Origin of the sequence: Paenibacillus thailandensis (assembly GCF_042685365.1) — a bacterium.
Classification (GTDB): domain Bacteria; phylum Bacillota; class Bacilli; order Paenibacillales; family Paenibacillaceae; genus Paenibacillus_AP; species Paenibacillus_AP thailandensis.
Genome location: NZ_JBHUMY010000016.1, coordinates 1 through 54,518 on the forward strand (window position 1 = coordinate 1; position 54,518 = coordinate 54,518).

Below are 54,518 nucleotides of genomic sequence, written 5' to 3' on the forward strand. Positions count from 1 at the left end.
GTTCGGTATCCGCGATCTCCCGATCGATTTCGCCTACTCGCGCGATTGCCGCGTACTTGGCTCGATCTGAAAGTGCGTGACGTCCGCGCACCCGCACGGCTTCGTATAGTTGAGCGCGTTCTTCGCGCAATTGTAGAATGCGATTTACGTCCAATTACTTCGCCTCCTTTACGAGCTGCACGTCTACGGCTTGCGGGCGCTTGGAACGTGCGTCAATGCCTTCCTCGTACGCTACCATAACTCCCTTTTTGATAAACGTTGCATTACCGTCGCTTACCTGGTTTACATGGAAGAATTGTCCGTGCTCGCCGATCCGACCGTAACCTTTATCGGCATTAAAAAATACTACCTTCCCGACGAATTTAGAGGGGCTAACCGGTTGGTAAACTGGTTTATTGCTTTCGCCACGGAAGCGTGATTTCGCTATCGATGGGCCGATCTTCGATAACACCTCCGCCATTTCCTCGTTCTGCAGGCCTTCCCATACGTTTGCTTCTTTGTACATTCGATTTCCTCCGTTTTGGTTTTTGTTGTTTAAGTAAGAGCGGCGCCATCATCCGGATTCTTTGGTCCGACGCATCCTCTCCAAAGGTTAACTCCCCGATCGCCTCTCCCGTTGATGACTCCGTTATGATTGCTCTCTTAGTCCAGGCGTTAATTGCTTCGATCGATGAAACGTAAAGCATGACGTTACCTCCTCCGAAAATAACGCTTTAGAACGCAAAACAGCGGAAAAGGTAGTTTCACCCTCCCGCTAAAGTTGAACGCCTAGACTGCCGCATAAATCACGCGATAGCCTTACTTTCCTCCGTTTAAAGCGTTACTCTCTCGGTATTTTCTTGCCCGTTTGTTTCGCGCTTTGCGAGCCGCTTCTACGCCGCAACCCGTACAGTAAATCTGCCGATTAGATTTACGCTCAAATGGCGACGAGCATTTACGGCAAACGTCCTCTTTCCCATCTGCTAAGCCGCGTTCGATTCGATACGCGCGTTCAAGTTTAGGATCGGTCGGAAGTACGCCTTCCTCAAAATAGCGGCAGCGGCCGCCGGACTGGCCGAAAAATACGCATTGACAATCGAGTAAGCAGCGATCCTCCGTCGACGTATCAAACGTTGCGCATTGGCGTTTGGCTAGCGATTGGAGGCGGTTCATAGCGCATCGACCTCCGCATTGTACGCTGCGAACGCCGCGGCATCCGTAGAATGTACGGCGACGCCGTCCGCGTTGAACAGTTCGCAATCGTCAGCAGCCTCATGTACTCCGGACCATATCGCATCGAGCGATGTATCAGCATCAGTTACCGGCCATGTAGCGGACTTGTACTCGTAGCGGTCGCCTGGCGCGTAAATACGTACGACGTGATTGCCGTCCTCAATCGTGTGCGAAACACGTATATAGCGTTCAAACTTCGTTTCCATTTCGATCTTCCTCGTTGCGGATCGTTGCGGTCTGCATCCGTCTCTTATTTTTATCCCGCGTGAAACCCGAGATTAAAGGCTCTCGTTCGCCCTTGACTTATGATGACGGTTGACGTAAAATTATATTGGGTTAATATACGTAATTCTTGCATAATAGCAAAAATTAAAGAGCACTGACCTACAGCGCCAGCTTACCAGAGTCTTTCGCGCGCCTTATTAATTCTAACATCTCGTCGGTTACGTCGAATGTCTGTGCAATTCTGATCCGCAAGTTATGGGAAACTGCACGACGTTCGTTCTCCACCGCTTCAATTAGCGATCTCGAAACTTTCAATGCCGCAGCAAATTCCGATTGGCTCATGTTCTTACTGATTCGGATAGCTCTTACCGCGTCTCCACTCATGCTACTGAATCTCCTTTCTGATTTGAAATGCTACAACACGGTAAATAAAATACCGGGGAGTCGCTCCCCTACATCTATACTTTTTTGTCGCCATTTAAAACCATCGAAGTTTTGCCCGCGTCCAAGCATTAAGCTTACGGCATGCCTCATCATCTTCGCTACCTGGTTTTCTCGACGGAATTTTACGGTTGCCCTCACCATAAAGCTCGCGCTGTCCTTGAATGAAGTCAATGAGTTCGGTCCTATGAGATACTTCGTACTTCCACGCAACCTTTAACATCTCATATTCGTCGAGCCAAAACGGATACTCATGCCACCAAGCGTAATGTTCCTCTCGCTTCGTCCTCTTGCGTTCTTTGCCCTCCAACAGCGCCTTATCCGCCCGCTGTTGTCGTCTTTGTAATGTCTTGATTCCGGTCTTACATTCGCTGCTGCATGTCCGCGTTGTATTACGCAAGCTACCGTCGCGGTAAGGATACCGACAGTACTCGCAATATTTAACACGCCGATCGACCGGTAAGTTAGTTAATAATTCACATATCACAGGCATCGCCTCATCACGCGTTAATCCAGCGACGAACTCGAGAGCGTACGTAACTGCACCGGTGCCGGGATCGATGTAATGTATCGGCTCCTTCCGTACGCGCTTAACGTGAGCGAGCGTTAACGGCACGCCGGCCGCTTCCGCATCTATAATCCGTTCGATAGCGTCAAAGTCACCGTTGTAATAAGCGTCTTCACGAGCAAGTGCGTATTGACTCATTCAGTCCCCTCCGCTTCATTTATAGTTTGCTGTAAAACGTCCGGTCCTTGATAACGCGATACTGGCGCATGGCCTCCACTACACGCGGGTCCTCCTGCAGCCGAGAAAATTGACGCGCCGAGATACCTAACGACTCATATATCTCCTTCGATTTAGTACGTTGACCGGACTCCATTTTCTGAAAATATCCAATCAAGTTATCCGCGTGCGTCACCTTTCCCGATAACCTCCGTAAAGGTGTAAATTCCCGACGAATAGAGCCAGGGAAGCTCTCGATTATCTTCCGTATGATCTCGCCGTCACGATGAAACAAGTAAACGTTAATCGGATACGTACTCGATCGCGGCCTAATGCGATGCACGTCTTGGATTCTCTCCGTTACGAGTTCGCCTGTCTTAAACGACTCGACGCGTGCGTCACTGTATCGAATGCCCGATATATTGATGTCATGATCCAACGGAAGCAGCTCGCTATATATAGCGCTCGCTACCTGCGGATAATACGTATCCCCTTTCAGTAGCCAACCGAGGAAGATTGCTGCATCACAATCCTTATACTCGTTCGTTGCCCGTCCGCTATCAAAGTGCTTCGTCAAAACAGCGCCGCACTCGATCTCCTCCGCTAACAACTCCTCAAGCCGCGAAAGATGCTCTTTATAAAAAACGACCATTGTCTTACGTTGTTTGGCCGCGATTTCCTTAACCATAGCCGCTACCTCGTCGAATGACTGCGGATGTGCTTCGAAGAACGACCGTGATAGATTTTCGCTCGGGCAGACGTTAAAATAGACGTTGCGGTATAGATGCGGTGTTGGCGCCTCGATAACGTCAAACTTATCAGAAGCGTAATACGGGTCGGTTTTTGCGGTCGCGTCCAGGATAAACGAGTTATACTGCGTCCACTCGTAATAAATCCGCTGCGAAACGGAAACCACGGGCACGCCTCCCCTCCGAAACGAAACCGCACCACCGAAACGTATAGCGCTCTCAAACGTTCCTAGCATGTCGAAATTATCGCCCTCGTAGTCGTCGCCCCAATCCTTACGCAGCTCCTCCGGTAACGTGTATTCGAAGTCAACCGGTTCGATCCGCGCCGCAACGCTGCAAGACTCGATCTCATGACGTAAACGCTGCGCATATTCGAGAAACTCGCGGAAGTAGTTCGCCTCTTTTCCGTTGTATTTACGTAGGCCGATCGCCCGCACATCGACGATTAAGCGATTAACGTCCTCTACCGATACGGAATGATTACGCGTTATAACCGGTCGTTCATCGATAATAAGTAACCGCCGCGGCCGCCGTTGTCGATCTCCGTCATAGAACGAAGAGAACCGGTCCAACAAACGCATAGAAGACTGACGCGCGAGCATCTCCGCTGTCATAATGACGACCGGATAATACGCCTGACGTTCGAATTGCTTCCGGTACGATCTATACGTCATCTGCAGCGGATCATATCCGCGTATGGCAAACGCTCGACGATAACGGACTTGTTCGCGTCCGTCTTCGGTTAAATTACGGTTAATTGCAACAGATAGCGCTTCAACTTCGTCGCGTTTTTGCTTTACGATGATCGCGCCAAAGTACGGATCGCTGGCGGTTTTATGACGTAGGAATAGTTCTAATAACGTTGACTTACCGAAGCCACATTCCGCTGCAAATACGATCGGATTCGGATTCGTACGTTCGGATTGCCAAGCGGCCGAAATTAAACTTACGAATTCGAGATCGCCGTGACTTACGGTCTGGCCGCGCGATTGCATTAACGTAGAAAACTCGTGAGTAACAGCGGGTAATTGAATAGCGTTCATTTTCCGTTCCTCCTCCGTTATTAAAAGAATGGCGTCGTACCTCCGCCCCGTATCCGAGGAAAACCGCCTCGTATCCGGACATATGGTATTTTCACGTCGGTATTTATGCGTTGATGTAGTGAGACATTGAAAAAAGTTGTTCCGGACGCGATAGCGGACGGGCAAGGCCGTAAGGCCGCGTGAGTGTATCAGCGCAAAAATTCGGACATAACTCTATAGAATATCTTATAAGAACGTGTCCGTTTTTTTTCGGATGATGGCGTAATGGCCACGCTCTCATTAGCTCGCGATTACCTGACTTCGCGTACCATTTCGTGAGCTCGGCGGTCGCTGGCGGATTTATAGCGTTTGATTGCTTCGATAAAGGACATAGAATGGCACCTCCTTCATAGGTTTATAAGACCCCGCACGTTCCTCCGCCTCCTTTAACGCCTTCTTAACTTCGCGCGGCTCGCGTACGGTCATTTCGTCTACCGTTTTGACTGCGCCGGATGACGGAATTGTGTGCGGCTTGGAGACGAACTCTGCGCGGTCGATATCATGCGGGAGTGATAGCATTTCAAATATTTTCCCAACATCCAGTCTCAAAACGGTAGACGTCTGCCGATTTCCGAATTGTTCATACGCCTGCATCATCGCACGAGCGGTGCGCGGTACGATATCGATCGAATGCAGCCAATGTTCCCACTGACCGTGAGCTAAGTCGTTCTCCTTAACGTGCTTCAACCGACGCCCAATCTCGAATATCGCTTCACCTGCGATTCTTTTATACGTGTTAATTTCTGCGGTTATGAGCTTCCCTATAAATGGTGACGACGGCCGATTCGATTTCGCACACCTCCCTACGTACAAAGTCGTTTTAACTTGGCGTTTTTCGCGTGCTAGCAGAAAAAAAATTTTTCTCCTACGGTATTATTCGTGGTCTGGATGTCGTTTCGCACAACTTTCGAATATTTTTACCTACCGTATTATCTGCGCCGTAAGTATCATCTCGCACACTTTTCGTTAAATTTTTTTAAAAAGTGAAACGTATGTTCGCACCCTCCGTATTACTACTCAAAAGCAAGCGCCCGACAAGGCGGCAACCGAGCCGAGCGCACTTTTCGTTAAGCTGAGCGTTTCTTTAGTACCTTCTTACGGGAGAGAGCCACCGGCGCCTGGTGCACCTCTCCAAAATGCAACACGGATAACTCATCGTCGTAAAACGTTGCCTTGGCCGGCTGCGCAATAAATCCGCGCTCGATGCGCTCGAAACCGTTCTCCGCTAAGAAACGTTCCTGCTCATCGAGTGTGGAAATCTGCGCGAACACGCCGGCTTCCGTCTGGTAACGTAATACACCGCCTTCCACGAATGTATAAAAAACGTCGGCAAGGTCAACGTAAACGATTTCAAATGTAGTCTTGTTAGCGCGCTTTACGACTGGTAGCCGCATAGTCCTCACTCTCCTGTGCGTTATGAATTTGCGGATTGGCTTTCCGCGAGCAACAGGCGCGTCAATTACCCGCGCCCCGTCGCTTTCGGCTCGGAGCCACCGGAGCCATCGTCGGGCGGAAATGTCATCAAAAGCGAGTCAACAACGTCATACGACCGGCCGCGCCATCGAAACGCCCCGTCGAGGCCTCCGAAATGGTTGCGTTGGCCCGTAAACGAGCCAAGCAAGACCGCGGCGCCGACGTAACGATCGGAGTCCGGACGCTCAGCCCACGTTAGGAATGCGTTAAGCACGGCGTCGGCCGCGTCGGATGCGTAAAGATAGATCATGTGCACCGTATCAATGGGGACGTAATAAGCGGGCACGTTATTCATAGGCCAGCGCTCCTCTCCGCTTCAATCCGAACGTCGAGCGCAGCCTTATACGCAAGCAAGCGGTTATAACGTGTAGCTGGCGGTAAGTACGTGGACATGCGGCGGAAATATGCGTAACGTTGCGCCTGGTATGCGTTCATTTTGCGTAACAGATACGCGATGCGGCGAACGGTCTTATTCATGCGGAAACACCTCCGTGTAGTAACGTTGATTCCCGAAAATCACGTAAACTCCGTGCTCGTCGGTATGGCGCTCTTTATCCCGCAGGAGTAACGTAGGACCGACGTAAATAGGCAGAATGTTATAGCGCCGGCTCATCGTAAAACCTCGCCAAAAGCGCCGCGAATGAACTCACCGACGAGAGCACCAAGCACGCGCGCGATGTATCGGCCGCGAACGGTACGACGATTAGATGGCGTCTGCAGCGATTGGAGTACAAGCATCGAACGTCACCTCCTTCGCGGGCAGAACACCAAGAGCACGAAGTTGAACGTCGTTAACTCGTACGGTGCCGAGCGTCTTATTCGGAGCGATACCGGTTGTGCGGATAAAAAAGCGTTGTTGCGATACGAAAGATACTGGCGTTGGGCGATCGAGAATAGATACGAAGAAGAGTCCGTCGGGACGGAGAACATAGCGCAAACGGTGCATAAAAATAGCCTCCTATATCGTTTTGAGTTTAACGTTTTGGGTTGTGTTTACCTGAATTATATAGCCTTTTAAGTTAAACGTCAACCGTTAGTTTATGTTCATTCGAAATTCATTTATAATTGCTCTAAGTGAGGTGCAAACGAATGGGAGTCGTCTTCAAACTGGAATCCTTCTTGGACAAACACAAGATAACAAAGAACGCTTTAGCTCGTGAGGCCAAAGTAAGGCCCAACACGATCTATGAGATTTGTAACGGTGAAGCGAAAAGAATCGAGTTAAAGACGTTCAATGAAATCATGGCTACGTTAATTCGTCTTACAGGCGAAAAAGTGCCGCTTTCGGATATAATCGATTACATACCTGACAGCAACGACAAGACCGCGAACCAGTAGTTTGGACGCGGTTTTATTTTTCTAAATGAAGTTAAAGGGGTTTTTTATTTATTGTCGAAAAGGTAATAAAATCCTATTTTACGGAGGGTCAAAATGCCTACATTAGACGAGATTCAGCAGCAAATTAAGAGCCTGGACGGAGTAAGTAAATTTTTCGGCAGAAGGGAAATTAAGGAGTTGCCCGCCATTCTGTGGCAGGATGAAGCCGTAGAGCGGATCGTTCAGGGGCTTTATAACAACGGCAACGGTTTGCTCGTCGGCACTAATAAACGCCTAATCTTCGTCGATAAAGGCGTATTCAAACTACGTGTTGAAGACTTCCCGTACGATAAATTGACGTCGATTCAGTACGAAACCGGCCTTATGTTCGGAGAAATAACGATCTTCGCATCCGGAAACAAGGCAGTTATTAAGAATATCGAAAAGCAGCAAGTGCGTAATTTCGCGGAAGGTGTTCGCGCTAAGATATCGAGCGGTGGCAACGCTAAGTCCGAAGCGGCTCCGGCCTCTGACGATAGCATTGTGCAATTGGAACGTTTAGCGCAGTTGAAAGCAGCGGGGATACTGACCGAGGAAGAGTTCGCGGCGAAAAAGCGCCAAATTCTCGGATTATAATGACGCGTTTAACGTCGCTCCTTCATCTCTATACCGCGTCCGATCGATGAGATAACGGAAGATGACGGAATAACAGCGGTTAAGGTTACCAGCCTCGAACGTTACGTACGCGAATTGCACGGCGGTACGTGAAGCCGGCAAAGCTCCGTTATATAAAGGTGATCCCGGTTATAGTACGAAATTGGACCGCGACGGCGACGGAGTAGCGTGTGAGGCTTCGTAATTTATAAAAGGCAGGGTACAAATGGACAAATTTTCACCTGAAGTAAAAGCAATTATCGAAAGATTGGAAATCCATAGACGTAAAAAAGAAGAAATTTTAAAGCAAGGAAATATAACACAAGAGGTACGGTCAGACTCTATCGGTAGAGTAGCAGCATTATCACACGCTATCACAGAATTACAGCACCTTTACCAAACTGGTCAAGTAAAGCCTGATAAAGACGATATTAATTAAAAAATAAACTTGAATGACGCTCATCAAACAGCTATTGCGTTGGTGGGCGTTTTCTTTGCGTAAATTAGCGTTAATCCTCGTTAGATTTCGTCAGAATTTCGCTTCAATACGTTAAAGCATAAAATAACTCTTACGTGTAATACTGTAACAAAACCGCGTAGGAGGAATTAAAAATGACAAGAAGAAAAAACAGTATTCCTGTTAATTTCACACTTAATGAAGGCGATACGCCAGCATCTAACATTCATCTGGCGATTAACTCATTTCTTAAGACATGTAGGGCCAAAAATTTAGCCGACCATACGATGAAGTATCACGCGAACGCCTCAAAAATCATCATTCGCATGATGACGTATCACGGTTTAAAACGAACAGATGAAATTACGAAGGACCACGTTATTGACTTCGTTAATTACCGTCAGGAATGCGGAATCCGTCCGGCATCGATCAATCAAAATTTGCGCTCATGGCGAGTATTCGGAACGCATATGGTTGAAATCGGCGTTCATGAGACGAACCAATTCAACTTAGAACCACTGAAAGTCGAACGGTTATTTATTAAAACGTTCAGCGACGATCAGCTCGCCGTACTTTTAGATACTCCCCGTAAAAACGAGTTCGTCGGATTTCGTGATTATGTATTAATGCTGTTGTTCATCGAAACGGGTATTAGATTAAACGAAGCTTTAATGATTAAAATTTCGGATATTGATTGGCGGCGTGGCACGATAAAGGTATACGGTAAGGGGCGTAAGGAACGCGCTGTTCCCTTCCAGGCAACGTTAGAGAAACACCTTCAAAATTACGTGCGGCTACGCGGAAAATTAGATCACGATTTCCTTTTCGTCAGCATCGATAATAAGCCGCTAAAGGCGCGATCGGTTCAGGACAATTTGCGCAAATACGGCCGGCTTTCGCGGATTAGGGACGTAAATGCAACTCCGCACGTTTTCCGCTACACTTTCGCTCGACTCTACATCCAAAACGGAGGTGATCCGTTTTCGCTCAAAAATTTGTTGGGCCACACAACTATTGCGATGGTTAACCATTACGTAGATATGTGGGGCACAGATACAGCAGAGAAACATGCAAAGTATTCACCGCTAGAGGGTTTGAAATATAAAGGAGATTTACGTTAAAATCACAGCATTCTAGCGGCGTTGATACCTAACCCCTACCGTTACCCCTCCGCACGGCTTAGCGTGGCTATACGCGGCGAAAACGAAGGAATAACGACTAAGAGCTCCGTAGGTATCCGTTATAGTAACGTGATATCTTTCGGAGCTCTTTTTACGAACAAATGTTTGAGTTTGTCCGTGGCATCGTGTATGATAACGATAACTAAACGTTCAACAAATACGCGCAGAAAACGAGGTGAAATCCGCAAAGGTTTATCGATATTGCAGCGTCAAAGTTTATCGGAACGATGACGCTATAACGACCGCAAATTCACCGTTTCAGCAAACGTTGTGTGACCGAAAAGCCGCACCGTTACGCCAACTACGACACCTTGTGCTCAATCCGCAGCTTGTCGGCGACCATCGCGATGAATTCGCTGTTCGTCGGCTTCGACTTGCTGATGTTGATCGTGTAGCCGAACAGATGGCTGATGCTGTCGATGTTGCCGCGCGTCCAGGCGACTTCGATCGCGTGGCGAATGGCGCGTTCGACGCGGGACGGCGTCGTTTTGAACTTTTCCGCGATAGCCGGATAAAGCGTCTTCGTAATCGCGCCCAAAATTTCGATGTTGTTGTACACCATCGTAATCGCTTCGCGCAAATATTGGTACCCTTTAATATGCGCGGGAACGCCGATTTCATGAATGATGCTTGTAATGTTGGCGTCAAGGTTTTTGCCTTTGGACATCGGCACCACGTTCGATTTTATGCTGGAGGTGCTTGTAGACGAATAAGTTGCCGAAGTTGCAAAAGAAGAATTGCCGACAAGCTGGCGAATGCGGTTAGCCAAAATTTCCATATCAAAAGGCTTTAGGATGTAATACGAGGCCCCTAGCTGAACGGCCTTCTGCGTAATGTTCTCTTGGCCGAACGCCGTCAACATGATGATTTTCGGCATTGGCTGCAGGTTCATGTCCCTTAAGCGTTCCAGCACGCCCAATCCGTCCAAGTGCGGCATAATGATATCAAGAATAAGAATGTCGGGCACTCTGCTCGCCTGCTCGAGATGCCGCAACACTTCTTCTCCGTTATAAGCTACGCCACTGATGTTCATATCGCTTTGTTCGGATATGTACTCGGATAATAGATTCGTGAATTCGCGGTTGTCATCTGCCAAAAGCACTTCAATCTTATGCAAGGTTTGGTCCTCCCTTAAATATAATTTATGAATTCCCTTCCCTTAGCTGTCTTGCTTATACTTTCGACATGCCGGCCTTAATTCCTTCTGTCGAATAATTTTAATTTTCTTTTTTACGAAAAAACGTTATAATAAATATTTTATTACATGAAGTGATTTCGTTCGATGTTTTTCGACATGCGTCAGAAGCCACGAAAGAAAAATCCGCTGTCAGAACCGAGGCGCAGCCTAACAACGGATTGTATTCATTATGCGGCAACTTCCTTGCTTGACGGTTTTGGAGCTTTAACCAAGATGCCCGCGTCCTGCAGCATCCATTCGATAAAGCAGCCGTATCCCGAAGACGGATCGTTCACAAAAACGTGGGTGACGGCGCCGACAAGCTTGCCGTTCTGCAATATCGGGCTGCCGGACATGCCTTGCACGATGCCGCCTGTTTTGCTTAACAGACGTTTATCCGTAACTCGGATAACCATCCCTTTCGTAGCCGGCATTTGCTGCTTTGAGACATGGACGATCTCGATATTGAACCGTTCGACCTTCTGTCCGTTTACGACCGTTAAAATTTCGGCCGGACCTTCCTTCACTTCCTCCGCGAAAGCTACCGGTACCGCTCGGTCGCTGTAGCTATGGACGGGCTGTTCGTTCATTTTGCCGAAGATGCCGAAGGATGTATTTCGTTCCACGTTGCCAAGCACTTTGCTTTCTTTCACGAATTGGGCTCTTTTTTCGCCGGGTTCGCCGTTTTGGCTTTTATTGATCGACATGACCCGGGATTGGAGTATTTCGCCGTAACCTACCTCGATTGGCGTTTGCGTGTCCATATCCGTAATGACATGACCCAATGCGCCGTAAACCCCTTGCTCGGGCGCATAAAAAGTTAACGTCCCGACGCCCGCTGCGGAATCGCGGATATACAGCCCCAATCTCCAAGCTTGATCTTCTATATCATATTCCGGGTATAAATTCGTTTGAAGAATCTTTCCATTCCGTTTATAAGTCAAATTCATCGGCTGTTTCGATAATCCGGCTTTCTCTACAAGCTTGCCGACTTTCTGCACTTCGTGGATAGGCTCTCCGTTTATGCTCGTAATCAAATCGCCTAAACGAAGGCCCGCCTTCTCGCCGGGAGAATGCTTGACGCCGCTGCGGTCCGTTACCAAATGATGACCTACAACCAATATGCCGGCCGATTTTACTTTAACGCCAATCGTTTGTCCGCCCGGAATCACTTTCAGATCAGGCATTACGCTTACTTTAACGGTCTTGAAAGGAATCGTTCCAAACAATTTCACTTTCATGCTTGTTTGTCCCGTACGGTTAGGCTTTAAGGATAACGGTTCGTTCAGATTGACCGAAAGCGAATTTTTGGCTGTGCCGTTAACCTGCAATATTCGCGGATCAACCGTTACTTCTGCATGAACCGGAACTCCGTACTGCAGTCGTTTCATCTGGCCGGAGAATAAACGAAGTTCATTCGGGATTGCGGCAAAATGCTGAAACGGGGTGGAGATTCCGACCATGCAGACGAGAAAAACGAGAACAAGTCCAAACCATCTCATCCGGTTTCCGGAGTTCAATGTTTTCACGCTCCCTGTATTCCGTCGCATGACGAAGTCATTTCGCCGTTGGCGTACCTTTAAGTTACCCCGCACCAACTGTTTTATGACCACAAAAACATTCCCGAATTACCTCTCATTACGCTCCTTTTTGCCGGTAAGCCAAATCGAGCATTTCTTGCGCATGATGGCGCGTTTTTTCGGTGACTTCTACGCCGCCGAGCATTCGCGCAAGCTCCTCGATTCGGCTATCGCCGACTAATTGCTTGACAAATGTAGAAGTGCGTTCTCCCGTTACCTGCTTCCGGATTTCATAATGATGATCCGCCATGCACGCCACCTGCGGCAAATGCGTGATCGAGAAAATTTGGCAGCGGGACGAAAGCTGCGACATTTTCTCCGCGATCGCCTGCGCCGCGCGGCCGCTTACGCCGGTATCCACTTCGTCGAATACGAGGACGGGCACTTGGTCGATCTCGGCGAATATGCTTTTTAGCGCCAGCATAATCCGCGACATCTCCCCGCCGGATGCGATTTTGTTCAGCGGCTTTAACGGTTCGCCCGGATTCGTCGAAAGCATAAATACGACTTCGTCGATGCCGCTCGCGTTCAACTGAACGATATTGTCCTCCTGATCTCGTTTCGTGTGGTCGATCTGCACTCTGAATTTCGTATTGCCCATCAGCAGGCTGCCAAGCTCGTTTTCGATTGCCGCAGACAATTGAAGCGCGGCGTGAATCCGCATTTGGGACAGCTGCTCCGCCAGGGCGATCGCTTCTTCGAACAATCGGTTTTCTTCCTGCTGCAGCTTCTCGAGATGCTCATCCCTGTTTTCGATTTTGTCGCGCTCCTCGACCGTCCGTTCCAAATAAGCCAATATATCCGGAATTGTCTCGCCGTATTTGCGCTTCAAGCTGTTAATGAGGTCAAGCCGATCTTCTATGTACGCAAGCCGTTCCGGGTCCGATTCGATGCCGTCCCGGTAATTCCGCAGCTGATACGCCGCATCTTCGGCTTGGTAATAGGCGGATTGCAGCTGCTCCAGAAGCGGCGACAATACGGATTCATCGTACTTCGCGACGTCCGACAGCTTCGAGATGGCTTTGCCGAGCGCGTCTAGCGCATGGCCGTCATACAGCAGCGAATACGATTCCGAAATGCCGTCCATCCGTTTGCTTGCGTAAAGTAGTTTGCGCTTCTCTTCGGCCAACGATTCATCTTCGCCGGGCTTCAGCTTGGCGTTTGAGATCTCTTCGATCTGAAACCGGAATAAGTCCAGCATCTGCACGTTATGACGAGCCGACTCCTCCAGCTCCCGCCTTTCCGCCCGCTTCCCCTGCAGCTTGGAGAACACCTCTCTATAATTGCTTTTCAATTGAAGGAGCTCTTGGCCTGCGAACAGATCCAGCCACTCCAGATGGCGCTCGGTCTTCAGCAGCGATTGATGCTCGTGTTGGCCGTGGATGTTCACAAGGCATTCGCCGATATCCCGCAGCATCGTCATCGTAACAAGCTGGCCGTTCACGCGGCTGCTGCTTTTGCCTTGCGAGGACAGCTCCCGGCGTATAACCAGCATTTCGTCCGGTGAAGCCTCTATGCCGAGCCGGTTTAGGACCGACCAGACCGGATGCGACGGCTTTACGTCGAACATCCCTTCCATCTCGGCCTTGTCGCATCCGTAGCGGACCATGTCCGCCGAACCTCGTCCCCCAACGATGAGGCTTAACGCATCGATAATGATCGATTTGCCCGCCCCGGTTTCACCGGTCAGAACATGAAAGCCTTCATGAAACGATACATGGACTTCTTCGACGACAGCTAAATTCCGTATTGACATTTCGCGCAGCATTCGGTAGCAGCCTCCCACATGATCTTCAAAGCAAAATAGTATGATCCATCATTCCAGCATGGCGACAAGCCTGTCCACGATTTGGCCGCTTTGCTCCTTCGTCCGGCAAATGATGAGGATCGTGTCGTCGCCGCAAATCGTTCCCATCACTTCCGTCCATTCCATGTTGTCGATCAAAGCGCCGATCGCGTTCGCCGTCCCCGGAAGACATTTCATCACAACCAAATTTTCCGTAAAATCGATATGCACAAAGTTGTCGAGCATCGCCCTCTTCAGCTTGTTGACGGGATTCAACCGCTGCTGATCCTGCGGGAGCGAATATTTGTAGGCTCCGTCTCCCGTAGGCACCTTGACCAGCATCAGCTCTTTCATATCCCTCGATACCGTCGCCTGCGTCACCTGCAAGCCGGAGGCGCGCAAAGCTTCGACAAGCTCTTCCTGCGTCTCGATTATTTGCGTGGAAATAATTTCTTTAATTTTAAATTGTCGCGTGCTTTTCATGAGATCCTCCCAAGCGTTCTATTCCGCATAATGAAACTTTATTTTCCTCAATATCTTTTCCTTTACGTCCAGGAACAATATGCCGTCGCATTCCGGCAATAAAAGCGAGTAAACGAACAGCCTGTCCCTGACGCCGCTGCCTGTCCAGTCCATCGGCATCCGTTCTCTCGCCGTCTTTACGATGTACAGTTCCCCGTCCGCCGACTCCGCGATGTAATCGATATACAAACGGCTCTCCAGCGTCTCGTCGTCCAGCTCGATCGTGATCGGCACCCGATGCTTGCCCGACTGCACTTCGTAACCTGCCGCCTCGAGAAACAAAATATTCTCGTCGTCCGGGTCCAGCTTCGCGCCTGCTCCCAGCGTAACTTTGCTTACTTGTGCAGGCTGATGAAGCCACCTGTAAAATGAGCGGAAAAGCCATAATGCCAGCAGGCCGCCGGCGACCAGCATAATGAACCATTCACCGTATACTCCCATTTACCGAAACTCCTCCATTGCCTGACGAGAATTTTCTTGTCAATAGGTTCGATACGACGCCATAAAATTCCTGTATGCAGCGAATAAAGCGAACGCTTGTTTGGTTTTTTCTTCAGTGTACCAAATCTAAACGCGTGCTGCAAGATGAATCCGCTGCGGTTAATCGGCGATTAAAAAAAGGGACCCTGTCGCTCTCCGTCACGTACCGGAGTGCAGGCTCCCTAATGCCATATGAATCTTACCGGCTTGAGAACGTATCCGCCGCTTGCTTCACGACGGCAGGCACGATGTCGTCGAGTTCCGCCGGAGCGGAACTTGGCTCCCCTTCCCAAATCCAATAAGCCAAAAATTCGATATTCCCTTCCCCTCCGGTAATCGGCGAAAAGGTGAGCGCCTCCAGCTTGTATCCCGACTCGGCCGCAAACGTCAACACTTGACGAAGCACTTCTTCATGCACGTTCGAATCGCGCACGACCCCCGACTTGCCGACCTTCTCCCGTCCGGCTTCGAATTGCGGCTTAATTAACGCGACGGTGCCCGATCCTTGCTGCAGCAGACCCGCCAAAGCGGGCAAGATCAGCTTAAGCGATATAAAGGACACGTCGATCGTCGCGAATGTCGGTCTCGGACCGTCGAGGTTCTCCGGCTGCATATAACGGAAATTGGTCCTTTCCATCACCTTAACGCGATCGTCCTGCCTAAGCGTCCAATCCAGCTGATTGTAGCCGACGTCGATCGCATAGACGTATGACGCGCCGTTCTGAAGGGCGCAATCGGTAAAACCGCCGGTCGAAGCGCCGATGTCGAGCATCACTTGGCCGGTCATATCGATGCCGAAGGTCCGTATCGCCTTCTCGAGCTTCAGTCCTCCGCGGCTTACGTAAGGATGAAGGGCTCCCTTCACTTTAATGTCGGCGTCCCGCGCGACCTTCATGCCGCCCTTGTCGACAGGTTCGTCGTTTACGAGCACAAGGCCGGCCATCAAGGCCGCCTTCGCTTTCACTCTGCTGTCAAAATATCCGCGCTCCACCAGTAGCACGTCGATCCGTTCTTTCGCTGTAGTCATCGTTCTCCTTGCCGCTGGCCTACTTGCCCGCGCTGCGAATCATGCGGCGGGTCATCATCGCCTTCAATTCCGACGCTACCCGCTCGCCCGTCAGGCCAACCTCTTCCCGTTGTTCTTTAATTGTAGCATGCTCGACGAAAATGTCCGGTACCCCGATTATTCGAATCGGAAGTCCATGCCGTCCGTGCAAAGAATAAAACTCCAGCACGGCGCTGCCAAGTCCTCCAAGGACGGAGCTTTCGTCCAGCACGATCATAGGCTTGCCTTCGTCCGCCAACCCAAGCAGCATTTTCTCGTCCAGCGGCTTAATAAACCGCGCGTTGACGATTTTTACGGTAACGCCTTCCCGCTTTAACTGCTCGGCCGCTTCCTCCGCCACTTGCAGCATCGGCCCGATTGCGACGATAACGGCGCTGTCGCCTTCGCGAACCGTTTCCCAAACGCCGATCGGCAGCGGTTCCAGCGCCGAATCGATTTTGACGCCCAAGCCGTTCATGCGCGGGTAGCGAACGGCGATCGGCCCGTCATTGTAGTCGACGGCCGTCTTCATCATCCGGCGCAGCTCGTTTTCGTCCTTCGGCATCATAATGACGATGTTCGGAATATGACGCAAGAAGGCGATATCGTAAACGCCCTGGTGCGTCTCGCCGTCCGGCCCGACGAAGCCCGCGCGGTCGATCGCGAACACGACGTTCAGGTTCTGACGGCAAATATCGTGCACGACCTGATCGTAAGCCCGCTGCAGGAATGTCGAATAGACGGCGAATACCGGTTTCATGCCTTCGAGCGCAAGCGCTCCAGACAACGTGGCGGCATGCTGCTCGGCAATCCCGACATCGATCATCCGTCCCGGGAAACGGTCGGCGAATTTGAACAAGCCCGAGCCGCCAGGCATTGCAGGGGTAATCGCGACGATTCGGTCGTCCTTCTCGGCAAGCTCGATCAGCACTTGTCCGAATACATCGGTGTACGTCGGCGGAACGACGACTTTCATGCCTTTGTTGCTTTCCAGCTTTGGACTTATGCCGTGCCATTTGTACGAATCTTGCTCCGCAGGCACGTACCCTTTGCCTTTCAGCGTAACGGCGTGAACGAGCACGGGACCGTTAACGGAGTCGGCTTGCTTAAAAATTTCAAGCAATTGCTGAATGTCGTGGCCGTCCACCGGCCCGAGATACGTAAGCCCGAATTGCTCGAACAATACGCCGTGAACAAGCAAATATTTAATGCTGTCTTTCACCCGGCTCGATACTTTGGCGAATTTGCCGCCGACAGCGGGAATTTTGTTCAGGAACTGGCTCAGCTCCTCCTTCGCCTTCTGGTAGTGGCGATCGGAGCGTATTTTGCCCAAATATTGATGCAAAGCTCCGACGTTCGGAGCAATCGACATTTCATTGTCGTTCAGCACGACGATCATTTTGCGCTTCTCGTGGCCGATATGGTTCAACGCTTCAAGCGCCATCCCGCCGGTAAGAGCGCCGTCGCCGATCATCGCGACGATCCGGTTATGCTCGCCTTTGAAATCCCGGGCCAAAGCCATCCCCATAGCCGCCGACAACGACGTGCTGCTATGGCCGGCTTCCCACACGTCGTGCTCGCTTTCCGCCCGTTTAATGAAACCGCACAGCCCGTTCCGCATTCTGAGCCTGTCGAAATCTTGTTTGCGTCCGGTCAAAATTTTGTGCACATAGGATTGATGTCCAACATCGTATATAAATTTATCGTTCGGGCTGTCGAACAAGTAATGCATCGCAAGCGTCAGCTCGACTACGCCCAAATTTGAAGCTAAATGGCCTCCGGTTACGGAAAGCTTCTCGATAAGAAACTGACGGATTTCATCGGCCAGCTGATCCAGTTGTTGAACGGTCAAACTTTTAAGATCGGCCGGCCCGTTGATATGATCTAGCAGCACGTTACTTCCTCGCTTTCCGAAAGCGGCAAAGCCGCTGTCCAATAAACGTCATCTCTTTACATAAACTTATTGTACCACATATCCGCGAATGTTTAGCAACCTTGGGAGTCCAAGGCGCCGATCGCGAGCTTCAATGGTCGCGGTGCACGAGATAGTCCGCGATTTCCAGAAGCTTCTCCGGCAACGGCAAATTCGCTTCCAAAATGGCCGATTTCGCTTCCTGGGTCAGCATTTCGACTTGCGCCTTGGACTGCTCGATGCCGATCAAATAAGGATAGGTCACTTTATTTTGCGTGACGTCGCTGTTCGTTTTTTTGCCGAGCTTCTTCTCGTCGCCGATCAAATCGAGAATATCGTCCTGGATCTGGAACGCCAGACCGATATTGCGCCCGTACGTTTCCAGAAGATCCAGCTGGCGTTTGTCCGCGCCGCCCGCTCTGGCGCCCGCCTTCAGCGAAAAAACGATCAGATCGCTCGTTTTATGCAGGTGGATATATTCCAGCTCTTCGATGGTCGTGATTCCCTGCTCGCCGAGCATATCCGCCGCCTGTCCGCCGACCATTCCTCTTGCTCCGGCCAGAACGGCCAGCTCTTCCGTCATGTCGAGGGCGGCTTCCGCGCTGACCGCTCCTTGGCGCGCCGCTTGGGCGATTAAATAAAACGCGTGCGTCAGGAGGGAGTCCCCGGCCAAAATGGCCATCGCCTCGCCGAATACTTTATGATTCGTCGGCTTGCCGCGCCGGAAGTCGTCATTGTCCATCGCCGGCAAATCGTCATGTATCAAAGAGTACGTATGGACGTACTCGATGGCGCAAGCGATCGGCAGCGCCGCATCCGCCGCTTCGGCCTTTCCGCTGACCGCTTCCGCAGCGGCCATGACGAAGGCGGGACGGAGACGTTTGCCTCCCGCCTCGAGGGAATAGGCCATCGCTTCCCGCAGCCGGCTTGGCACCTGCCATTCGGCGGGCAGACAGCGGGTAAGCGCCGCCTCGACTTTAGCCGCCCGTTCGGCCAAATAAGCTTTTATTCCGGCAAATTGCTCCAAAGCCGTTATTCCCCTTTATCCTCGTTTGCCGGCGCAAACGGTTTTTTCTGAAAGCCTTGTTCCGTTTCGATTAACATTTCGATTTTACGCTCTACTTGTTCGAGCTTGCCGCCGCACAGCCGGGACAGCCTCATCCCTTCCTGAAACAGCTCGATCGCTTTCTCCAGGGGGACGTCTCCGCTTTCCAGCTGGGCGACGATCGCCTCCAGCTGCTCCATCGCCGCTTCAAAGCTGATTTCTTGATTATCCGCGATTGCCATCGTCTCCCGCTCCTCTCATCGACCATACATGGCAGTCCAGCTCGCCGTCCGAAAGTTTCACTTTCACCATGTCGCCCGGCTGGACGTCGCCGATCGTTTTGATCAGCCGGTCTTCTTTTTCATCATATACAAGACTATAGCCCCGCGACATAATTTTGAGGGGGCTGAGCGCATCCAACTGCTTGATCGTCCCGGCCAGTTGAAGCCGGTTCTGCTTTACGATCGATTGCATCGATTGCTCCAGCCTGCGGCTCGCTCCCCGCAGCCTCATCGCGGCATAGGCCGCCTGCTCGCCGGGATGATGCGCTGCAAGCTGCGCATGCAGCCTCGTCAACCGCTCCCCGCCTCGCTCCGCTTGCCGGCGAATGAGCTCGCCGAGCCGTTCGCGCAGCCGGTCGTGCCGCTGCGCCTGCTCCAGCAAATATTTGCGAGGGTGAACGAAATACGGCGAACGGCGAACCGCGGCGAGCCTTTCCTTGCCGCTTTGCGTCTGAAGCTGAACGGCATGCAAAAGCCTGCTTCGCAAATGCGCCAGCTGCTGCTGCAGCTCGACAACGTGCGGCACGGCCAGCTCCGCGGCTGCGGTCGGCGTAGCCGCGCGAAGATCGGCCACAAAATCGGCGATCGTAAAATCGGTCTCATGACCGACGGCGCTTATAATCGGAATGGATGATGCCGCTATGCTTCTCGCTACCTTCTCTTCGTTAAATGCCCAAAGCTCTTCCAGCGACCCGCCGCCGCGGCCTACAATTAATACGTCGACTTCGCCGAAACGATTCATGGTTTCGATCGCTTTCGCAATCGAACCGGCGGCTTGCGTTCCTTGAACGAGCACCGGATACACGTAAATCGGAACGGCCGGATGCCGTCTCTGCAGCGTAATGATAATATCTCTGACCGCCGCGCCGGTCGGCGAAGTAATGACTCCGACCGCCTTCGGAAACTTCGGTATCGGCCGCTTCCGCTGCGCCGCGAACAGTCCTTCGGCCTCCAGCTTCCCTTTCAGCTGCTCGAAGGCCAGATACAAGCTGCCGATGCCGTCCGGCTGCATCGCAGTGACATAAAATTGATAATTGCCGTCCCGCTCGTAAACCGATATATTTCCCCGTGCCATAACCTTGCTTCCTTCGCGCGGGATAAAAGGCAGCTTCTGGTTGTGGGATGCGAACATAATGCACTTCAACCGGCTGTCTTTGTCCTTGAGGGTGAAGTACATATGACCGCTCGAATGATGCGTATAGTTTGAAATTTCGCCGCGCAGCCATACGTCGCCCAGCAGCAAGTCCGATTCCAGCTTCATTCGAATATAGCGGTTGATTTCTTTGATCGAATAGATGCGCGGCTGCTCCGCCATTTAACCGATCACTCCCCGTGAGCCCGTTTGGCCGCCGTAATCGTATTGTTCATCAGCATCGTAATCGTCATCGGCCCGACTCCGCCCGGCACCGGCGTAATGTAGCCTGCCGTTTCCAGACAAGCCTCGTAATCGACGTCTCCGGCAAGCTTGCCGTCCGGAAGCCGGTTGATGCCTACGTCAATGACAACGGCTCCCGGCTTCACATAAGAGGCGCCGATCGCCTTCGGCTTGCCGATCGCTACGACCAGAATGTCCGCTTGACGCGCGATTTCCTCCATATTCGCCGTACGCGAATGGCAGATCGTCACGGTTGCGTTTTCGCGGAGAAGAAGCATGGCCACGGGTTTGCCTACAATATTGCTGCGCCCGATCACGACGGCATGCTTGCCCGCGATATCGCATCCGCTGCGCTTGATCAGCTCGATAACGCCGGCCGGCGTACATGGAAGCAGGCTGTCGTCCCCGATAACCAGATTGCCTACGCTTTGCGGATGAAAGCCGTCGACGTCCTTCTCCACGCGGATCGCATCGATAACCGCCTTCTCGTTAATATGTTTAGGCAGCGGGAGCTGAACGAGAATGCCGTGTATCGACTCCTGATTGTTCAGCTTGTCGATCAGCGCAAGCAGCTCGGCCTCCGTCGTTTCGGCAGGCAAACGATGAACCTCCGAATAGAAGCCGAGCTGCTGGCACGCCTTCTCCTTGGAGCCTACGTATACTTTCGACGCCGGATCGTCGCCTACAAGCACGACAGCGAGGCCCGGGACGATACCTTTGGCGATAAGCCTCGACGCCTCCGCTTTAATTTCTTCCCGGATTTGATCCGAAATTTTTTTCCCTTCGATAACTTGTGCGCTCACAGCAATCCTCTCCTTACGATTGATAGATTGTCTATTCCTTGCGGGATCTCAATTCGTCTACGCCTTGCAGCAGCTTGCCAAGCACGCCGTTGACGAATTTGCCGGATTCCTCGGTCCCGAAATGCTTCGCCAGCTCGATCGCCTCGTTCGTTGCCGCTTTAGGGGGAACATCGTCCCGGAAGACGATTTCATAACAAGCGAGCCGTAAAATTTGGCGATCGACGCGCGATAGGCGGTCGACCTGCCAGCCGGTCAAAAACTGCTGCAGCATGCCGTCGATCGCCTGTTTCCTTTCCGTTACGCCAAGCACCAATTCGGTCGCGAATTGCTCCGTCGCTTTCGCTTCGGCAGGCTTTGCCCCGAGCTCGTTGTCCTGGCCGGCCGCTTCCTCCATAATCATCGCGATCGCTTCCTGAGGGGATACCTCGTTCATCTCCATTTGATACAAGCTTGATACTGCAATTTCGCGAGCTAATCTTCGTTTCATGATACCTCCGCGGCATAAGCCGATATATAATGTTGCTGCCCCTGTCCTTGTCCAAGACGGCGCGGTTGTGACGCAAGACCGGTTTGACGCGTACGGTCTTACGTCTTGAATAAACCTATGGCCTCCTCCCTGCCCCGAAAACTGCTGGAGGCATTCCTTATCCGGAGTACGGAGGAGACCACAGGGTTACTTATACAGCCTGATTTTGTTCGATAAATACTGCCATATCCGCCGCAGCGGGACGAGAGGATCCTGCCGCAGCTCCTTCTGCTTCCCGATCCAATAACCGGCGGAGACAAGCAATCCTACAACCAGCATGTCCCAAAATCCGGAAATTAAATAAATGATGCCGAAAAACAACCCGGCGGCGGCGCCGAGCACCCTTTTCCCGCAGGATGCCAAGAACTCTCTCCACATCGGCTCTTCCACCTCTATTCGACCCGGCTTTTATAGGTGTTGGTTTGAATGATATTCGCCACGAACACGGAAACGTTGGTAACCGGAATGCCGGCAATTTCCTCGACGTGCTGCTTAACGGCCTTCTGAATCTCTTCCGTCATGGTCGGGATCGACGTCTCGCCGTCCACCACGGCGCGCAGCGTAATATCAAGCCCCGAATCGGCGGCATGGATTCTTGCGCGCAAATCCTTCACGCCGCGTTGCCGGGAAGCCGCTTTAAGGGCAAGGTTCTCGATCGTTTCGATCGAAATGCGAATGTCCCCGAAATCCGTGCGCTGGTCGATCGAAGAAGCGGAAGATGAGCCTCTTTGCAGCGACAGTATAAAAAAGCGCAGGCTCAAAAGAAAAAGGACGATGCCAATGACCAGCAAGGTCACCTGCAGCGGCTCCGTCTCAAAAATCTCGCCGACCGCTTCGGAAACACCGGATTCGGGTATCCAGTTGAAGCCGATGCATACGAACACGATCGCAATGGCGGCCGTTATGATGCTGTAAAAAAATAAAAACAGCTTGTCCAAAATCCGAATCACGCTTACGCCTCCTGACGTCATTCCGAATGAAAACCCCCTTGCGCCGAGCGGCATGCCCATTCACGAGGGGGTTTATTTGAAAATATAAACGTTCCGCAAACCTCTCTTACTTCACCCGAACCGTATTCGTTTCTTCTTCTTCCGGCTTCTCGGCCGTCTTGAAATGGACGTCATGGATATGTACATTCACTTCTACGACCGTAAGCCCTGTCATCATCTCGATCGAGCGTTTCACGTTGTGTTGAATTTGTACCGCGATTTCCGGGATTTTGTTGCCGTACTCTACGATGATGGAAACGTCAATAGCCGCTTCGCGTTGACCGACTTCCACCTTTACTCCTTTGGAAAGGTTCTTGCGTCCAAGCAGCTCGGCGATTCCGCCGGCAAAGCCGCCGCTCATTCCGGCTACGCCTTCCACTTCGATTGTCGCAAGACCGGCGATAACCGCGATCACTTCAGGAGCAATCTGGATCGTGCCGATGTCCGTCTTCTCATAGTCTGCAGCAATTGTGCTCATAGCGTCTTTACACCTCCCAAAAATTGCGCGCTCGGCCTCTTAAACAGGCCGAGCATTGATCCGCGTCTTATTTCTATACTATATCATCAGGCTTGGATTATGACAAACAGTTGCTTGTTCGCTTTATCCTTTAACGATGCCTTCTTCCGGGTTGTTAACGTCGTATTCTTCAAGGAATTTGATGTCGAACGTGCCTTGAACGAACTTTGGATGATTCAGAAGCTTCTGATGGAACGGAATCGTCGTCCGGATGCCGTCGATCGCAAATTCCGCCAGCGCCCGTTTCATGCGGGCGATCGCCTCTTCGCGCGTCGCGCCCCAAACGATCAGCTTCGCGATCATGGAATCGTAATGCGGCGAAATCGTATAGCCCGGATATACGGCGCTGTCCACGCGCACTCCCGCACCGCCCGGCGGCAGGTAGAACGGGATGTTGCCCGGCGACGGCATGAAGCCGCGCTCGGAATCCTCGGCGTTGATCCGGCATTCGATGGACCAGCCGTTGATTTTCAGATCCTCTTGCGTGAACGAAAGCGGGTTTCCTTCCGCGACGGAGATCATTTCCTTGATCAGGTCCACGTTCGTGATCATCTCGGTAACCGGATGCTCAACCTGGATTCGCGTATTCATCTCCATGAAGTAGAAGTTGCCGTCCGGTCCAAGCAGAAATTCGAGCGTCCCCGCTCCCGAGTATTGGACCGCCAGCGCGGCGCGTACGGCCGCTTGACCCATCCGCTCGCGAAGCTGCGGGGTCATAACCGGGCATGGCGCCTCTTCGACCAGCTTCTGGCGGCGGCGCTGCACCGAGCAATCGCGCTCGAACAGATGCACGGCGTTGCCGTGCTTGTCCGCCATAATTTGGACTTCGACGTGCTTCATGCCCGTCAAATATTTCTCCAAATAAACGCCGGGGTTGCCGAACGCCTTCTCGGCCTCCTGCTGCGCCGTCGTAATTTGCTTGACGAGCGATTCTTCGTCCTCGGCGATGCGGATGCCTTTGCCTCCGCCGCCCGCGGTAGCTTTAATAATGACGGGATAGCCGATTTCGCGGGCCAGCCGGACCGCCTCGTCCAAGCTTTCGATCAAGCCGTCCGAACCCGGAATGACCGGAACGTCGGCTTCCTTCATCGTTTGCTTCGCAACCGATTTATCCCCCATTCGGCTGATCGCTTCGGAGGATGGGCCGATAAAGGTGATATTGCAAGACTCGCAAATTTCGGCGAAGTCGGCGTTCTCGGCCAAAAACCCGTATCCCGGATGGATGGCGTCGCAGCCCGTAAGCGTTGCCACGCTCATGATGTTCGTAAAATTCAAGTAACTGTCCTTCGACGGCGTCGGCCCGATGCAATACGCTTCGTCGGCCAGGCGAACGTGAAGGGAATCGCGGTCGGCCTCGGAGTAGACGGCCACTGTCGATATGCCAAGCTCGCGGCAAGCGCGAATAATGCGCACGGCGATCTCTCCGCGGTTAGCGATCAGTATTTTCTGGAATTTCAATTCCACTAGCCCCTTTCATACGGCAAAATCTGTTTACCACTCTCGTATAAGCGGCAAGCTTACTCCGTCTTCACGAGGAACAGCGGTTGTCCGTATTCGACCAGTTGGCCGTTCTCGACCAGAATTTCGACGATCTCGCCGCGTACTTCCGCTTCCAGCTCGTTCATCAGCTTCATCGCTTCCAGAATGCAAACGACGGTCTTCTCGTTCACGCGGTCCCCTTCTTGAACGAATGGAGCAGCGTCGGGAGACGACGCCCTGTAGAACGTGCCCACCATCGGGGACACGATCTTGTGCAAGGACGGATCGGCTTCGCGGGAAACCGCCGCCGGCGCTGCCGGCGCGGCAGGGGCTGGCGCGGATGCCGGAACGACCGCAGCTGCGTTGGAAACCGGCGCAGGTGCATATGTATGCGTGATCGGAGCCGTCTGCACGTTTACCACTTCCGCTTTGCCCGGCTTGCGGATCATGAGGCGAGCCCCTTCGTTTTCAATCTCCAGCTCATGAACGGAAGTTTGATCAACCAGTTTGATCAATTCTTTAATCTCGCTCAATTTGAACATGAATGTTTTTCACTCCTCGACATTTTCGGGCGCAACGGGATGCGCCGCTTGAACAATTCGGCAGACGCGCCGGAATGCCGGCGCGGCAGGTCCATAAACCGTTTTCTGCCATTTACTATTCGTATAACGTTAAATATTATAGCATAAACACGTCGGAACACGAATTATTTTTTGGACGAAGGGTCCCATTGCAAACCCGATTCCCTGTTTCCCCTCGGATCAAGGCGAATGCCCGTTGCCGAAAATACGGAAAGCCCGCACGCCTCTCGGCATCCGGACTTTCCGTTTTTTGTGCGGGCTGTTCATTACGGCACGTACTGCACCGCCACTTGCTCGGCCGGTACGCCCAGCGTTTTGACGACAAGATCGATGATGCCGACCGCTTCGGTTTTCTCCAGCTTCTCGCTTTGCACGACGACCTTATAATGGTTAGGCTGCGTGTCGTCGACAACCGCGTTGGCGAACTTCTCCTCCAGCTGCGTTTGCAGGCTGCTCAGCTTCTCTTTTCGCTCCTCCAGCTCGTTAAGCTGCGTCACCGCTTCGGAAGATTGCTCCGCCGTATTGTCGGACGTGTTCGCGATTTCCTTCATCAAGCTGTCGTATTCCTCGTTGAATTGCTCCTGGCTTTTCTCCATGATTTCCCCGAATACGGCGGTAGAAGGCACCCCCGTCAAGCCCAAAATCTCCTCTTCCGTGAGCGCTTGTCCTTCGCTCTCCGTTTCGGCGACGGCTTCGCCCTGCCCGTTCGGATCGGCGCTTGCGTCCGCTTCCGTCGTGCCTTCCGCCTGTTCGGTCTGCGTGCCGTCCGTCAGCACGTTCGAAGCATCCTTGTCCTGCGTGAACAAATAGTACGCCGACAGCACTACCATTAAGCTGAGCATGGATACGAGCCAAATCGTTTGTCTTTTCGTGTTCATGCGAACATCCTCCTTAATCGATCCTTTTTATTGTTTTCTTGGCACTACGGATATACGGCTGACAGGGACGCTTACCCCTTTGCTGATCGCGTCCGCAATCAGACGCTTGACCGTCGTGTTCTCCGCCCCTTTGGCCACTACGATAATGCCGCGTATGCGCGGACTGATCGTCTTCGTCACGACGGGCTTCGGATCGCCCGACACTTCGTACAACACCACTTTGCCGTCACGCGTAACCGAGGAGATGTGCCGCCTTCCCCCGTTCGCGTCCGTCTCGTTCGTCGTCGATTGCGTTTCGCTCATTTCCTCCTTGACGACAATCTCTTCCGTGGAATCGACGGTTACCATCACGTCGACGCTGTTCACGCCGACGATCTGCTCCAATATATCTTTCAGCCTGCTTTCCAGCTGCTCTTCGATCGTAGCGAACTGTCCGTTATTCGAATCTTTTCCGGACGCCCACGCTTCCTCGCTCGTCTGCTGCGGAACCTGCTCTTGAACGGAAGGTTCGACCCGGTTCAGCTGCAGGAAGGAATTCATGAGCATCAGGGCCGCTCCGATTGCGCCTATGATCAACAGGATGCGAAGCGTGCGCACCCGCTTCGGCCCTGAGGGACCTCCCCCGACTGCCCGTTCAAGCCGTTCTAGCCACTTGGCCAAACCGTCCTTCCTCCCCTTCGCTATGGTTTCGCGCTTTCGTTCGCGGGTTGCCTGACCGCGACAAGCGCCGGATCGATGCCCCAAGCTTCCTGCAGCAGCTTACGCACCTGCTCGCTTAACGCGGGCGGAACCGCTGTCCACGCTTTTGCGGATTCGTCCGGCTTCGCCTCTCCCCCGTTGTGTCCGTCGGTTTGGGCGGAGCCGCCGCCGGAAGCGTTCACTTCCTCGACCGGCGTAACGTTCACGTTGACCGACACCGGCTGCACCTCTGTCCGGTCTTCGGCCGAAGCTTTCCGGGAGAGCGCCCCAAGCGTTACGATAATGCGCTCGACCGCCGCATCCCCGGTCGCCGCTCCGGCTTCGGCGGGTCCCGCTTCGCTTGCTTCTCCGCCGGTCAAAACGGCCTCCACATCCAACACTTCCGCGTCCGCTTCCCGTTCGATCAAGGCTTCGATTTGCCGCTCGAGCACCCGCTCGGTCAAATTGCCGGCGTCCGCCGCCCGCTGGCGGCTTAAATCGTCCGCCTCGCGACGAATGTCTTCGAGCGTCGGCATTTTCAGTTCGCGCGCGGAAACTCCGTCGCTCCAACTGCTGAAGCCGTTCATCAACCGCTGTTCGAAATCGCCTTGTATCATCTTCAGAAGCGGGGTCAGTATCGTGAGCAAGACGAACAATCCGACCACGAGCCTTGCGTACCGCTGCATCGCCTTGCTCGGCAGCAGCAGCTCCACGAACACGGCCAGCAGGATTACGGCGATAATGTTGCGGAGCCAATCGGACAACCAGTCCATCATCCCGGGTCATCCCTCCCCTTTCGATTCCCCGCTACCTTACCATGACGGCGGCGTTGCCTGCCGTAAGCATGATCGTGATAGCCAGAAAAAACATGAAGCCTACCGCAATAAGCGCAACGAATATGTACATCATCGTTTTGCCGATAGTGGCAAGGCACGTGACGATCGGGGAATCTCCGAGCGGCTGCATGACCGCTGCGGATACGTTGTAAATAATGGCCAGCGTCAATATTTTGAGCGCGGGAAAGGCGCACAGAAAGAGCAGCACGATGACTCCCGCAAGACCGATTGCGTTCTTCGCCAGCAAAGAGGCGGAGATGACCGTATCGGCGGCATCCGATACCATCCGTCCGACGACCGGCATGAAATTGCCGGCTACGAACTTGGCCGTCCTTAGCGTTATGCCGTCCGTAATCGCTCCTGCAGCACCTCTTACCGAAATGACCCCGAGAAAAACGGTAATCAGCGCGCCCAGCAGCCAGACGGCGATCGTCCTTAGCACGTTTGCCAGCTGCGTCACCTTGAAGCGCTCCGTTAGCCCGCTCGCGATATGGAGTACGGCCGAAAAAAACAGCAGCGGGAAGACAACGGCGTAAATGACGGTGCCGACGGCATGAATCATAAAGACGACGAGCGGGTGCATAATCGTAACGGTCGCCACGCTGCCGAGCGAAGCGAGCAGCGTAAGCAGCAGCGGCAGCATGGCCAGCATAAAGTGAATCATCGTTTCGATGGCGTCCTTCGCATAGCCGATTGCGACATGAAAGCTGTTGGCTGCGATAATGATGAGAACCATGTATGCGATAGCATAACCCGTCTTGCTGACCGCGTTTCGTTCGAAGGCGTTCTGAAGCGTCTCCAGCACCATGCTGAATATCGTAAGCATGACGATCGTGACGAGCAGCTTGCCGTTGTAAATGACTTCGTGCAGAAAATAACGGAGCAGCGAGCCGAGCACCGTCTCCAGCTTCAACCCTTCCCCGCCGGGCATGATCATGTCCATGAAGGCGGGAATTTTTTGATTCGGAAAAAATCCGCCGTAGGCTTCCCGAAGCCGGTTCCAGTATTGCTCGACCGCATCGGTGTTGATGCCGTCCAGCTGTTCTTCCATGAGCTCCCCCGTCAATTCGTCCCCTGCGGGAGCTCCGCCGCCGGCGTTTACTTCCGCAGGCGTTTCGGCGGAAGCCTGCGCGTACGTAAAACCGGCCAGCAGCAAGGAAAGAACCAGCGAGACGAACAGCTTGGCCGGCAAGGAGCGACGCCTGCTCACCCGCTCCCACCTCCCGACGGCAGCAAGCCAATGACCGTCTCAACGATCACGCTTATAATCGGCACGGCCATGACGAGAATTAGAACTTTGCCTGCAAACTCCACCTTGGAGGCGATGCTGTCCAGTCCCGCGTCCCGTATAATTTGCGCGCCGAATTCGGCGATATAGGCGATTCCGATAATTTTCAGAATGGTCTTCAAGTAGATGGAAGGAATGCCCGCGCGCCCGGCAAGCTGCTCCAGCACATCGATAACCGCCTCGATTTTGCCGATGACGAACAAAAAGATAAACAACCCGGTGAACGCAGCCAGCAAATAGGCAAATACCGGTTTCTGCTCCCGGACGACGAGTATTAGCACCGTTGCGATTAAGCCGATGCCGACGACCTGAATGATTTCCACTCTCGCTCACCTGCTTGCGAGTAGCACCTCACGGGCGCGTCCTACTGGAATAAAAAAATCGTTCTGATCTCCTGAAAAAGATCCGCGAGCATGCGTATCACCATAAACAGCACGACTACAAACCCGATTAGCGTCACCCAATGCGCCATGTCTTCCTTCCCCATCTGCTTCAGCACCGTATGAATCATCGCGATGATGATGCCGATGCCGGCAATTTGGAATATGGCGCTCACATCCATGTCCATTTGTGCGGCACCCCACTCCACTAAATCATCAAAATGACAACAAGCGCAGCGGAGAGCAAACCGAGGCTTTTCCACATTTTCTCATAGCGCGCCTGCTCGTCTCTTGCCGTTTCTTCCTCCGCCTTCAGCTGCACGAGCGCCAGCTTCAAATGTTTGATCTGGTCTTCGCGGTCGCTGATGCCCAGCGCCGTTCCGAGACGGAGGAGAACGGCTTGCTCGGCGGGTCCCATGGCCGTCCGCTCCCACCTGTCCCGTACGGCCGCCTCCCAGCATTCCCGAAAGGTCGGCCCGTCTTCGCGGGCAAGTCCGTCGGCCGCGGCGCCGAACAGCTCGCTTACGGGGGGTATGGCCGCTTCGGCCGTTCGCCTGAGCGCCGTAGGGAGCGGCGTATGGCCGTAGCCGATTTCGGTTTCAAGCCTTTGGAGCGCGTTGCACAGCTGGCGAAGCTCGTGCGGGCGGGCGGCATAGCGGCCGGCTTGATAGAATCCGATCAAGCCGCCTGCCGCAAGGATCAGAAGCGCGCCGATCAGCTTGATCACGGCCAGTCCTCCCGCAGCGGGCCGCTTGCGGTCGGGGCGCGGTCCGCCGCCAACCGAAGAAGCGCGCCCGAAGACGTAGGCTCCCTCGCCGTCCTTCCGCTGCCCGCGGGTTCGACGGGAATGACGCGGTGCATGAATCCTTCCTGCGTTCTTCGCAGCTCCGCGATGAGCGAGAAGGCGCCGTCCGCCAGAAGCTCGTTCAGCACCGGCCTTCCCCGGGCGTCGTGCAGATCGTAGGCGTGGGCGGTCGCCACGACGCTAACTCCAGCGTGGCTCGCCTCTCTGATCGCAACGGCATCTTCCGGACGGCCGATTTCGTCGACCACGATCACTTCCGGCGACATCGAGCGCAGAAGCATCATCATTCCTTCCGCCTTCGGGCAGGCGTCCATGACATCGGTGCGCGGGCCGACGTCGAAGGTCGGTATCCCTCTGACGCAGGCGGCGATCTCCGACCTTTCGTCCACGATGCCCACTTTGCGGCCCGCCCACGATCTGCTTTCTCCGCCGCCCCACAAACCGCTGCTGACGGCTCTCGCGATATCTCTCACGAGCGTCGTTTTGCCCGTTTGCGGCGGTGCAAGCACCAGCACCGACTGCAGCGTTTTGCGCGAATGATCCAGCAGCTTGGGCAGCAAAGGAGCTGCGGCCCCCACCACTTCGCGGGCGATCCGGATATTGAACCCGCCGATATCGCGGATGCCGCGAACGGCCCCGCCGTCCAAGACGGTGCGGCCGGCAAGCCCGATCCGATGGCCGCCCGATACGGTTATAAACCCTCTCCGCAGCTCCTCCTCCATCGCATACAAGGAATAGTTCGTTATGCGGTCGAGCAGGCGTCTGCACACGTCCGCCGTAGGCTTGTACGCTTCTTCCGACGTGACGCGAAGCAAGCCGTCGGGCCCGACGAACCGGGATTGCCCGCGGATGCCGACCTCCAGCGGCCTGTCTTCCCGGACGCGTATTTCTTCCAGCAGCTCTTGGCTTGAAGCGGGCAGCTTCCCAAGCACCGACTTTAATTCCAGCGGAAGCAAATGAGCGACTCGTTCCAGCATGCGTTTATCACTCCCGGATGTTTGTCCTGTCTCGTAGTTCATATGTATGCCGCCGTCGCAAAAATATGTCTTTTGCCCGTCCCGTTAATAGATTAGAAGTCTATCATTTCTTGATGATGCCGATCAGCAGGCAAGTTACTCCTGCGGTAACCCATGCCAGCTTTGCGGCCGATAGCTTGTCCGACATGCCGATCAGCCCGATCGTCGTCGTCGTGATCAGAATGAGCGGTCCGACAAGCGCCAGCGACGAGTTCACGACCAAAGCTTTGTCGATCTGGTTCAGCCTCAGCATGAGCAGCGCGGCGCATATCTCGATCGAACCGGAGAACAGGCGGAGCGTCGCCATCGTCAGCACGATTTTATTGATCATTTTTCGGGAGCCTCCTTCCCATAAGCCGTTTAATACACTATATGCGGGCTTGTCTCCCTTTCATGACCGAGCGTGCGGGCACCAGCCTACGACAAGTCGCATATATTGCTTTCGAAACGGAGTTTTTCGGATGCCGGCGCCGCAAACCGCGGCGCTAGGCCTCAGCAAGCGATTGAGGGGCTAAAGCAATACCGGTAGAAAAGCAACGAAAGCAGAAGGTGCGGGAAGGCGGAAGCAAGTATGCAAGTGCAGGTTTATTCAAGCGTAAACGAGGTCAGCTCGGTTCAATTCGCAAACAAGACAGTCGTTGTCATCGACGTGCTTCGTGCGACGAGCACCATCATTTCGGCTTTGGCGGCCGGAGCGTCGTGCATTACGCCGGTCGGAACGGTCGTGGAAGCCAAAGCCGCGCATAGGCCCGGGGACTTGCTCGGGGGAGAGCGGTTCGGCCGAAAAATAACCGGCTTCGATTTGGGCAATTCGCCGGATGAATATTGCGAAGACATCGTCAAAAACCGCCGGATCATATTTACGACGACGAACGGAACCCGCGCTTTGCATAAAGCGATGCGAGCGGATTGCGTGCTTGCCGCGGCGCTGCTGAACGCGAGCGCTTGCGCCAAGGCGGCGGCCGGGCAACGGAAGGACATCGTGCTGCTGTGCGCCGGAGCGCATGACCAATTCGCGGTGGAGGACGGATTGTGCGCGGGGCTGCTCATTAAGCTGATCCAATCGTTCAGCCCGGCGCCGATCGAGACGGACGATCTCGGGGCCGCCATGCTCGGCTTTTACCGCGACGGCGCGAGCAACGTCCGGGAAGTGATTGCAAGCGGGGTTACCGGACGCAAGCTCTTGAAAATGGGGTTAAAAAAAGATCTGGAAGCATGCTGCCAGATCGATAAGCTGAACGCCGTGCCGAAGCTGCACGGCGACTGTCTGACGCTTGAACCGGCTTCCTCCTGAAACAAAACAAAAACAACCGTTCTCTCCTTTGAGAACGGTTGTTTTGTCAATTCATGCTATGCCGCGGTCGCGGTCGATTTAACGGCGTTCCTTCGGTCCGCCTACAAAAGCTTGATCGGCCGTATCGAGCCCGTATGCCGTATGAAGGGCGCGGACCACTTCATGCAGCGGCTCCGCTTGAATAATGCAGGAAAGCCGAATTTCGGACGTGCTGACCATCTTAATGCTGACGCCAAGCGAAGAGATCGTCGCGAACATTTGCGCCGCGACGCCGGGATTGCTGACCATCCCTGCGCCGACGATCGAAATTTTAACCAAGTTGTCTTCCGAAGTCACTTCGCGGTAAGGCACTTGGCTGCGAATGCTTTCGATGACTTCAAGCGCCTTCGCGCGGTCGTCAAGGGACACCGTAAAGGAAAAGTCCGCTTTCCCGTCCTGAACGCCGCTTTGAACGATAATGTCAACGTCGATTCCGTTTTGCGCGAGCGCGCCGAACACGCTTGCCAATACGCCCGGAACGTCCGCTACGCCCAAAATGCTGATTCTTGCCACGTTTTTGTCAAACGCGATGCCGCGAACGGCTACCCCTTGCTCCATGTTCGCTTCCTCCTTCACACTTGTGCCTTCATTGTGCGTAAAGCTCGACCGCACGACCAGCTTTACGTTGTAATGCTTCGCGTACTCGACCGCGCGCGGATGAAGGACAGCCGCGCCGAGATGGGCGAGCTCCAGCATTTCGTCGTACGAAATTTCATCCAGCTTCCTGGCGTTCGGCACGACGCGGGGATCGGTCGAATAAATGCCGTCGACGTCCGTATAAATTTCGCATACGTCCGCCTCTATAGCCGCCGCCAGCGCTACCGCCGTCGTGTCCGAGCCGCCTCGGCCGAGCGTCGTAATGTCGCCCGCTTCGGTCATGCCCTGGAATCCGGCAACGATGACGATATTCCCTTGGTCAAGCGCCTCGAAGATGCGCTTCGGATCAATATCTTGAATTCGGGCTTTGCCGTGCACCGCTTCCGTAACAATGCCCGCCTGCCAACCGGTAAACGAGATCGCCTTATGCCCAAGCCCGTGAATGGTCATCGACAACAACGCAATCGATATTTGTTCCCCGGTCGTGAGCAGCATATCCATCTCGCGAGCCGGAGGGTTCGGATTCAATTGTTTGGATTGGTCAATCAAGTCGTCCGTTGTGTCTCCCATAGCCGAAACGACCACAACGACGCGGTCACCCGCTTTTTGCTTTTCAATTATACGTTCCGCGACCCGCTTCATCCGTTCAGGTGTTCCAACGGAGCTGCCGCCAAACTTCATCACGACTAACGACAAAGCTGATTCACTCCCCGACCATGACATATACATACAATTCGATATTATAACACATCCGGGGACCATGTGGATAAAAAAATGATTCCACCTCCCCAAACCCTCGAGAGTCACCTCCCCCCACCCCCTCCAGAGGAGGGGGCTCCAAGGGGCTCGCCCCTCTGGACACCCCAAATCGGCGTCACTGCCGCGCGGCCGTCTTCGACAATCAAACGCGCGGACCCCGCGTTGTCCTGCGGACGAAGCTTACCTTCCCGCTTCTTAAGCCACGCTATGCCTTAGGGTGCTGCCTGCCACTGATACATCCGAAAAGTTCAATTCGAGTTGTCCCCGCATTGTCCTGCGGACAAAGCTTTCATACGCAACTCTTGTACACCACGAACCTTGTGTACCAAGGCTTGGGCGAAAAAACAAAAACCGCCCGGCTTGATGCCGGACGGGTTCTTAAGAAGCTTCCCTTATGCGCGGGAGATGTATTTGCCTTCGCGAGTGTCGATGAGCAGCACGTCGCCTTCGTTGATGAAAAGCGGCACTTGAACGTTCAGGCCGGTTTCGACTTTCGCGTTTTTCGTTGCGCCGGTCGCCGTGTTGCCTTTGATCCCCGGCTCCGTCTCGACGACTTTCAGCTCGACGCTGTTCGGCATCGTGATGCCGATGATCTCTCCCTGATAGCTGGAGATATTGACGTTCATGTTTTCTTTCAGGAAGTTAATCTCCCATTCAAGCTGTTTCTTGTCCAGCGTAAATTGGTCGTACGTTTCGTTGTCCATGAACGTGTATTCGGAACCCGAGTTGTACAAATATTGCACCTCGCGGTTTTCGATCATCGCGCGGCCGATCGTTTCGCCGGCGCGGAACGTTTTTTCCACCACGTTGCCGTTGCGCAGGTTTTTCAGCTTGGAGCGGACGAACGCAGCCCCTTTGCCCGGTTTAACGTGCTGGAACTCGATTACCGAGAAAATATCGCCGTCAACTTCGACGGTCAAACCCGTTTTGAAATCATTTACAGAAATCATGATTATCCTCCTGAATGTTGGCTTTATCCCAGAACGATAAGTTCTTTGGGGGACGATGTTAATATTTTAATACCGGAATCCGTTATGACAATATCGTCCTCGATGCGAACCCCGCCGAAGCCGGGGATGTAAATGCCGGGTTCTACTGTCACCGTCATGCCAGGTGTTAAAACGGTTTGGCTTTGCTTGGCGAGCCGCGGCTGCTCGTGAATCTCGAGGCCGAATCCGTGCCCCGTGCTGTGTCCGAACCGGTCGCCATATCCGTATTTGGCGATGACGTCTCTGGCAAGGGCGTCCGCCTCATGCCCCGTCATGCCCGGACGGATATGCTCCAGCGCGTGCAGCTGCGCTTCCAAAACAATGTTATAAATTTCGCGATGCTTGTCGGATGGCGTGCCAACGACGACCGTACGGGTCAAATCCGAGCAGTAGCCGTTATACAACGCGCCGAAATCGAACGTGACGAAATCGCCTTGCTCCACCGCTTTCTCGCTTGCAACCCCGTGCGGAAGCGCCGAACGCGCGCCCGAAGCGACAATCGTATCGAACGAAGTGGCGGCAGCGCCGCGAACCCGCATAAACATCTCGAGCTCAAGCGCGAGATCGATTTCCTTCACGCCCGGCTGGATCATCTGCTGCACATGGGCAAACGCCGCGTCCGCCAACCGGCACGCTTCCTGAATCGTAGCCAGCTCCTGCTCGTCCTTAATCGTCCGCAGCTCCTCCACGATGGCGCCGGCCGGTCTCAGCTCGACCTCGCCGAGCTGTTCTTTCCAAGCCATGTAGTCGGCATATACGACATGCGACTGCTCGAATGCGACCGAACGAATTCCTCTCTCCAGCAGCAGGTCACGGACGCTGGCGATCGGCTTCGGCCCGTGCTCGACAACCGTAAAGCCGGCCGCCTGCCCGGACGCTTGCGTCGTATAGCGGAAGTCGGTAAGCAGAATGCTGTCGGCGGCCGTGATGAGCAGCGTGCCGGACGTGCCCGTAAATCCGCTTAAATAGCGGCGATTATGCGGGCTGGCAATAATTATCGCTTCAAAGCCGGCTTTGTTGAGCGCTTGACGAAGCTTATCAACTCTGCTGTTTGCCATATGAATATCTCCTCTCGTCCGGACCGTTAAGAGATCGGAGGCAATGTGCTTACGAGAGCCGCAAGGCCGAGCTCGTAGCTTTTTGCGCCAAAGCCCGCGATCTGGCCGACCGCAACCGGCGCGATAACGGACACATGCCGAAACGACTCTCTTTTATGAATATTGGACATATGTACTTCCACGACGGGCAGCGCAACCGTGCTCAGCGCATCCCGCAGCGCATAGCTGTAGTGGGTCAGCGCCCCCGGGTTAATCAGGATGCCGTCCGCCTTGCCGTATGCGCTATGTATACGATCGATTAGTGCACCTTCGTGGTTGGACTGAAAAAATTCGATGCCGATGCCCAGCTCGGCAGCCTGATGGCGAAGCCGCTCTTCGATCGACGCCAGCGTATCCGTGCCGTAAACGCCGGGTTCCCGTATGCCGAGCATATTCAAGTTCGGACCGTTCAGAACGATGATATTCCTCATATAATCACCTCCAAACGGCAAAAAATGCGGCAGCCCAAAGATCAATTGCCATTTTACCACAACTGCACGTCTCTTGAGAAGTGCCAACGCCGCCCGGTTAGCCGATCGTTTCGCCGGCGGTTTCCGCAAACGGTTCCCAAGCTGCGCTATCGGGCATGAATCGGCTCGCGGGAAGCTTCGTCCGTAAACTCATAGGCGATCGTATAGCCGATGAACAATCCCCATAGCGCAAACAAGCACAATTCGGTCGTCAACGTATCCCAGCCGATAAGCGTTACGGGCTTGACCATTTGCAGAACGGGACCTGCCGCCACGAACAAAACCGCCCACCAGACGAGTCCGTACGCGATGCCCGCCCAAGGTCCCCGAATTTTGCCCAATAGAAAGTAGTAAATAAAGGTCGCGACGATCGAAAAAACGATAAAGCCGCCGATGCCGACGGCTATTCCCGTCCATGTTTTCAAAAACGAGGACAGAAAAAACGGTTCGATAATAAAACCCGGGACGACCGCCGTCAAATTCAGCTGATAGCATACCCAATTCACGACGCCCCAGATCAAGCCGGCAAAAAATCCGACCTGCAAACCGTAAGCCCCTACGTTCGTGTTCGGTTTGCCGTATTCGGGCCTCGTGCGATTGCGTCTTCCTTCATGCCGGTCGCCGCCATGCCCGCCGCTGCGCTCCATCTCTTTTCTTTCGTTATCGTCCTTCATTCAAACGCACCCCGTCTCTTTTGTAGCTGCTGAAATCCTTTCCTTCAGTATGCGAAAAAAGTACGGACCGTAACCGCGGAACTGTGCCTCTCGTTGGCAATTCATCCATGAATCAAGTACAATAGAAACAAAACTTGCGACTTGTTCGCTTCGCGAATCAACCTAGAGGAAGGTGACACATTTGCCGCAATCAACCACTAGCATATACGGCGGCCAAGCGGTTATTGAAGGAGTCATGTTTGCGGGCAAACACGTGAACGTGACGGCCATTCGCCGCAAAAACGACGAAATCGAGTTTTTCGAGGTGCCCCGCACCCCCGCGCGCTGGGGACGAAGCCTCCGCAAAATCCCGTTCATCCGCGGCATTATCGGCATTATCGATTCAAGCGCCAAAGGCTCCGCCCATTTGAATTTCTCCGTCGAAGCTTACGCGGACGACGAAGCCGGCGACGAAGAGCCGAAGGCCGACGCGAAGCCCAAGCAGGAGAAAGGTTGGAGCCTGAGCATGATCGTTGGCGTCGCGGTGGCCGGCGTATTGTCGTTCCTGTTCGGCAAAATCGTGCTGACGGCCGTTCCCGCGATGCTCGAGGACTGGCTGTTCAAAAATATGTTTGACAGCATTTTTGGGCATAATTTGCTTGAAGGCCTTATTAAATTGATTTTGCTTCTCGGCTATTTGTACGCGATGTCGTTAACTCCGATCATCAAGCGGCTTTTCCAATACCACGGCGCCGAGCATAAAGTGATCAGCGCCTACGAAGCGGGCGAGGAGCTGACGGTCGAGAACGTCCAGAAGTATAGCCGGCTCCATTACCGGTGCGGCAGCAGCTTTATCGTCTTCACCGTTATCGTCGGGGTGCTGCTTTATTCGATGCCGATCTTTGAATGGGATTCCATATGGGAAAGAGTGTATATCCGCCTGCTGCTCCTGCCTGTCGTGCTCGGCGTCTCCTACGAAGTGCTTCGTTTGACGAATTCGCTGCGGGACATTCCCGTGCTCCGGTATCTCGGCTACCCCGGGCTATGGCTTCAGCTGCTGACAACGAAGGAACCGACCGACGATCAAGTGGCCGTATCCATCGCTTCGTTCAACCGGATGCGCGAGCTTGACCGCCAGCTGGGCAGCGCTTAAAACCATTTACTTGAAGGGATGGGATCGACGATGAAACTGGGCAAAGGCCGCTTTAACGCCGCTTCCTTAATCATACTGGCGCTTCTTGTCATCGGAGTGGTTAATGTCGCGATATTGTCGCCATGGTCGTTTGTGATGCCGGTCGCTGTCGTAGGGATCATATTTCTTCTCTACAAGTTCCCTCCCGGACGGGCGCGGAACCATACGCGCACGGCCAAGCCGAAGCAGCCGGCAAGCTCCGCCAGACAAAGCAGCCGGCCGCGTTCGAAGACGGTTCCGTTCCGCGTCATTGAAGGCGGCAAGGACGACGACGACCTTCCGCGCTATCACTAAACTTGCCGAGAAACTTAAGCTGTACCGGCGAGGCGCAAATTTGGCCTATAACGCAAATAAGCCCGGCTATAAGGCGCTGAACCTTATAACCGGGCTTATATTGCGTTTAAAGCCGCTATTGGATTTCGAATTTATCGCTATTCCGTTTCAAGCTCCGCCCGAATCCGCTGAAGCTCGGCCGCTCTTGACGGCTCCCGGCGGAAATATTCAACGAGCGTCTCGATGCACGTAATGGAATCCCAGCTCAAGTGATGCTCAATTCCTTCGACGTCGCGATAAATATTTTCCTCCTGCACCCCAATCAACCCAAGAAACGATTCCAGAAGCTGATGGCGGTCAACAAGCCGCTTCCCCATCTTCTTCCCTTTATTGGTCAGGACAAGTCCCCTGTATTTTTCGTAGATCAGGTAGTTATCTTTGTCAAGCTTTTGAATCATTTTCGTCACGGATGACGGATGAACCTCAAGGCCTTCAGCAATGTCGGAAACGCGCGCGTAACCTTTCTCGTCGATAAGCTTATAAATTCGTTCCAAGTAGTCTTCCATGCTCGGCGTCGGCATTGAAGGACCTCCTAACCTGTACACTATCACCACTAATCCTCGGCGTCACTCTTTCTATCATACACTTTTCCGGTTGCGGCCTGCAACTTTTCCTCCGTTCCGCAAACGTAAAAAGGCGGACCCCGCCATTATTTATCCGGGTTTGAACGGCGTAGCGATATTGCATACTAACGTTAATTCACCGAACCGGGAGGTCTAAATATGACGACTGCGACTACGGAACCGAAAGCGCCGAAAAGCGGGAGACGAGACGATTTGTCCTTCGTTCCCGAGCTTGTATATTTCGAACCGAACGCGCTTAACTATCCGAAAGGCGAGCGTATTTTCGAATGGGTTAAACGGCAGGGCATTCCATTCCGGATGACGACGTCCCATAACCGGATCACCGACCTGCCCGGAGATTCCGAGCTTGAGCAATACAAAATCGCAAAACGTACGCTTGTCGTCGGACTTCGCAAAACGTTAAAATTCGATACGTCCAAGCCTTCGGCCGAATACGCCATTCCGATTGCGACCGGCTGCATGGGTCATTGCCATTATTGCTATTTGCAGACGACGCTTGGCGCCAAGCCGTACATTCGCGTGTACGTCAACATCGACGAGATCATGGAGGCCGCGCAGCGCTATATCGACGAGCGCTCGCCCGAAATTACCCGGTTCGAGGCCGCTTGCACCTCCGACCCCGTCGGTCTCGAACCGATTACGGGCAGCCTCCGGGAGCTGATCGAATTTATGGGGGAACAAAAGTTCGGCAGGCTTCGGTTCGTTACGAAATTTCATCATGTCGATTCGCTGCTGGACGCGGCGCATAAAGGGCATACGCGCATCCGCTTCAGCGTCAACAGCAAATATGTCATCAAACATTTCGAACCGTCGACTTCCCGTTTCGAACAGCGGATCGAAGCCGCCGCAAAGGTGGCGAAAGCCGGCTACCCGACGGGCTTTATTATTGCGCCCATCATTTGGCACGAGGGCTGGGAGGAAGGCTACGCGGAGCTGCTCGCGGCGCTGGACAAAGCGATGCCGCAGGATGCCAGACATGACCTGACCTTCGAGCTCATCCAGCACCGCTTTACGAAAACGGCCAAAAACGTTATTGAACGCAGATATCCGAAGACAAAGCTGGAGATGGACATGGAAAAACGCAAATATAAGTGGGGGCGATGGGGTCAAGGCAAATACGTTTACCCCGACGAGCAAGCCCACGCGTTGCGGATGTTTATTTCGGAGCGCATTTTCGATCATTTTCCCGATTCAAAAATAGAGTATTTCACTTGAACGAAGACGCAAAACCGGCCGAAGCCTAACCGGGGTTAGAACTTCAGCCAGTCCGGCGTTACCGTGTTAAGCCATACGGTGATCGACGTCATCCGGTCCGTGAACAATAGAAAACCCATCGCGATCATGACGGCTCCGCCGATTTTCATCATCGCTTCCGAATAACGGAGCAGCCACCGGGCCGAGCCGATAAAAAAAGCCAATATAAAAAACGGCACCGCAAAGCCAAGCGCGTAAGCGGTCGTAAGCTGAAACCACGTGCCCGGCGAAGAAGCCGCCAGCGCGAGAATGGCCGTGAGAGCCGGCCCGATGCAAGGCGTCCAGCCGGCCGAGAAACCGACGCCGAAGATGAAGGAACCGATATAGCCGGTCCTTTTGTTCGGGTCGATCGGCATCCTCCGCTCCTTCATGAGAAGCTGCGGCTTAAATACGCCAATCAGAAACAACCCCATCAGAACGATGAGAATGGCGGACAACATGCGGATCAGATCTGCGTATTGGTCGAAAAATTCGGCAAAAACGTTCGTGCCGTATCCGAGCGTGTAGTACACCGTGCAAAAGCCCAATATAAAAAACAAGGTATGGGACATCGTCCTCGCCCTCATTTCGCGCACATGCCGGTTATTTTGGATATCGGATACGGAAATGCCGGTTATGTAGGATAAATAGGAAGGATACAGGGGAAGGCAGCACGGCGAAATAAAAGAAGCAAAGCCGGCGCCGAGCGCCAGCCATATATTGATTTGTTCCAATCCGAATGACACCCCGCTTGACGGGCTAGCCGCTCGTCTTCATTCCGCGTTTGACCGCAAGCATTAACAGCAGAAAGGCAATTAGCAGCATCACGATCGTGCCGCCCGGGGCCAAATTCCATACCCCCGCAACGATCAAGCCGGCGATCACCGCGAACTCGCCGATGACGACGACCCAAACGATGCTTTGCCTGAAGCTGCGCCCTACGAGAAGCCCGCAGGCCGCCGGAATGGTTAACAATGCGGAAACGAGCAGCGCCCCTACGATTTTGATGGACACGCTAATCACTAAAGCCGTAAGCACGCTAATCATAACATTATAAAACCGGACGGGCAACCCCGATACCGCAGCCGCATCTTCGTCAAACGTAAGCAGAAACAGCTCTTTGATTTGCGAACGGATTACGATCAGGATGACCGCGGTAACGACGGCGATCGTCGTTAAATCCGAAGCGCTGAGCGTATAGATGCTTCCGAACAAATAGCTGTCGATGCTGACGCTGAACCCTCTGTCCAGCGTAAACAAAATCGAGGCGAGGCCCACGCCGCCCGACATAATGATGGCGATGGACAGCTCCGCGTACGATTTATACGCCTTGCGCAGCTTCTCGATCGCAAAAGAAGCCGCAATCGCAAACAGCAGCCCCGCGGCCATCGGATATAAGCCGGTCAAAAAGCCGAGCGCAACGCCGGCGATCGACACGTGCGACAAGGCGTCTCCGATCATGGACAACCGGCGCAGCACAAGAAAAAATCCGATGAGCGGAGCCGTAATGCCGATCAGCAGCCCGCCCGCAAGCGCCCGTTGAAAAAACTCGCTACCTAAAATTTCCAACCTCAACAACCTCTTTCCTGCTCTCCATTTGCTGTCGAAGCCCGCGCAAGCTGTGCGTCAAGTCGCTTTCGACGCAGTCCTGCAAATCATGCGAATGCTTCAAATAAAATTTAAGCTTGCCGTATTCCGACGCCGGCCGCTCTCCCAAATAAGACCGAATCATGTCCAAATCGTGCGATACCATGAGAAACGTTATGTTATGATGCTGATGCATATGCTTGATCATATGGAAGAAGCTTTCCTGCGTCTCCGTATCGATGCCGACCGTCGGCTCGTCAAGAATGAGCAGGGACGGATTGTTGATAAGCGCCCGAGCCAAAAAAACGCGCTGCTGCTGCCCGCCCGAAAGCTGGCCGATGCGCTTCGCCGACAGTTCCTCGATGCCCATTGCGTGCATGGCGTCTTCGCCTTTTTGATAATCGGCTTTGGTCAGCCGGCGGAACAGCTTGCTCCGCCCGTACAGCCCGGACATGACAACTTCCCGCACGGTGGCGGGAAATAGCGGGTTAAACGAGTTTTTTTGCGGCACATAACCGACCCGGTTCCAATCTTTAAATTCGGCGATCGGCTGTCCGAACAGCCGAACGGACCCGCCGTCCGGCTTCAGCAGTCCGACGATGATTCGCATCAGCGTCGTTTTGCCCGCGCCGTTGGAGCCGATCAGTCCGACGAAATCGCGTTCCTTGACCGTAAGGTTCAAGCCGTCGATAACCTGCCGTTGCCCTTGATAGGAAAAAGACACGTTTTCCAGCGATATGACGTCCTGATGGCAATCCGCGCCTCGTTCGAGAACGCCACCGCTATGTTGTTCCATCTACGATTCTCTCCTCGCATTACTTCAAAGCTTGAAGCAAATGATCCAAATTTTCATTCATAATCGATATGAAGTCCTTGCCTTCCTTCTCCTGTTCCTGCGTCAAGCCTTCGACCGGATTAAGCACAAGCGTCTCCACGCCCGCTTCGTCCGCCAGCGTCTTTGCCAATTGGTCGGAAACGAGCTCTTCAAAGAAAATATACTGCACATCGTTATCTTTTACAAACTTTACGACGTTCATCAGATCCTGGGCCCTCGGCTCGGCATCCGGCGACAATCCCATAATGGCGACTTGATTCAAGCCGTAGTCTCTCGCCAAATAGCTGAAAGCCTGATGGGATACGACGATATCTTTGCGGGTTACGCCGGCAAGCTCCGTTTCGTACCGGGCGTCCAGTTCCTCCAGCCGCTGCTTCAAATCGGCGTAGTTCGCTTCGTATACGTCCTTATGCGCCGCATCCGCTTCAACAAGCGCGTTTTTTACGTTTTCGGCCATAATAAGTGCCGATTTGGGGCTGACCCACGTATGGGGATCCACGTGACTGTCATGCTCGTGCCCTTCTTCTTCCCCGTGCTCCTCGTGTTCTTCCCCGTGTTCCTCGTGTTCTTCCCCTTCGCCCTCCAGCAGCTCGATGCCGTCGCTTATAACGGCCGTTTTGACGGTGCTGTCCTTCGATATGCCTTGCAAAAAGTTATCGGCCCAGCTTTCGAACCCGGCTCCGTTATAGAGGAACAAATCGGCGTTCGACGCAGTTTCGATATCTTGGCTCTTGGGCGTCCAGTCGTGCGGCTCGACGCCGGCCGGCACCAGATTGACGACATTGACCTCGTCGCCGCCGATTTCGGATGCAAAATAATATAAAGGATAAAAGCTGGTTACCACATTGGTTTTCCCTTCGGCCAGCTTGCTGCCGGCTCCGCCGCCGCAAGCGGCAAGCACCAGAATCAAAGCAACGGCCGCAGCGAATCCGGCCGCACGCCGTATAGTCATTCCATTCGTCACTGTCATTTCCCCATCCTTTTTCGTAATCGTTACTATTACGATTATAGGGATGGGCTCCCGGGCTGTCAATACAAAACCTCCGGAATCGTGCCTTAGCACGTTACCGGAGGTTCATGCTTTTTTATTTTACGATCGCGCCGTTCGGCATAACGTCCGGCACGGTAGCAAGCGTCAGCTGCCCGTCGTGCGACGCGGCCAGAATCATGCCTTGCGACAGCTCGCCCCGCAGCTTCACCGGCTTCAGGTTCGTCACGCAAATGACTTTGCGGCCGACCATCTGCTCGGGCGTATAATATTGGGCGATGCCGGAAACGACCTGCCGCTGCTCGTACCCGAGATCAAGCTGAAGCTTCAGCAGCTTGTCGGCTTTTTTGATCGGCTCCGCGGCGATAACCTGGGCGACGCGCAGCTCCACCTTCGCGAAATCTTCGATCCCGATTTCCGCAATGCCCGATGGCGCAGGACCCGGCTGCCCGTCTCCTTTCGGCTCCTCTCCTGACCTTGCGGCCGATGCCGGCTGGGCCGAACCCGCTCCCATCGCGTTTGCGATATAAGCCGCTTCTTCCGCGGCTTCCAGACGCGGGAACAAGGGGGCTTCTTTACTGACCTTCGTGCCGCCCGGCAGCAAGCCGAACCGCTTCGCGCTTTCCCATTCCGTCAGTTCGCCTGCGCTAATTCCGAGCTGCGTCCAAATGCCTGCAGGCGCATGGGTCAGGAACGGCTGCAGAACGATGGAAACGATGCGGAGCGATTCCGCCAAATGGTACATGACCGACGCCAATTCGCCGCGTTTCGCTTCGTCCTTGGCAAGCTGCCATGGCTGCGTCTCGTCGATATATTTGTTCGTGCGGCTGACGAATTGCCAGATGGCGGCCAGCGCCACGGAAAACTCCATGTTTTCCATCGCGGCTTCCACTTGCGCGATCGTCTCTTGCGCAAACGTTTCAAGCGGCTCGTCAAACGGAGTCACCCGTCCTTCATAGGCCGGAATCTCGCCTTCGAAATATTTGTCGATCATGGCGACGGTCCGGTTAAGCAGGTTGCCCAAATCGTTCGCTAGGTCGAAGTTGATCCGCTCGACGAAGTTTTCCGGCGTAAACGTCCCGTCGGAGCCGAACGGAACTTCGCGCAGCAAGTAATAGCGGACGGCGTCCAGCCCGTAACGGTCGATCAGCATGACCGGGTCGACGACGTTGCCCTTCGATTTCGACATTTTGCCGTCCTTCATCAGCAGCCAGCCGTGCGCGAACACTTTTTTCGGCAGCGGCAATCCGAGCGCCATGAGCATAATCGGCCAATAAATCGTATGGAACCGCACGATTTCCTTGCCGACAAGATGAACGTCCGCCGGCCAGAACGCGTCGAATTTGGACTCGCCGCTCTCGTCGCCGTAGCCAAGCGCGGTGATGTAGTTGGACAAAGCGTCGATCCAAACGTAGACGACGTGCTTCGGATCGCCCGGAACTTTGACCCCCCAATCGAACGTCGTGCGCGATACGGCCAAATCTTCAAGCCCCGGCTTGATGAAATTGTTGATCATTTCGTTTTTGCGGGATTCCGGCTGAATGAAATCCGGATTTTCCTCGTAGTATTGCAGCAGCCGGTCGGCGTATTTGCTCATCCGGAAGAAGTAGCTTTCCTCTTTGACGAGCTCGACCGGGCGCCCGCAGTCCGGACAATTGCCGTCCACAAGCTGGCGCTCAAGGAAAAACGATTCGCACGGCGTACAGTACCAGCCTTCGTACGTGCCCTTGTAAATATCGTCCTGCTTCACCAGCCGGTCGAAAATCCGCTCGACAACCCGCTTGTGGCGGTCTTCCGTCGTACGGATGAAATCGTCGTTCGATATTTCGAGCTTTCTCCACAAATCTTGGATGCCCGACACGATTTCGTCCACGAATTGCTGCGGCGTCTGACCCTTCTCCTTCGCCTTGCGCTCGATTTTTTGCCCGTGCTCGTCGGTTCCCGTCAAATAAAGCACGTTATAGCCCCGCAGCCGCTTATAGCGCGCCATCGCGTCGCCTGCAACCGTCGTATACGCATGGCCGATATGCAGCTTGTCGCTCGGATAATAAATCGGCGTCGTAATGTAAAAGGAGCGCTCTTTGTTCGTCATCGTCAAAACATCCTTTCCTTATTTAAAAATTCGGCTGAAAACGCCAAAAAGCTCTCGCCCAATATGGGACGAGAGCTTATACTCACGTGGTACCACCCAAATTCCTGCCGCAATACGTGACCGGATGAACGATCCGCATCGCAACAGCTTCGTGCGCCGCTTTCTAACGGCTCGCGCCGCTAACGCCGGCGCCCGCGCAGACTCCTTGCAGCCATGCCGCTTCGCATGGAGCTCGAAGGCCGTGCCTCCAGGACCATCTTCCAACGGCCGCCTATACCGGCTTGCACCTTGCCCGGCTCTCTGAAATAGGCTAACGCATTGTACTTATCCGTTCATCGGACGTGATATTTCTTCCAATATATCGAATTCGGCCGTCCCTTGTCAAGAACGGGCCCGGCCCGCTCCGCTTCCGGTTTCCGGCACCGGAGGAACCGGATCGAACCCTCCGGGATGGAACGGATGACACCGGGCAATCCGCTTGGCGGCGAGCCACGATCCCTTCAGCGCGCCGTGCTTCTCCAGCGCCTCGAGCGCGTATGCCGAGCAGGTCGGATAGAAGCGGCACGTAGGCGGCTTAAGCGGCGATATCGCTTTGCGGTACAGATGAACCGGCGCCTGCAAAATCCGCCTCGCTTTAAGCGGTCCGCTCATCGGGCCGTTCCCTCCGATTGTTCGACCTCGCAATCGCCGCAGTAGCCGAACACTTCGAACTTGTGCCGGATGACCTTGAATTGGTCCGGAATCAGCGTCTGGTCCATCGGGCAATGCTTGATCGGATAAGTTTTGCCGCATTGGAGGCAAATGAGGTGATGGTGATGATCGTGCTCGCGGCAATGGAGCTTGAACTTGACCCCATCCTCGAAGACGACCTGCTCCAGGACGCCAAGCTCCTCCATAATGCGCAAATTGCGGTATACCGTATCAAAGCTCAGCCCGGAATACGATTTCCCCATATAGTCGTATACTTCCTTCGGAGCGATATATCCCGGCGTTTCCACGAACAGCTTGGCGAGCGTTCTCCGCTGGTCGGTTATGCGCAGCCCTTGCGCCGCGAGCTGGTTTACGATTTCTTCCGTCGTACGCAATGTATAAGCACCTCCTTGCCGTCATGCGTATGGCAGGATTCGCGTTTTCGGCTTTTGTCGCGTTCCTTCTTCAGTTATAAATCTATTGTGCCGAAAAAAAAGACTCCCGTCAATGAGAGAGCCTTCCTTGCTTCCTTCGGTTAACCGTTCACGCGCATGTTGATGAGAAAGCTTGCCGACATGAGCACGAACAGAACGGCGCTCGCGATGCCGAGCGCAATCCGCCCCCGGTTGATCCGGGCAAGGCGGGGCCGGTTATGCGCGTCTTCCCGCCGGGCATCCGCAAGCATGCGCTGCGCGAACAGAAACGCAATCAGCGAAGCGACGAACAAACAATTGACGACAAACCATATCTGCTGCCACATAATGACTCCCGCTTCCCCCCGTCTGGATATCCGAATCGGTCCGGCTGGGCTTGTTCAAGCGTACCAGCGGTTCAAAACCCACATAAAGACTATAAAGCTGACGACCGCAAAAACAAAAGAAATCCACCCCGCACGGTACCGCTGTTGAAACATCCGGAGTATTCCCAGGCTGAGTAGTCCGAAAACAAGCAAAATAAATACGACGCCCAAAATAAACAAATCCGCGGATACGTTGCTTACGTCGACTGCCGTCACCTTATACACTCCCTTGGAATATAAACGTCCATCCCCATCATTATAAGGGATGGAGGTAATATTAGCCAGTTCTACTCCCATCGGATATCCGCGGCAATATATTTGTTTCCGTTCAAACGTTTGCGAAGCTTAATCTGCAAAATGCCGTCCTTCGCAAGCGCCCGGCATTTGCGGGGAAGTACGGGGGCCGGCAGCTTCACCGTTTCGGTTTTCCCTTCGGGCAGCCCCTGTATTTTCACTTTGTCCGATTTGACGAGCAGCTGCAAATCCTGTTGCCGGGTGCCCGGCGGCAGCTTGAATTTAACGATTACAAAATGATGCGTTTCGAACGTCGAGACGGACGGAGGCGGGCCCGGCATCACGCCTGCCGCGTCGGGGAGAGCTTTCGTCATCAGCTTGCGCACGAATTGCTCCACCCAGTCGGGCTCGCGCAGCACCTCAAAGCCTTTCGGCAGCTTCTGTCCCTCCATCCACCGCTCCAACTCATCCCATTTCGACGCCATTCGTTCACACCGCCCTTTGCCTATACATGTTAATATATGCCGGTCATAACAGGCTGGGCACTGCCGGAGCCCGCTTCGCCGGGCTAAGACCGACGGCGCTTGAATTAAGCCGGCCGCGGAACCTGTGGGCGTTTGCCGCATACATTGGTAGCATGAGCGGTACGCGGCAAAGCGAGCCCAAACGGCTTCGCCGTCATTCCGTGCCGCGGAAGCCGCAGGAGGATGCGGTTCTCTTTTTTTCTATTCTGGCAAAGGGTGATGAGGATGCCTTCAATCGTCGGATTCGTCAAAATCGTCAGTACCGGCGCAAGCTCGATCGTACAGTTCGGCGATGCGCTGCAGCTTTCGCCTTCCAGCAACTCCAAGACGTATGCGGGCTCCGGCTCCTTCCTGACCGGCAGCCTGACGAATTCGAACAATGCGGTCAGCGCGACGAGCACGCTTGACGACGATCTGCAAGACAGCACGAACGAAGTGGTTGGGCAAGGAGCCAACGTATTATGAGCTGGACGATTCATCAGACGATTACAATTCATCAGCTTCGCGTCGAAAGCGTGTCGAACAGCTCCGTGCTGCAGGTCGGCAGCGCAGGCTCCATCCGGTCCTTGTCTCAGCTATACAATACGGGAGGATTCGCGGGGCCCGCTCCGATGCTGGGGGGCGAAAGCCCCCTGTCCTTCGTGCCGCTGCCGAATCCGACCTGATAACCGAAAACTTCTGGGAGGTCTGATGGCATTATGCCGTATCCGTCTCCGCCGTCTCCTTGGCAAGTCTGGTCGATGGAGGTGCAGAAGCGCCTCATCGCGCAGCAGGAGGAGCTTGAATGTTTGAAGAAACAGGTGGCCGAATTGGAGGAACGGCTCGCGCAAGCCGGTTCCGGGCCGCTTTATCATATTGACCGTCTGGAATATCATTTCGACCAATTGAAGGTGCAGAAGCTTGAAGGAACGCTCAATATCGGAATGACGCCGCCGGGAGACGGCGCTTCGGCAGCCTATGACATCGACCAGCTTTCCGCCGCTCCGGTCAATGTTTTCCCCGCCGCCGAGTCGACGATTACCGTCCCCGGAGCGCCGTTCCCGGAAATCCGCGCCAATCTCGATACGTATTTCAACGAGGAAGCGCCGGAACGCCTCATTGGAATGGAGCGGGAGATGAATCTTGAGCTCGATCCATTCCATCGCCGCATTATTATCGAAGACATACGAAAGCAAGTGCCGGCCCGCATTAAATATTACGTGACTCAAGCGAGAACGGGCGAAGCGGATGGGCCAAAGGAGGCAGGCGAAGGAGATTCGCTTATCGCGTCCGTAACCGCCAAAACGATTCGCGACGCGGAAGCCGCCATGCGGCAATATTTAAGCCAGCTTGCCGGCAGCACGGTCAAGGGAGGCGACGTTTCGTGATCCGTTTCGAAGTTCACAACTATACGCTGTGCGTAGGCGATATTGAAGTTTTGGGCGTGGCCTCCTCTTCCTTGCTTCAGGTCGGGGATAACGATTACGTCACCTTATACTCCATGTTCGATACTCCGCCGGAGTCGATCGTCGTCGGGCCGCTCGCGCCGTTTCCGGAGCCTGAAGGCGCCGAATCGTCCGAAGGCGAGCCGCGAAGCGGAGGGTAGGATTCCGATGGACGGAAGGATAAACCCTGCGCCGGAAAACGAATATCCGATCCGCACGGCCGAGGTCGGATGCATCTCGATCATCGATATTTCGCTGTCGTCCATTCTTCAGCTCGGGGACCATGCGGAAGCGACTCCGGTGCTGAGAGGTCTCGCCCTTCAGCGCGAGACGCTTCGCGGCAAAGGCGACGTTTATTTCGAGGCGTACGACATATTCGACCGCCCTCTCCCCGTGCTCCGGGATCCCGTCGCCGAAGCGGGCCTCGACGTCAGCATCGGGCGCTACAACCATAGCCCCCGCATATGCGTAGGCGGCATCCGCATTATTGCCGTCAGCGCCTCCTCTATCATCCAAGCGGGAAACGGAATGCGGCATACGGCCGAATCGCGCATCAAGCATATCCGGCAATACCGAAGGCCGCTTCCGTATCCGGGCATCGCGGACGACGGCCCCGCCGGCGACTCGCCCGGTAAAAGCAAAGAGGCTCCCGGTCCATAAACCGCGAGCCTCTTTCTTATCTACATATTGCCGTTTCCCTCTCAACCAAGCTCTTATTGCTTCTTCAGCTTGTCCCAAGCGGCTTGCAAGCCGGTTGCGAAGCCTTGTTCGTCCACCTTGCCGGCGATATATTGCTGAATGACATTGGAGAATTCCTGCGTTACGCCATCCGGGAATTTGGACGATTGCAGGCCGAGAACTTTGCCTTCCTGCACGTAATTGTACACTTCCGTGCCGATTGCGCCCATGTCTTCCGGATTCGCTTCGATTGTCGTCAAGGCCGGAATGAATTTAAATTCCTTCGTAATGTATTGCTTGCCGATGTCGGAAGTGACAAGCCAGTTCAGGAACGTCTTCGCTTCTTCCTTCACGTCGGAATCTTTGTTGACGACGAGGTTTTCCGGAATGCCTACGTTAATTTTGTCGTTAACGGCCGGGTCTTCGCCGATCGCCATCGGAAGAATGCCGATGTTCATGTCCGGCGAAATGGCGTCGATCGCCGTTTGCGCCCAGTTGCCTTCTTGCATCATCGCGGCTTCGCCGTTTGCGAACATCGCCACTTGCGTGTTGTAATCCGTCGTCAGCGGATTTTTGTTGCCGTAATCGACGGTGAGCTTCATCAGCTTCGCCCATTCGTTAAATTTCTCGTTGCCGACGATCGAAGCCGTGCCTTCGTTCAATCCTTTAATAAATTCGTCCGGGTTGTCCTGCTGCGCAAAAGCGACGCTGATGCCCTGGTTGCCGATCAGCCACCATTCCTGATAAGCGTTGGCGAACGGCGTAATGCCTGCCGCTTGCAGCTTTTTGGCCGCGTCTTCAAGCTGGCTGTACGTCTTCGGAAGCTCGGTAATGCCCGCTTTCGCAAACAGGTCTTTGTTGTAGATGTAGCCGAACCCTTCGAGGTTCAGAGGCATGCCGTAAATTTTGCCGTTTTTGGTCATCGGCTCGGCCGCAAGAGGCACCAGATCTTTCACCCACGGCTGGTCGGACAAGTCTTCCAGCTTGTCCTGCCACAGGTCAAGCTCGGCGAATCCGCCGTTCGAGAAAATGTCCGGAGCCTCGCCCGAAGCGAATTTCGTCTTCAGCGATGCCGCGTAGTCCGCGCCGCCGCCGACCGTCTGCACGTCGATTTTAATATTCGGATATTCCTTCTGGAACTCCGCGGCAAGCTCATTCAGCCCTTCCACGATTTCCGTCTTGAACTGGAACAAGGTTACCGTCTTCACCTCGTCGCCGGACGACGCCGCATTGCCTTCTTTATTGCCGCCGCCGCATGCGGAAAGCACGATGCTCATCGCAAGCACCAGTACAAGCGCCGACAAAGACAGTTTCGTTTTGCTCATGATTGTTTCCCCCTAGTTTAATAATAATGATAAAGCTTTATATGGAATCAGCCAAGGCGGATAACGGCTTGGTCAGCCTTTAACCGATCCGGCTGCAACTCCCTCGACGATGTAACGTTGAAGCAGCAGGAAGAAAATCACGATCGGCGCAATGCCGAGAATAAGCGCGGGAAGCGCAATGTCCCACTGCTTCGTGTATTGCCCGAAGAAAGCGAACGTCGCCAGCGGAATCGTATGCATGGACGGCTTCTGCAGAATGAGGGACGGCAGCAAATAGTCGTTCCAGATCCACAGGCAGTTCAGAATGATTACTGTCATCATCATCGGCTTCAGCAGCGGAAACACGATGCGGAAAAACACGCCGTACGGCGAGCATCCGTCTACCGTAGCCGCTTCTTCGATCTCGTAAGGAATCGACTTGACGAAACCGTGGAACAGGAAAAGCGCCATCGACGCGCCGAGACCGATATTGCAAATGATGAGTCCAAGTTGCGAATTGTTCAGTCCAAGCGTGCTGACCACTTGAAGCAGCGGGATCATGATCGATTGGAACGGGATAACCATGGCCGCCACGAATACGGAGAACAAAATTTTATTCAGTAGCGTATTGGCCCGAACCATCCGATAGGCGCCCATCGCGGCGAACAAGGCGATAAGCGCGACGCTGATTGCCGTAATGATTAATGAGTTCAGGAATACGTGCGGGAAATCGGTCAAGTTCCACGCCTTCGTGAAGTTGCTCCAATGGAACGACGTCGGCCAGCTGGCCGAGTTCGTCATAATGTCCCCGAGCTTCTTGACGGAATTGACAAGCAGGAAGTAGAACGGCGCCAGAAATATCAGCCCGACGACAATCATGACGATTTCCGCCGCGAACAGCTTCCCGGAATATTTGCGGGTATCCATTAAGCTTCAACCTCCTTGCTCTTCGTCAGACGGACCTGAATCAAGGTGACCGCGGCTACCACCAGGAAGAAGAGCAGCGATTTGGCCGTTCCGAGACCGTACCGGTTGTTCAGGAACGCTTCGTTATAAATGTTTAGGGCGACGGACTCCGTCGATTTAAACGGCCCGCCTTTCGTCAGCGACAGGTTCAGATCGAACATTTTGAACGCCCAGGATATCGCCAGGAACAAGCAGACCGTAACCGCCGGCATAACAAGCGGCAAGATGATGCTCTTCAAAATTTGGAACTGGTTCGCTCCGTCAATCTCCGCCGCTTCGATTACTTCGCGCGAAACGTTCGTTAGCGAGGAGATGTAGACGACCATCAAATACCCGGCGGTTTGCCAGACGAATACGATCACGATGCCCCAGAAGCCGGTTGTCGCGTCGCCCAGCCACGGCAGCTCGAAGAAGGACCAGCCCGTCACTTCCCCCATGGTGGCGAAGCCTTTGACGAAAATAAACTGCCATATAAAGCCAAGCAGCAAGCCGCCGATGACGTTCGGCATAAAGAAAACCGTCCGCAGCACGTTGCGCGTCTTCAGCTTTTGGGTCAGCATATAGGCAATAAAGAAGCCGACCAGATTCGTCAGCAGCACGCCGACGACGGTGAACCGGACGGTAAACCAGAAGGAAGCCCAAAAATCCGGGTCATTCGCAAAAATTTGTTTGAAATTGTCGAAGCCGACCCATTTGACCGAGCCCGACACGCCGTTCCAGTCCGTAAACGAATAATACATCCCAAGCACAAACGGGATAATCATAATAACGAAGAAAAATAAAGCGACAGGCCCAACGAACACAAGCTGCTGGAGCCATGACGACGCTTTTCTTGCGCCCATGGAAAACTCCCCTTTCTTTCTACCGAAATTCTGTTGTATGTTTATTATGCAAATGTTTAATGGCAATAAACACCGACAGGCTTGACCTTGCAGGTGCAAAATATTGATCGGCGAAAGGAGATGGCGGCCTGTTTTGAACTGGGGCAGCATACGCACCAAGCTCATCGTTTTTTTATTGCTGGCGACGATTATCCCGATCGTCACGACCATGGTCGTGACGTATTCCTATAGCGTTAAATCGCTGAAAGAAAGAGCGGTGGAAGAAAACGAAAGCCTGCTTTTCCAAGGCCAAACCAATATCGGATCTTTGCTTGACGATATGAACGCAAGCTCGCTGAACGTTTATTCCGATCCCGAATTTTATCGCATGTTGTCAACGGACTCTTTGGATCTTGTATCGAACAGCGCAATCTATTCCGCTTTGTACTATATATCTTCCTCTATCCCCGATGCCCATCAGGTATACTTGTACGCAAGCAAAAGCAAGCTGGCGACGATCGTGACGAAGATTTCCAATACAAAGAGAATGCTGAACGCCGATCCTTTCTCCGAGCCCGTCGAACAGACGGTCAGCTCCGCGGTAACGGTTCAGCCGACGCATCTGAGCCATACGTACGGCTTCGAATCGCTGCAGCCGGAGCAAAAAAGCGAGCAGGTCATTACGCTGCACCGCCGGATTACGGCCGTCCCGCTCGACAAGACGCTCGGGTATTTGTCGATCGATATGAAGCTGGATCCGTTAATCGACATCTTGCGGCAGCTATACGATCAGAGCAAAGAAAATATTTATGTCATCGACGGAAAGGGTACCGTCGTTTATG

Annotated in this window: 69 protein-coding genes and 1 pseudogene (1 of these 70 running past the window's edge); 15 read left to right on the plus strand and 55 right to left on the minus strand. The window is 53.8% G+C overall.

What is annotated here, in order from left to right:
• Nucleotides 1-154: 154 nt before the first annotated feature.
• From ACFSW5_RS14915 to ACFSW5_RS14960, 10 genes are all read right to left on the minus strand, one after another.
• On the minus strand, nt 155-505 hold the full coding sequence (locus tag ACFSW5_RS14915; RefSeq protein WP_379274541.1) for a cold-shock protein: 351 nt from the start codon (nt 503-505) through the stop codon (nt 155-157).
• 293 nt (nt 506-798) lie between these two features.
• Nucleotides 799-1,152, minus strand: a complete 354-nt coding sequence (locus ACFSW5_RS14920) for a cysteine-rich VLP protein (RefSeq protein WP_379274543.1) — start codon at nt 1,150-1,152, stop codon at nt 799-801.
• Nucleotides 1,149-1,418, minus strand: coding sequence for a hypothetical protein (locus ACFSW5_RS14925; RefSeq protein ID WP_379274545.1), 270 nt, complete (start codon nt 1,416-1,418; stop codon nt 1,149-1,151). Before ACFSW5_RS14925 ends, ACFSW5_RS14920 begins: the two co-directional genes overlap by 4 nt.
• 178 nt (nt 1,419-1,596) lie before the next feature.
• A complete protein-coding gene (locus ACFSW5_RS14930) occupies nt 1,597-1,821 on the minus strand; it encodes a helix-turn-helix transcriptional regulator (protein WP_379274547.1) in 225 nt (74 codons plus the stop codon).
• 94 nt (nt 1,822-1,915) lie between these two features.
• On the minus strand, nt 1,916-2,584 hold the full coding sequence (locus ACFSW5_RS14935; RefSeq protein ID WP_379274549.1) for a hypothetical protein: 669 nt from the start codon (nt 2,582-2,584) through the stop codon (nt 1,916-1,918).
• Between the two features lie 19 nt (nt 2,585-2,603).
• Nucleotides 2,604-4,394, minus strand: coding sequence for a hypothetical protein (locus ACFSW5_RS14940; RefSeq protein ID WP_379274552.1), 1,791 nt, complete (start codon nt 4,392-4,394; stop codon nt 2,604-2,606).
• Between the two features lie 339 nt (nt 4,395-4,733).
• The gene (locus tag ACFSW5_RS14945; RefSeq protein ID WP_379274554.1) at nt 4,734-5,246 is read right to left on the minus strand and encodes a DUF3102 domain-containing protein; all 513 of its coding nucleotides are present in this window, start codon (nt 5,244-5,246) and stop codon (nt 4,734-4,736) included.
• Between the two features lie 254 nt (nt 5,247-5,500).
• On the minus strand, nt 5,501-5,827 hold the full coding sequence (locus tag ACFSW5_RS14950) for a LytTR family transcriptional regulator DNA-binding domain-containing protein (protein WP_379274556.1): 327 nt from the start codon (nt 5,825-5,827) through the stop codon (nt 5,501-5,503).
• A 65-nt stretch (nt 5,828-5,892) separates the two neighbouring features.
• The gene (locus tag ACFSW5_RS14955) at nt 5,893-6,201 is read right to left on the minus strand and encodes a hypothetical protein (RefSeq protein WP_379274558.1); all 309 of its coding nucleotides are present in this window, start codon (nt 6,199-6,201) and stop codon (nt 5,893-5,895) included.
• Between the two features lie 408 nt (nt 6,202-6,609).
• Entirely contained in the window at nt 6,610-6,852 is a 243-nt protein-coding gene (locus ACFSW5_RS14960) for a hypothetical protein (protein WP_379274560.1), read from the minus strand.
• Between the two features lie 143 nt (nt 6,853-6,995).
• Between ACFSW5_RS14960 and ACFSW5_RS14965 the strand changes: the two genes are divergently transcribed.
• The 5 genes and pseudogenes from ACFSW5_RS14965 to ACFSW5_RS14985 all read left to right on the plus strand — a co-directional run bounded on the left by ACFSW5_RS14965 (nt 6,996) and on the right by ACFSW5_RS14985 (nt 9,455).
• Nucleotides 6,996-7,244 carry a helix-turn-helix domain-containing protein gene (locus tag ACFSW5_RS14965; protein WP_379274562.1) on the plus strand — a complete coding sequence of 83 codons (249 nt, stop codon included), beginning with the start codon at nt 6,996-6,998 and terminating at the stop codon, nt 7,242-7,244.
• A gap of 93 nt (nt 7,245-7,337) precedes the next feature.
• Nucleotides 7,338-7,859 (plus strand): PH domain-containing protein, encoded by a 522-nt coding sequence (locus ACFSW5_RS14970; RefSeq protein ID WP_379274564.1) that lies wholly within the window; start codon nt 7,338-7,340, stop codon nt 7,857-7,859.
• 94 nt (nt 7,860-7,953) lie between these two features.
• Nucleotides 7,954-8,082 (plus strand): annotated as a pseudogene (locus ACFSW5_RS14975) (excalibur calcium-binding domain-containing protein); the annotation flags it as partial.
• A 21-nt stretch (nt 8,083-8,103) separates the two neighbouring features.
• A complete protein-coding gene (locus ACFSW5_RS14980) occupies nt 8,104-8,316 on the plus strand; it encodes a hypothetical protein (protein WP_379274567.1) in 213 nt (70 codons plus the stop codon).
• Nucleotides 8,317-8,489: 173 nt separating this feature from the next.
• Complete coding sequence (locus ACFSW5_RS14985) at nt 8,490-9,455, plus strand: tyrosine-type recombinase/integrase (RefSeq protein WP_379274569.1); 966 nt, start codon at nt 8,490-8,492, stop codon at nt 9,453-9,455.
• 361 nt (nt 9,456-9,816) lie between these two features.
• Here ACFSW5_RS14985 and spo0A read toward each other — a convergent pair whose 3' ends face one another.
• The 26 genes from spo0A to ACFSW5_RS15115 all read right to left on the minus strand — a co-directional run bounded on the left by spo0A (nt 9,817) and on the right by ACFSW5_RS15115 (nt 31,825).
• Nucleotides 9,817-10,632: a sporulation transcription factor Spo0A gene (gene spo0A, locus ACFSW5_RS14990; RefSeq protein ID WP_379274571.1), complete on the minus strand. Its 816-nt coding sequence runs from the start codon at nt 10,630-10,632 to the stop codon at nt 9,817-9,819.
• Between the two features lie 248 nt (nt 10,633-10,880).
• Nucleotides 10,881-12,212 carry a SpoIVB peptidase gene (spoIVB, locus tag ACFSW5_RS14995; RefSeq protein ID WP_379275168.1) on the minus strand — a complete coding sequence of 444 codons (1,332 nt, stop codon included), beginning with the start codon at nt 12,210-12,212 and terminating at the stop codon, nt 10,881-10,883.
• Nucleotides 12,213-12,330: 118 nt separating this feature from the next.
• A complete protein-coding gene (recN, locus tag ACFSW5_RS15000; protein ID WP_379274573.1) occupies nt 12,331-14,040 on the minus strand; it encodes a DNA repair protein RecN in 1,710 nt (569 codons plus the stop codon).
• A 48-nt stretch (nt 14,041-14,088) separates the two neighbouring features.
• Nucleotides 14,089-14,541, minus strand: coding sequence for a transcriptional regulator AhrC/ArgR (gene ahrC, locus ACFSW5_RS15005; RefSeq protein ID WP_379274576.1), 453 nt, complete (start codon nt 14,539-14,541; stop codon nt 14,089-14,091).
• An 18-nt stretch (nt 14,542-14,559) separates the two neighbouring features.
• Nucleotides 14,560-15,021 (minus strand): hypothetical protein, encoded by a 462-nt coding sequence (locus ACFSW5_RS15010; RefSeq protein ID WP_379274579.1) that lies wholly within the window; start codon nt 15,019-15,021, stop codon nt 14,560-14,562.
• 238 nt (nt 15,022-15,259) lie between these two features.
• Entirely contained in the window at nt 15,260-16,087 is an 828-nt protein-coding gene (locus ACFSW5_RS15015; protein ID WP_379274581.1) for a TlyA family RNA methyltransferase, read from the minus strand.
• A 19-nt stretch (nt 16,088-16,106) separates the two neighbouring features.
• Nucleotides 16,107-17,999 (minus strand): 1-deoxy-D-xylulose-5-phosphate synthase, encoded by a 1,893-nt coding sequence (gene dxs / locus ACFSW5_RS15020; protein ID WP_379274583.1) that lies wholly within the window; start codon nt 17,997-17,999, stop codon nt 16,107-16,109.
• 130 nt (nt 18,000-18,129) lie between these two features.
• Nucleotides 18,130-19,044 carry a polyprenyl synthetase family protein gene (locus tag ACFSW5_RS15025; protein WP_379274586.1) on the minus strand — a complete coding sequence of 305 codons (915 nt, stop codon included), beginning with the start codon at nt 19,042-19,044 and terminating at the stop codon, nt 18,130-18,132.
• A gap of 5 nt (nt 19,045-19,049) precedes the next feature.
• Entirely contained in the window at nt 19,050-19,304 is a 255-nt protein-coding gene (xseB, locus tag ACFSW5_RS15030) for an exodeoxyribonuclease VII small subunit (RefSeq protein WP_379274588.1), read from the minus strand.
• Complete coding sequence (gene xseA, locus ACFSW5_RS15035; RefSeq protein WP_379274590.1) at nt 19,288-20,658, minus strand: exodeoxyribonuclease VII large subunit; 1,371 nt, start codon at nt 20,656-20,658, stop codon at nt 19,288-19,290. The genes xseB and xseA overlap by 17 nt, the downstream gene beginning before the upstream one ends.
• Before the next feature lie 8 nt (nt 20,659-20,666).
• Nucleotides 20,667-21,521: a bifunctional methylenetetrahydrofolate dehydrogenase/methenyltetrahydrofolate cyclohydrolase FolD gene (folD, locus tag ACFSW5_RS15040; protein WP_379274593.1), complete on the minus strand. Its 855-nt coding sequence runs from the start codon at nt 21,519-21,521 to the stop codon at nt 20,667-20,669.
• Between the two features lie 31 nt (nt 21,522-21,552).
• Nucleotides 21,553-22,008 (minus strand): transcription antitermination factor NusB, encoded by a 456-nt coding sequence (gene nusB / locus ACFSW5_RS15045; protein ID WP_379274595.1) that lies wholly within the window; start codon nt 22,006-22,008, stop codon nt 21,553-21,555.
• Nucleotides 22,009-22,194: 186 nt separating this feature from the next.
• Nucleotides 22,195-22,425 carry a DUF2273 domain-containing protein gene (locus tag ACFSW5_RS15050; RefSeq protein ID WP_379274597.1) on the minus strand — a complete coding sequence of 77 codons (231 nt, stop codon included), beginning with the start codon at nt 22,423-22,425 and terminating at the stop codon, nt 22,195-22,197.
• Nucleotides 22,426-22,439: 14 nt separating this feature from the next.
• Nucleotides 22,440-22,997, minus strand: coding sequence for an alkaline shock response membrane anchor protein AmaP (gene amaP, locus ACFSW5_RS15055; protein ID WP_379274600.1), 558 nt, complete (start codon nt 22,995-22,997; stop codon nt 22,440-22,442).
• Between the two features lie 106 nt (nt 22,998-23,103).
• A complete protein-coding gene (locus tag ACFSW5_RS15060) occupies nt 23,104-23,514 on the minus strand; it encodes an Asp23/Gls24 family envelope stress response protein (protein WP_379274603.1) in 411 nt (136 codons plus the stop codon).
• Nucleotides 23,515-23,637: 123 nt separating this feature from the next.
• Nucleotides 23,638-25,011 carry an acetyl-CoA carboxylase biotin carboxylase subunit gene (gene accC / locus ACFSW5_RS15065; RefSeq protein ID WP_379274605.1) on the minus strand — a complete coding sequence of 458 codons (1,374 nt, stop codon included), beginning with the start codon at nt 25,009-25,011 and terminating at the stop codon, nt 23,638-23,640.
• 59 nt (nt 25,012-25,070) lie between these two features.
• A complete protein-coding gene (accB, locus tag ACFSW5_RS15070; RefSeq protein WP_379274607.1) occupies nt 25,071-25,574 on the minus strand; it encodes an acetyl-CoA carboxylase biotin carboxyl carrier protein in 504 nt (167 codons plus the stop codon).
• A gap of 305 nt (nt 25,575-25,879) precedes the next feature.
• Nucleotides 25,880-26,491: a SpoIIIAH-like family protein gene (locus ACFSW5_RS15075; RefSeq protein ID WP_379274609.1), complete on the minus strand. Its 612-nt coding sequence runs from the start codon at nt 26,489-26,491 to the stop codon at nt 25,880-25,882.
• Between the two features lie 27 nt (nt 26,492-26,518).
• A complete protein-coding gene (gene spoIIIAG, locus ACFSW5_RS15080; RefSeq protein ID WP_379274611.1) occupies nt 26,519-27,151 on the minus strand; it encodes a stage III sporulation protein AG in 633 nt (210 codons plus the stop codon).
• A 20-nt stretch (nt 27,152-27,171) separates the two neighbouring features.
• Entirely contained in the window at nt 27,172-27,945 is a 774-nt protein-coding gene (spoIIIAF, locus tag ACFSW5_RS15085; protein WP_379274613.1) for a stage III sporulation protein AF, read from the minus strand.
• A gap of 31 nt (nt 27,946-27,976) precedes the next feature.
• The gene (spoIIIAE, locus tag ACFSW5_RS15090; protein ID WP_379274616.1) at nt 27,977-29,215 is read right to left on the minus strand and encodes a stage III sporulation protein AE; all 1,239 of its coding nucleotides are present in this window, start codon (nt 29,213-29,215) and stop codon (nt 27,977-27,979) included.
• The gene (gene spoIIIAD / locus ACFSW5_RS15095) at nt 29,212-29,616 is read right to left on the minus strand and encodes a stage III sporulation protein AD (protein ID WP_379274618.1); all 405 of its coding nucleotides are present in this window, start codon (nt 29,614-29,616) and stop codon (nt 29,212-29,214) included. Before spoIIIAD ends, spoIIIAE begins: the two co-directional genes overlap by 4 nt.
• Before the next feature lie 41 nt (nt 29,617-29,657).
• Nucleotides 29,658-29,861, minus strand: a complete 204-nt coding sequence (spoIIIAC, locus tag ACFSW5_RS15100; protein ID WP_379274620.1) for a stage III sporulation protein AC — start codon at nt 29,859-29,861, stop codon at nt 29,658-29,660.
• A gap of 20 nt (nt 29,862-29,881) precedes the next feature.
• Nucleotides 29,882-30,400 (minus strand): stage III sporulation protein SpoIIIAB, encoded by a 519-nt coding sequence (spoIIIAB, locus tag ACFSW5_RS15105; protein ID WP_379274623.1) that lies wholly within the window; start codon nt 30,398-30,400, stop codon nt 29,882-29,884.
• Complete coding sequence (spoIIIAA, locus tag ACFSW5_RS15110) at nt 30,397-31,455, minus strand: stage III sporulation protein AA (protein ID WP_379274625.1); 1,059 nt, start codon at nt 31,453-31,455, stop codon at nt 30,397-30,399. Before spoIIIAA ends, spoIIIAB begins: the two co-directional genes overlap by 4 nt.
• A gap of 103 nt (nt 31,456-31,558) precedes the next feature.
• Nucleotides 31,559-31,825, minus strand: coding sequence for a YqhV family protein (locus tag ACFSW5_RS15115; protein ID WP_379274627.1), 267 nt, complete (start codon nt 31,823-31,825; stop codon nt 31,559-31,561).
• Nucleotides 31,826-32,065: 240 nt separating this feature from the next.
• Here ACFSW5_RS15115 and ACFSW5_RS15120 point away from each other — a divergent pair, with 240 nt between their 5' ends.
• Nucleotides 32,066-32,788, plus strand: a complete 723-nt coding sequence (locus ACFSW5_RS15120) for a 2-phosphosulfolactate phosphatase (protein ID WP_379274629.1) — start codon at nt 32,066-32,068, stop codon at nt 32,786-32,788.
• 78 nt (nt 32,789-32,866) lie between these two features.
• Here the strand turns inward: ACFSW5_RS15120 and ACFSW5_RS15125 are convergent, their stop codons facing one another.
• The 5 genes from ACFSW5_RS15125 to ACFSW5_RS15145 all read right to left on the minus strand — a co-directional run bounded on the left by ACFSW5_RS15125 (nt 32,867) and on the right by ACFSW5_RS15145 (nt 37,413).
• The gene (locus ACFSW5_RS15125; protein ID WP_379274631.1) at nt 32,867-34,120 is read right to left on the minus strand and encodes an aspartate kinase; all 1,254 of its coding nucleotides are present in this window, start codon (nt 34,118-34,120) and stop codon (nt 32,867-32,869) included.
• A gap of 455 nt (nt 34,121-34,575) precedes the next feature.
• The gene (gene efp, locus ACFSW5_RS15130; RefSeq protein ID WP_379274633.1) at nt 34,576-35,133 is read right to left on the minus strand and encodes an elongation factor P; all 558 of its coding nucleotides are present in this window, start codon (nt 35,131-35,133) and stop codon (nt 34,576-34,578) included.
• Nucleotides 35,134-35,156: 23 nt separating this feature from the next.
• Complete coding sequence (locus ACFSW5_RS15135; RefSeq protein WP_379274636.1) at nt 35,157-36,230, minus strand: M24 family metallopeptidase; 1,074 nt, start codon at nt 36,228-36,230, stop codon at nt 35,157-35,159.
• Nucleotides 36,231-36,256: 26 nt separating this feature from the next.
• A complete protein-coding gene (gene aroQ, locus ACFSW5_RS15140) occupies nt 36,257-36,700 on the minus strand; it encodes a type II 3-dehydroquinate dehydratase (protein WP_379274638.1) in 444 nt (147 codons plus the stop codon).
• A gap of 146 nt (nt 36,701-36,846) precedes the next feature.
• The gene (locus ACFSW5_RS15145; protein WP_379274640.1) at nt 36,847-37,413 is read right to left on the minus strand and encodes a YqhR family membrane protein; all 567 of its coding nucleotides are present in this window, start codon (nt 37,411-37,413) and stop codon (nt 36,847-36,849) included.
• A 181-nt stretch (nt 37,414-37,594) separates the two neighbouring features.
• On the opposite strand from ACFSW5_RS15145, the gene ACFSW5_RS15150 reads away from it, so the two are divergent.
• On the plus strand, nt 37,595-38,545 hold the full coding sequence (locus ACFSW5_RS15150) for a DUF1385 domain-containing protein (protein WP_379274642.1): 951 nt from the start codon (nt 37,595-37,597) through the stop codon (nt 38,543-38,545).
• A gap of 30 nt (nt 38,546-38,575) precedes the next feature.
• Nucleotides 38,576-38,878 carry a hypothetical protein gene (locus tag ACFSW5_RS15155; RefSeq protein WP_379274645.1) on the plus strand — a complete coding sequence of 101 codons (303 nt, stop codon included), beginning with the start codon at nt 38,576-38,578 and terminating at the stop codon, nt 38,876-38,878.
• A 137-nt stretch (nt 38,879-39,015) separates the two neighbouring features.
• Here ACFSW5_RS15155 and mntR read toward each other — a convergent pair whose 3' ends face one another.
• The gene (mntR, locus tag ACFSW5_RS15160) at nt 39,016-39,438 is read right to left on the minus strand and encodes a transcriptional regulator MntR (RefSeq protein WP_379274647.1); all 423 of its coding nucleotides are present in this window, start codon (nt 39,436-39,438) and stop codon (nt 39,016-39,018) included.
• A 201-nt stretch (nt 39,439-39,639) separates the two neighbouring features.
• Here mntR and splB point away from each other — a divergent pair, with 201 nt between their 5' ends.
• Nucleotides 39,640-40,716, plus strand: a complete 1,077-nt coding sequence (gene splB, locus ACFSW5_RS15165; protein ID WP_379274649.1) for a spore photoproduct lyase — start codon at nt 39,640-39,642, stop codon at nt 40,714-40,716.
• 35 nt (nt 40,717-40,751) lie between these two features.
• On the opposite strand, the gene ACFSW5_RS15170 is transcribed toward splB, so the two are convergent.
• The 10 genes from ACFSW5_RS15170 to ACFSW5_RS15215 form a co-directional block, all read right to left on the minus strand.
• Nucleotides 40,752-41,468 (minus strand): cytochrome c biogenesis CcdA family protein, encoded by a 717-nt coding sequence (locus ACFSW5_RS15170; RefSeq protein WP_379274652.1) that lies wholly within the window; start codon nt 41,466-41,468, stop codon nt 40,752-40,754.
• Between the two features lie 25 nt (nt 41,469-41,493).
• A complete protein-coding gene (locus tag ACFSW5_RS15175) occupies nt 41,494-42,303 on the minus strand; it encodes a metal ABC transporter permease (RefSeq protein ID WP_379274654.1) in 810 nt (269 codons plus the stop codon).
• Nucleotides 42,287-43,117, minus strand: a complete 831-nt coding sequence (locus ACFSW5_RS15180) for a metal ABC transporter ATP-binding protein (RefSeq protein ID WP_379274656.1) — start codon at nt 43,115-43,117, stop codon at nt 42,287-42,289. Before ACFSW5_RS15180 ends, ACFSW5_RS15175 begins: the two co-directional genes overlap by 17 nt.
• A gap of 19 nt (nt 43,118-43,136) precedes the next feature.
• On the minus strand, nt 43,137-44,126 hold the full coding sequence (locus ACFSW5_RS15185) for a metal ABC transporter solute-binding protein, Zn/Mn family (protein WP_379274659.1): 990 nt from the start codon (nt 44,124-44,126) through the stop codon (nt 43,137-43,139).
• 115 nt (nt 44,127-44,241) lie between these two features.
• Nucleotides 44,242-46,236, minus strand: coding sequence for a methionine--tRNA ligase (gene metG / locus ACFSW5_RS15190; RefSeq protein WP_379274661.1), 1,995 nt, complete (start codon nt 46,234-46,236; stop codon nt 44,242-44,244).
• A 381-nt stretch (nt 46,237-46,617) separates the two neighbouring features.
• Nucleotides 46,618-46,887: a membrane protein insertion efficiency factor YidD gene (gene yidD / locus ACFSW5_RS15195; protein ID WP_379274663.1), complete on the minus strand. Its 270-nt coding sequence runs from the start codon at nt 46,885-46,887 to the stop codon at nt 46,618-46,620.
• Nucleotides 46,884-47,321: a Fur family transcriptional regulator gene (locus tag ACFSW5_RS15200; RefSeq protein ID WP_379274665.1), complete on the minus strand. Its 438-nt coding sequence runs from the start codon at nt 47,319-47,321 to the stop codon at nt 46,884-46,886. Before ACFSW5_RS15200 ends, yidD begins: the two co-directional genes overlap by 4 nt.
• A 140-nt stretch (nt 47,322-47,461) precedes the next feature.
• Nucleotides 47,462-47,686, minus strand: coding sequence for a hypothetical protein (locus ACFSW5_RS15205; RefSeq protein WP_379274667.1), 225 nt, complete (start codon nt 47,684-47,686; stop codon nt 47,462-47,464).
• Between the two features lie 54 nt (nt 47,687-47,740).
• Complete coding sequence (locus ACFSW5_RS15210) at nt 47,741-47,941, minus strand: hypothetical protein (protein WP_379274669.1); 201 nt, start codon at nt 47,939-47,941, stop codon at nt 47,741-47,743.
• Nucleotides 47,942-48,012: 71 nt separating this feature from the next.
• Entirely contained in the window at nt 48,013-48,444 is a 432-nt protein-coding gene (locus tag ACFSW5_RS15215; protein ID WP_379274671.1) for an Hsp20/alpha crystallin family protein, read from the minus strand.
• A gap of 264 nt (nt 48,445-48,708) precedes the next feature.
• Here ACFSW5_RS15215 and ACFSW5_RS15220 point away from each other — a divergent pair, with 264 nt between their 5' ends.
• Genes ACFSW5_RS15220 through ACFSW5_RS15240 form a run of 5 tightly spaced genes read left to right on the plus strand, consistent with a single transcriptional unit; the run spans nt 48,709 to nt 50,567 of the window.
• Complete coding sequence (locus ACFSW5_RS15220) at nt 48,709-48,948, plus strand: spore germination protein (protein ID WP_379274673.1); 240 nt, start codon at nt 48,709-48,711, stop codon at nt 48,946-48,948.
• Nucleotides 48,945-49,148, plus strand: coding sequence for a spore germination protein GerPB (locus ACFSW5_RS15225; protein WP_379274675.1), 204 nt, complete (start codon nt 48,945-48,947; stop codon nt 49,146-49,148). Before ACFSW5_RS15220 ends, ACFSW5_RS15225 begins: the two co-directional genes overlap by 4 nt.
• A 33-nt stretch (nt 49,149-49,181) precedes the next feature.
• The gene (gene gerPC, locus ACFSW5_RS15230) at nt 49,182-49,850 is read left to right on the plus strand and encodes a spore germination protein GerPC (RefSeq protein WP_379274677.1); all 669 of its coding nucleotides are present in this window, start codon (nt 49,182-49,184) and stop codon (nt 49,848-49,850) included.
• Nucleotides 49,847-50,068, plus strand: coding sequence for a hypothetical protein (locus tag ACFSW5_RS15235; protein ID WP_379274679.1), 222 nt, complete (start codon nt 49,847-49,849; stop codon nt 50,066-50,068). Before gerPC ends, ACFSW5_RS15235 begins: the two co-directional genes overlap by 4 nt.
• Before the next feature lie 7 nt (nt 50,069-50,075).
• On the plus strand, nt 50,076-50,567 hold the full coding sequence (locus tag ACFSW5_RS15240; RefSeq protein ID WP_379274681.1) for a spore germination protein GerPE: 492 nt from the start codon (nt 50,076-50,078) through the stop codon (nt 50,565-50,567).
• 53 nt (nt 50,568-50,620) lie between these two features.
• Here ACFSW5_RS15240 and ACFSW5_RS15245 read toward each other — a convergent pair whose 3' ends face one another.
• The 3 genes from ACFSW5_RS15245 to ACFSW5_RS15255 form a co-directional block, all read right to left on the minus strand.
• Nucleotides 50,621-51,910, minus strand: a complete 1,290-nt coding sequence (locus ACFSW5_RS15245; protein WP_379274684.1) for an ABC transporter substrate-binding protein — start codon at nt 51,908-51,910, stop codon at nt 50,621-50,623.
• A gap of 72 nt (nt 51,911-51,982) precedes the next feature.
• Nucleotides 51,983-52,816, minus strand: a complete 834-nt coding sequence (locus tag ACFSW5_RS15250) for a carbohydrate ABC transporter permease (RefSeq protein ID WP_379274687.1) — start codon at nt 52,814-52,816, stop codon at nt 51,983-51,985.
• Entirely contained in the window at nt 52,816-53,697 is an 882-nt protein-coding gene (locus ACFSW5_RS15255) for a carbohydrate ABC transporter permease (protein ID WP_379274689.1), read from the minus strand. Before ACFSW5_RS15255 ends, ACFSW5_RS15250 begins: the two co-directional genes overlap by 1 nt.
• Nucleotides 53,698-53,830: 133 nt before the next feature.
• Here ACFSW5_RS15255 and ACFSW5_RS15260 point away from each other — a divergent pair, with 133 nt between their 5' ends.
• Nucleotides 53,831-54,518, plus strand: partial view of a cache domain-containing sensor histidine kinase gene (locus ACFSW5_RS15260; RefSeq protein ID WP_379274691.1) — the beginning only. It continues 1,214 nt past the right edge of the window; 688 of the gene's 1,902 nt are visible here — the first part of the coding sequence; its start codon is at nt 53,831-53,833; its stop codon lies beyond the right edge, outside the window.

Excerpts from the sequence above, each read along its gene's own strand:
- ACFSW5_RS14915 (WP_379274541.1), bottom strand. The coding sequence starts at position 505 with ATGTACAAAGAAGCAAACGTATGGGAAGGCCTGCAGAACGAGGAAATG.
- ACFSW5_RS14920 (WP_379274543.1), bottom strand. The coding sequence starts at position 1,152 with ATGAACCGCCTCCAATCGCTAGCCAAACGCCAATGCGCAACGTTTGAT.
- ACFSW5_RS14925 (WP_379274545.1), bottom strand. The coding sequence starts at position 1,418 with ATGGAAACGAAGTTTGAACGCTATATACGTGTTTCGCACACGATTGAG.
- ACFSW5_RS14930 (WP_379274547.1), bottom strand. The coding sequence starts at position 1,821 with ATGAGTGGAGACGCGGTAAGAGCTATCCGAATCAGTAAGAACATGAGC.
- ACFSW5_RS14935 (WP_379274549.1), bottom strand. The coding sequence starts at position 2,584 with ATGAGTCAATACGCACTTGCTCGTGAAGACGCTTATTACAACGGTGAC.
- ACFSW5_RS14940 (WP_379274552.1), bottom strand. The coding sequence starts at position 4,394 with ATGAACGCTATTCAATTACCCGCTGTTACTCACGAGTTTTCTACGTTA.
- ACFSW5_RS14950 (WP_379274556.1), bottom strand. The coding sequence starts at position 5,827 with ATGCGGCTACCAGTCGTAAAGCGCGCTAACAAGACTACATTTGAAATC.
- ACFSW5_RS14955 (WP_379274558.1), bottom strand. The coding sequence starts at position 6,201 with ATGAATAACGTGCCCGCTTATTACGTCCCCATTGATACGGTGCACATG.
- ACFSW5_RS14960 (WP_379274560.1), bottom strand. The coding sequence starts at position 6,852 with ATGCACCGTTTGCGCTATGTTCTCCGTCCCGACGGACTCTTCTTCGTA.
- ACFSW5_RS14965 (WP_379274562.1), top strand. The coding sequence starts at position 6,996 with ATGGGAGTCGTCTTCAAACTGGAATCCTTCTTGGACAAACACAAGATA.
- ACFSW5_RS14970 (WP_379274564.1), top strand. The coding sequence starts at position 7,338 with ATGCCTACATTAGACGAGATTCAGCAGCAAATTAAGAGCCTGGACGGA.
- ACFSW5_RS14980 (WP_379274567.1), top strand. The coding sequence starts at position 8,104 with ATGGACAAATTTTCACCTGAAGTAAAAGCAATTATCGAAAGATTGGAA.
- ACFSW5_RS14985 (WP_379274569.1), top strand. The coding sequence starts at position 8,490 with ATGACAAGAAGAAAAAACAGTATTCCTGTTAATTTCACACTTAATGAA.
- recN (WP_379274573.1), bottom strand. The coding sequence starts at position 14,040 with ATGCTGCGCGAAATGTCAATACGGAATTTAGCTGTCGTCGAAGAAGTC.
- ahrC (WP_379274576.1), bottom strand. The coding sequence starts at position 14,541 with ATGAAAAGCACGCGACAATTTAAAATTAAAGAAATTATTTCCACGCAA.
- ACFSW5_RS15010 (WP_379274579.1), bottom strand. The coding sequence starts at position 15,021 with ATGGGAGTATACGGTGAATGGTTCATTATGCTGGTCGCCGGCGGCCTG.
- ACFSW5_RS15015 (WP_379274581.1), bottom strand. The coding sequence starts at position 16,087 with ATGACTACAGCGAAAGAACGGATCGACGTGCTACTGGTGGAGCGCGGA.
- xseB (WP_379274588.1), bottom strand. The coding sequence starts at position 19,304 with ATGGCAATCGCGGATAATCAAGAAATCAGCTTTGAAGCGGCGATGGAG.
- xseA (WP_379274590.1), bottom strand. The coding sequence starts at position 20,658 with ATGGCGGAGCAGCCGCGCATCTATTCGATCAAAGAAATCAACCGCTAT.
- nusB (WP_379274595.1), bottom strand. The coding sequence starts at position 22,008 with ATGAAACGAAGATTAGCTCGCGAAATTGCAGTATCAAGCTTGTATCAA.
- ACFSW5_RS15050 (WP_379274597.1), bottom strand. The coding sequence starts at position 22,425 with ATGTGGAGAGAGTTCTTGGCATCCTGCGGGAAAAGGGTGCTCGGCGCC.
- ACFSW5_RS15060 (WP_379274603.1), bottom strand. The coding sequence starts at position 23,514 with ATGAGCACAATTGCTGCAGACTATGAGAAGACGGACATCGGCACGATC.
- accB (WP_379274607.1), bottom strand. The coding sequence starts at position 25,574 with ATGTTCAAATTGAGCGAGATTAAAGAATTGATCAAACTGGTTGATCAA.
- ACFSW5_RS15075 (WP_379274609.1), bottom strand. The coding sequence starts at position 26,491 with ATGAACACGAAAAGACAAACGATTTGGCTCGTATCCATGCTCAGCTTA.
- spoIIIAF (WP_379274613.1), bottom strand. The coding sequence starts at position 27,945 with ATGATGGACTGGTTGTCCGATTGGCTCCGCAACATTATCGCCGTAATC.
- spoIIIAC (WP_379274620.1), bottom strand. The coding sequence starts at position 29,861 with ATGGACATGGATGTGAGCGCCATATTCCAAATTGCCGGCATCGGCATC.
- spoIIIAA (WP_379274625.1), bottom strand. The coding sequence starts at position 31,455 with ATGCTGGAACGAGTCGCTCATTTGCTTCCGCTGGAATTAAAGTCGGTG.
- ACFSW5_RS15115 (WP_379274627.1), bottom strand. The coding sequence starts at position 31,825 with ATGATCAATAAAATCGTGCTGACGATGGCGACGCTCCGCCTGTTCTCC.
- ACFSW5_RS15120 (WP_379274629.1), top strand. The coding sequence starts at position 32,066 with ATGCAAGTGCAGGTTTATTCAAGCGTAAACGAGGTCAGCTCGGTTCAA.
- efp (WP_379274633.1), bottom strand. The coding sequence starts at position 35,133 with ATGATTTCTGTAAATGATTTCAAAACGGGTTTGACCGTCGAAGTTGAC.
- ACFSW5_RS15135 (WP_379274636.1), bottom strand. The coding sequence starts at position 36,230 with ATGGCAAACAGCAGAGTTGATAAGCTTCGTCAAGCGCTCAACAAAGCC.
- aroQ (WP_379274638.1), bottom strand. The coding sequence starts at position 36,700 with ATGAGGAATATCATCGTTCTGAACGGTCCGAACTTGAATATGCTCGGC.
- ACFSW5_RS15145 (WP_379274640.1), bottom strand. The coding sequence starts at position 37,413 with ATGAAGGACGATAACGAAAGAAAAGAGATGGAGCGCAGCGGCGGGCAT.
- ACFSW5_RS15155 (WP_379274645.1), top strand. The coding sequence starts at position 38,576 with ATGAAACTGGGCAAAGGCCGCTTTAACGCCGCTTCCTTAATCATACTG.
- mntR (WP_379274647.1), bottom strand. The coding sequence starts at position 39,438 with ATGCCGACGCCGAGCATGGAAGACTACTTGGAACGAATTTATAAGCTT.
- splB (WP_379274649.1), top strand. The coding sequence starts at position 39,640 with ATGACGACTGCGACTACGGAACCGAAAGCGCCGAAAAGCGGGAGACGA.
- ACFSW5_RS15180 (WP_379274656.1), bottom strand. The coding sequence starts at position 43,117 with ATGGAACAACATAGCGGTGGCGTTCTCGAACGAGGCGCGGATTGCCAT.
- ACFSW5_RS15185 (WP_379274659.1), bottom strand. The coding sequence starts at position 44,126 with ATGACAGTGACGAATGGAATGACTATACGGCGTGCGGCCGGATTCGCT.
- metG (WP_379274661.1), bottom strand. The coding sequence starts at position 46,236 with ATGACGAACAAAGAGCGCTCCTTTTACATTACGACGCCGATTTATTAT.
- yidD (WP_379274663.1), bottom strand. The coding sequence starts at position 46,887 with ATGAGCGGACCGCTTAAAGCGAGGCGGATTTTGCAGGCGCCGGTTCAT.
- ACFSW5_RS15205 (WP_379274667.1), bottom strand. The coding sequence starts at position 47,686 with ATGTGGCAGCAGATATGGTTTGTCGTCAATTGTTTGTTCGTCGCTTCG.
- ACFSW5_RS15215 (WP_379274671.1), bottom strand. The coding sequence starts at position 48,444 with ATGGCGTCGAAATGGGATGAGTTGGAGCGGTGGATGGAGGGACAGAAG.
- ACFSW5_RS15220 (WP_379274673.1), top strand. The coding sequence starts at position 48,709 with ATGCCTTCAATCGTCGGATTCGTCAAAATCGTCAGTACCGGCGCAAGC.
- ACFSW5_RS15225 (WP_379274675.1), top strand. The coding sequence starts at position 48,945 with ATGAGCTGGACGATTCATCAGACGATTACAATTCATCAGCTTCGCGTC.
- gerPC (WP_379274677.1), top strand. The coding sequence starts at position 49,182 with ATGCCGTATCCGTCTCCGCCGTCTCCTTGGCAAGTCTGGTCGATGGAG.
- ACFSW5_RS15240 (WP_379274681.1), top strand. The coding sequence starts at position 50,076 with ATGGACGGAAGGATAAACCCTGCGCCGGAAAACGAATATCCGATCCGC.
- ACFSW5_RS15245 (WP_379274684.1), bottom strand. The coding sequence starts at position 51,910 with ATGAGCAAAACGAAACTGTCTTTGTCGGCGCTTGTACTGGTGCTTGCG.
- ACFSW5_RS15250 (WP_379274687.1), bottom strand. The coding sequence starts at position 52,816 with ATGGATACCCGCAAATATTCCGGGAAGCTGTTCGCGGCGGAAATCGTC.
- ACFSW5_RS15255 (WP_379274689.1), bottom strand. The coding sequence starts at position 53,697 with ATGGGCGCAAGAAAAGCGTCGTCATGGCTCCAGCAGCTTGTGTTCGTT.